49 protein-coding genes and 1 tRNA gene (1 of these 50 running past the window's edge) are annotated in these 57,671 nt (G+C 35.0%); 25 read left to right on the top strand and 25 right to left on the bottom strand.

Translation table 11 applies throughout. The features are described 5' to 3' along the window. The 6 genes from GOQ16_RS05905 to GOQ16_RS05880 form a co-directional block, all read left to right on the top strand. Positions 1-1,048: the 3' portion of a DNA polymerase III subunit gene (locus GOQ16_RS05905; RefSeq protein WP_160068452.1), read on the top strand. It extends 98 nt beyond the left edge of the window; only the last 1,048 of its 1,146 coding nucleotides appear in the window; its start codon lies off the left edge, out of view; the stop codon is at positions 1,046-1,048. A 10-nt stretch (positions 1,049-1,058) separates the two neighbouring features. Then, positions 1,059-2,441 (top strand): PSP1 domain-containing protein, encoded by a 1,383-nt coding sequence (locus GOQ16_RS05900; RefSeq protein ID WP_192922509.1) that lies wholly within the window; start codon positions 1,059-1,061, stop codon positions 2,439-2,441. 23 nt (positions 2,442-2,464) lie between these two features. After that, positions 2,465-2,923: a gliding motility lipoprotein GldH gene (locus tag GOQ16_RS05895; protein WP_160068451.1), complete on the top strand. Its 459-nt coding sequence runs from the start codon at positions 2,465-2,467 to the stop codon at positions 2,921-2,923. Further along, the gene (gene lpxK, locus GOQ16_RS05890) at positions 2,920-3,957 is read left to right on the top strand and encodes a tetraacyldisaccharide 4'-kinase (protein ID WP_240140967.1); all 1,038 of its coding nucleotides are present in this window, start codon (positions 2,920-2,922) and stop codon (positions 3,955-3,957) included. The genes GOQ16_RS05895 and lpxK overlap by 4 nt, the downstream gene beginning before the upstream one ends. Positions 3,958-4,015: 58 nt before the next feature. Beyond that, on the top strand, positions 4,016-4,393 hold the full coding sequence (locus GOQ16_RS05885) for a DUF4890 domain-containing protein (RefSeq protein WP_160068450.1): 378 nt from the start codon (positions 4,016-4,018) through the stop codon (positions 4,391-4,393). 170 nt (positions 4,394-4,563) lie between these two features. Further along, positions 4,564-4,956 (top strand): hypothetical protein, encoded by a 393-nt coding sequence (locus GOQ16_RS05880; RefSeq protein WP_149913368.1) that lies wholly within the window; start codon positions 4,564-4,566, stop codon positions 4,954-4,956. A 112-nt stretch (positions 4,957-5,068) separates the two neighbouring features. Here GOQ16_RS05880 and dnaA read toward each other — a convergent pair whose 3' ends face one another. Beyond that, positions 5,069-6,496: a chromosomal replication initiator protein DnaA gene (dnaA, locus tag GOQ16_RS05875; protein WP_160068449.1), complete on the bottom strand. Its 1,428-nt coding sequence runs from the start codon at positions 6,494-6,496 to the stop codon at positions 5,069-5,071. 369 nt (positions 6,497-6,865) lie between these two features. After that, the gene (dxs, locus tag GOQ16_RS05870) at positions 6,866-8,794 is read right to left on the bottom strand and encodes a 1-deoxy-D-xylulose-5-phosphate synthase (protein WP_160068448.1); all 1,929 of its coding nucleotides are present in this window, start codon (positions 8,792-8,794) and stop codon (positions 6,866-6,868) included. 148 nt (positions 8,795-8,942) lie between these two features. On the opposite strand from dxs, the gene GOQ16_RS05865 reads away from it, so the two are divergent. Then, entirely contained in the window at positions 8,943-9,722 is a 780-nt protein-coding gene (locus GOQ16_RS05865) for a segregation and condensation protein A (RefSeq protein ID WP_160068447.1), read from the top strand. On the opposite strand, the gene GOQ16_RS05860 is transcribed toward GOQ16_RS05865, so the two are convergent. Genes GOQ16_RS05860 through GOQ16_RS05850 form a run of 3 tightly spaced genes read right to left on the bottom strand, consistent with a single transcriptional unit; the run spans position 9,723 to position 12,416 of the window. Further along, the gene (locus GOQ16_RS05860) at positions 9,723-10,424 is read right to left on the bottom strand and encodes an enoyl-CoA hydratase/isomerase family protein (RefSeq protein WP_160068446.1); all 702 of its coding nucleotides are present in this window, start codon (positions 10,422-10,424) and stop codon (positions 9,723-9,725) included. 5 nt (positions 10,425-10,429) lie between these two features. Beyond that, positions 10,430-11,275, bottom strand: a complete 846-nt coding sequence (locus GOQ16_RS05855; protein WP_160068445.1) for a hydroxymethylglutaryl-CoA lyase-like TIM-barrel protein — start codon at positions 11,273-11,275, stop codon at positions 10,430-10,432. Beyond that, positions 11,268-12,416: an acyl-CoA dehydrogenase family protein gene (locus GOQ16_RS05850; RefSeq protein ID WP_160068444.1), complete on the bottom strand. Its 1,149-nt coding sequence runs from the start codon at positions 12,414-12,416 to the stop codon at positions 11,268-11,270. Before GOQ16_RS05850 ends, GOQ16_RS05855 begins: the two co-directional genes overlap by 8 nt. Before the next feature lie 136 nt (positions 12,417-12,552). On the opposite strand from GOQ16_RS05850, the gene GOQ16_RS05845 reads away from it, so the two are divergent. Beyond that, positions 12,553-14,160 carry an acyl-CoA carboxylase subunit beta gene (locus GOQ16_RS05845; protein ID WP_160068443.1) on the top strand — a complete coding sequence of 536 codons (1,608 nt, stop codon included), beginning with the start codon at positions 12,553-12,555 and terminating at the stop codon, positions 14,158-14,160. A gap of 26 nt (positions 14,161-14,186) precedes the next feature. After that, entirely contained in the window at positions 14,187-14,615 is a 429-nt protein-coding gene (locus GOQ16_RS05840; RefSeq protein ID WP_160068442.1) for a hypothetical protein, read from the top strand. 119 nt (positions 14,616-14,734) lie between these two features. Here the strand turns inward: GOQ16_RS05840 and GOQ16_RS05835 are convergent, their stop codons facing one another. From GOQ16_RS05835 to nadA, 4 genes are all read right to left on the bottom strand, one after another. Further along, positions 14,735-16,648, bottom strand: coding sequence for an acetoacetate--CoA ligase (locus GOQ16_RS05835; RefSeq protein ID WP_160068441.1), 1,914 nt, complete (start codon positions 16,646-16,648; stop codon positions 14,735-14,737). A 68-nt stretch (positions 16,649-16,716) separates the two neighbouring features. Continuing rightward, entirely contained in the window at positions 16,717-17,112 is a 396-nt protein-coding gene (locus GOQ16_RS05830) for a hypothetical protein (protein WP_160068440.1), read from the bottom strand. A 45-nt stretch (positions 17,113-17,157) separates the two neighbouring features. Then, positions 17,158-18,198, bottom strand: a complete 1,041-nt coding sequence (gene thiL, locus GOQ16_RS05825; RefSeq protein ID WP_160068439.1) for a thiamine-phosphate kinase — start codon at positions 18,196-18,198, stop codon at positions 17,158-17,160. Positions 18,199-18,347: 149 nt separating this feature from the next. Continuing rightward, positions 18,348-19,346, bottom strand: a complete 999-nt coding sequence (nadA, locus tag GOQ16_RS05820; RefSeq protein ID WP_160068438.1) for a quinolinate synthase NadA — start codon at positions 19,344-19,346, stop codon at positions 18,348-18,350. 478 nt (positions 19,347-19,824) lie between these two features. Between nadA and nadB the strand changes: the two genes are divergently transcribed. Together nadB and GOQ16_RS05810 are read left to right on the top strand one after the other, a co-directional pair. Then, on the top strand, positions 19,825-21,417 hold the full coding sequence (nadB, locus tag GOQ16_RS05815; protein ID WP_160068437.1) for an L-aspartate oxidase: 1,593 nt from the start codon (positions 19,825-19,827) through the stop codon (positions 21,415-21,417). A 3-nt stretch (positions 21,418-21,420) separates the two neighbouring features. Next, positions 21,421-21,939 (top strand): gamma carbonic anhydrase family protein, encoded by a 519-nt coding sequence (locus GOQ16_RS05810; RefSeq protein WP_160068436.1) that lies wholly within the window; start codon positions 21,421-21,423, stop codon positions 21,937-21,939. Positions 21,940-21,944: 5 nt separating this feature from the next. Here the strand turns inward: GOQ16_RS05810 and GOQ16_RS05805 are convergent, their stop codons facing one another. The 9 genes from GOQ16_RS05805 to GOQ16_RS05765 all read right to left on the bottom strand — a co-directional run bounded on the left by GOQ16_RS05805 (position 21,945) and on the right by GOQ16_RS05765 (position 32,886). Next, positions 21,945-23,501 carry an Ig-like domain-containing domain gene (locus GOQ16_RS05805; protein ID WP_240140966.1) on the bottom strand — a complete coding sequence of 519 codons (1,557 nt, stop codon included), beginning with the start codon at positions 23,499-23,501 and terminating at the stop codon, positions 21,945-21,947. A gap of 151 nt (positions 23,502-23,652) precedes the next feature. Next, positions 23,653-25,512: a tRNA uridine-5-carboxymethylaminomethyl(34) synthesis enzyme MnmG gene (gene mnmG / locus GOQ16_RS05800; protein ID WP_160068434.1), complete on the bottom strand. Its 1,860-nt coding sequence runs from the start codon at positions 25,510-25,512 to the stop codon at positions 23,653-23,655. A gap of 61 nt (positions 25,513-25,573) precedes the next feature. Then, positions 25,574-27,439, bottom strand: coding sequence for an ABC-F family ATP-binding cassette domain-containing protein (locus GOQ16_RS05795; protein WP_160068433.1), 1,866 nt, complete (start codon positions 27,437-27,439; stop codon positions 25,574-25,576). Then, positions 27,436-28,101, bottom strand: a complete 666-nt coding sequence (locus tag GOQ16_RS05790; protein ID WP_160068432.1) for an NAD-dependent epimerase/dehydratase family protein — start codon at positions 28,099-28,101, stop codon at positions 27,436-27,438. The genes GOQ16_RS05795 and GOQ16_RS05790 overlap by 4 nt, the downstream gene beginning before the upstream one ends. Before the next feature lie 85 nt (positions 28,102-28,186). After that, on the bottom strand, positions 28,187-28,573 hold the full coding sequence (gene apaG / locus GOQ16_RS05785; protein ID WP_160068431.1) for a Co2+/Mg2+ efflux facilitator ApaG/CorD: 387 nt from the start codon (positions 28,571-28,573) through the stop codon (positions 28,187-28,189). A 114-nt stretch (positions 28,574-28,687) separates the two neighbouring features. After that, positions 28,688-29,722, bottom strand: coding sequence for an Atu2307/SP_0267 family LLM class monooxygenase (locus tag GOQ16_RS05780; protein WP_160068430.1), 1,035 nt, complete (start codon positions 29,720-29,722; stop codon positions 28,688-28,690). Between the two features lie 115 nt (positions 29,723-29,837). Continuing rightward, a complete protein-coding gene (locus GOQ16_RS05775) occupies positions 29,838-30,419 on the bottom strand; it encodes a MiaE family protein (RefSeq protein ID WP_149913347.1) in 582 nt (193 codons plus the stop codon). 91 nt (positions 30,420-30,510) lie between these two features. Next, positions 30,511-31,146 carry a gluconate 2-dehydrogenase subunit 3 family protein gene (locus GOQ16_RS05770; RefSeq protein ID WP_160068429.1) on the bottom strand — a complete coding sequence of 212 codons (636 nt, stop codon included), beginning with the start codon at positions 31,144-31,146 and terminating at the stop codon, positions 30,511-30,513. 3 nt (positions 31,147-31,149) lie between these two features. After that, positions 31,150-32,886, bottom strand: coding sequence for a GMC family oxidoreductase (locus GOQ16_RS05765; protein WP_160068428.1), 1,737 nt, complete (start codon positions 32,884-32,886; stop codon positions 31,150-31,152). A gap of 79 nt (positions 32,887-32,965) precedes the next feature. On the opposite strand from GOQ16_RS05765, the gene GOQ16_RS05760 reads away from it, so the two are divergent. Both GOQ16_RS05760 and GOQ16_RS05755 read left to right on the top strand, forming a co-directional pair. Continuing rightward, positions 32,966-34,189 carry a glycosyltransferase gene (locus GOQ16_RS05760; protein ID WP_204987429.1) on the top strand — a complete coding sequence of 408 codons (1,224 nt, stop codon included), beginning with the start codon at positions 32,966-32,968 and terminating at the stop codon, positions 34,187-34,189. 133 nt (positions 34,190-34,322) lie between these two features. Next, positions 34,323-35,378, top strand: coding sequence for a sugar phosphate isomerase/epimerase family protein (locus GOQ16_RS05755; protein ID WP_149913343.1), 1,056 nt, complete (start codon positions 34,323-34,325; stop codon positions 35,376-35,378). A gap of 38 nt (positions 35,379-35,416) precedes the next feature. Here GOQ16_RS05755 and def read toward each other — a convergent pair whose 3' ends face one another. Continuing rightward, a complete protein-coding gene (def, locus tag GOQ16_RS05750) occupies positions 35,417-36,004 on the bottom strand; it encodes a peptide deformylase (protein WP_160068427.1) in 588 nt (195 codons plus the stop codon). Positions 36,005-36,083: 79 nt separating this feature from the next. Here def and GOQ16_RS05745 point away from each other — a divergent pair, with 79 nt between their 5' ends. From GOQ16_RS05745 to GOQ16_RS05715, 7 genes are all read left to right on the top strand, one after another. Beyond that, positions 36,084-36,827, top strand: coding sequence for a hypothetical protein (locus GOQ16_RS05745; protein WP_160068426.1), 744 nt, complete (start codon positions 36,084-36,086; stop codon positions 36,825-36,827). Between the two features lie 45 nt (positions 36,828-36,872). Continuing rightward, positions 36,873-38,045 carry a Gfo/Idh/MocA family protein gene (locus GOQ16_RS05740; RefSeq protein ID WP_160068425.1) on the top strand — a complete coding sequence of 391 codons (1,173 nt, stop codon included), beginning with the start codon at positions 36,873-36,875 and terminating at the stop codon, positions 38,043-38,045. After that, a complete protein-coding gene (gene miaA / locus GOQ16_RS05735; RefSeq protein WP_160068424.1) occupies positions 38,042-38,950 on the top strand; it encodes a tRNA (adenosine(37)-N6)-dimethylallyltransferase MiaA in 909 nt (302 codons plus the stop codon). Before GOQ16_RS05740 ends, miaA begins: the two co-directional genes overlap by 4 nt. Before the next feature lie 178 nt (positions 38,951-39,128). Next, positions 39,129-39,995: a GLPGLI family protein gene (locus GOQ16_RS05730; protein WP_160068423.1), complete on the top strand. Its 867-nt coding sequence runs from the start codon at positions 39,129-39,131 to the stop codon at positions 39,993-39,995. 47 nt (positions 39,996-40,042) lie between these two features. Then, positions 40,043-40,951 carry a GLPGLI family protein gene (locus GOQ16_RS05725; RefSeq protein ID WP_160068422.1) on the top strand — a complete coding sequence of 303 codons (909 nt, stop codon included), beginning with the start codon at positions 40,043-40,045 and terminating at the stop codon, positions 40,949-40,951. Between the two features lie 6 nt (positions 40,952-40,957). Then, positions 40,958-43,642, top strand: coding sequence for a peptidase associated domain and porin domain-containing protein (locus GOQ16_RS05720; protein WP_160068421.1), 2,685 nt, complete (start codon positions 40,958-40,960; stop codon positions 43,640-43,642). Between the two features lie 76 nt (positions 43,643-43,718). Next, positions 43,719-44,468 (top strand): dienelactone hydrolase family protein, encoded by a 750-nt coding sequence (locus GOQ16_RS05715; RefSeq protein ID WP_160068420.1) that lies wholly within the window; start codon positions 43,719-43,721, stop codon positions 44,466-44,468. 104 nt (positions 44,469-44,572) lie between these two features. Here GOQ16_RS05715 and GOQ16_RS05710 read toward each other — a convergent pair whose 3' ends face one another. From GOQ16_RS05710 to GOQ16_RS05695, 4 genes are all read right to left on the bottom strand, one after another. Then, positions 44,573-45,577, bottom strand: coding sequence for a hypothetical protein (locus tag GOQ16_RS05710; protein WP_160068419.1), 1,005 nt, complete (start codon positions 45,575-45,577; stop codon positions 44,573-44,575). A 98-nt stretch (positions 45,578-45,675) separates the two neighbouring features. Beyond that, a complete protein-coding gene (locus tag GOQ16_RS05705; protein WP_160068418.1) occupies positions 45,676-45,873 on the bottom strand; it encodes a hypothetical protein in 198 nt (65 codons plus the stop codon). Between the two features lie 107 nt (positions 45,874-45,980). Next, positions 45,981-46,232, bottom strand: coding sequence for a hypothetical protein (locus tag GOQ16_RS05700; RefSeq protein ID WP_160068417.1), 252 nt, complete (start codon positions 46,230-46,232; stop codon positions 45,981-45,983). A gap of 797 nt (positions 46,233-47,029) precedes the next feature. Then, the gene (locus GOQ16_RS05695; protein ID WP_240140965.1) at positions 47,030-49,999 is read right to left on the bottom strand and encodes a DEAD/DEAH box helicase; all 2,970 of its coding nucleotides are present in this window, start codon (positions 49,997-49,999) and stop codon (positions 47,030-47,032) included. A gap of 201 nt (positions 50,000-50,200) precedes the next feature. Between GOQ16_RS05695 and GOQ16_RS05690 the strand changes: the two genes are divergently transcribed. From GOQ16_RS05690 to GOQ16_RS17835, 4 genes are all read left to right on the top strand, one after another. Next, a complete protein-coding gene (locus GOQ16_RS05690) occupies positions 50,201-51,001 on the top strand; it encodes a type IV toxin-antitoxin system AbiEi family antitoxin domain-containing protein (RefSeq protein WP_094257500.1) in 801 nt (266 codons plus the stop codon). Then, the gene (locus GOQ16_RS05685; RefSeq protein ID WP_160068416.1) at positions 51,002-51,868 is read left to right on the top strand and encodes a nucleotidyl transferase AbiEii/AbiGii toxin family protein; all 867 of its coding nucleotides are present in this window, start codon (positions 51,002-51,004) and stop codon (positions 51,866-51,868) included. After that, a complete protein-coding gene (locus tag GOQ16_RS17575) occupies positions 51,868-52,239 on the top strand; it encodes a type I restriction endonuclease (RefSeq protein WP_204987428.1) in 372 nt (123 codons plus the stop codon). Before GOQ16_RS05685 ends, GOQ16_RS17575 begins: the two co-directional genes overlap by 1 nt. A 152-nt stretch (positions 52,240-52,391) precedes the next feature. Continuing rightward, a complete protein-coding gene (locus tag GOQ16_RS17835; RefSeq protein WP_240140964.1) occupies positions 52,392-53,063 on the top strand; it encodes a transposase in 672 nt (223 codons plus the stop codon). Positions 53,064-53,214: 151 nt separating this feature from the next. Here the strand turns inward: GOQ16_RS17835 and GOQ16_RS05675 are convergent. Together GOQ16_RS05675 and purD are read right to left on the bottom strand one after the other, a co-directional pair. Next, positions 53,215-53,286 (bottom strand) — tRNA-Glu (locus GOQ16_RS05675). Between the two features lie 98 nt (positions 53,287-53,384). Continuing rightward, the gene (gene purD / locus GOQ16_RS05670; protein WP_160068415.1) at positions 53,385-54,659 is read right to left on the bottom strand and encodes a phosphoribosylamine--glycine ligase; all 1,275 of its coding nucleotides are present in this window, start codon (positions 54,657-54,659) and stop codon (positions 53,385-53,387) included. Positions 54,660-54,764: 105 nt separating this feature from the next. On the opposite strand from purD, the gene GOQ16_RS05665 reads away from it, so the two are divergent. Beyond that, positions 54,765-57,416, top strand: coding sequence for a TonB-dependent receptor plug domain-containing protein (locus tag GOQ16_RS05665; protein ID WP_160068414.1), 2,652 nt, complete (start codon positions 54,765-54,767; stop codon positions 57,414-57,416). Positions 57,417-57,671 lie beyond the last annotated feature (255 nt).

Below are 57,671 nucleotides of genomic sequence, written 5' to 3'. Positions count from 1 at the left end.
TCCCGAAGGATCTGGTTCACTTGCTCTTGCGGTAGCTTATGCCCAATATATCAATTGTGAAAATAAGCTCGAAAATGACAGCTGTGGATATTGTGGCTCTTGTCACAAATATGAACGTCTAATCCACCCAGATTTGCATTTTTCATACCCGTTTTATCCTTCAAAAGATACAGCAATAGCTATTGATGTCTTGCAAGAATGGCGCTCTGCCTTAATTAAAAATCCTTATTTAGGATTGAACTATTGGCGCGATCAGTTAGAAGCAGGAAATAAGCAAGCTAATATTCCGATCAAGGAAGTACATGACATTATCAAAAAACTAAGCTTAAAATCTTTTGAAGCAGAATACAAGGTTTTGATTATGTGGCTGCCTGAATATTTGGATAAAGAAGGAAATGCTTTATTAAAGCTCATCGAGGAACCGCCCGCCAAAACATTATTCCTTTTGGTAGCTGAAAATCAAGAACGCATACTCAATACGATTATCTCGCGGACACAACTTGTCAAAATCAATAAGATTGGACATGACGAGATGAAAAATTACCTCGTAGAAAAACATCAAATAGAAAATTCGGTGGCTAATGAAATTGCCTTCATCGCCGATGGAAATGTGCAAGAAGCGCTGAATCTTTTATCCTATCAAGAGCATAACAGTAATTTTACAAATTTTGTTGAATGGATGCGCGCCATTGTAACCGATCGCGGAGCTGATATTTTGAAACTCAGTGACGACAATCTTGCAAAACTAGGACGTGAAAATCAAAAAAGTTTCTTACTTTATGCTATTAATATAATTCGACAAATCATGTTGATTCAGCATGGTTTACGGAGTTTAGTATTTTTGAAAGAAGAAGAGCTGAAGTTTGTCGAAAAATTTAGTGAATTATACCTATTTGAACAGTTGACAGAAGCCATCGATTTGTTAGAAAAAACACATTACGGCATCGAAAGAAATGGTAATCCTAAAATATTATTTTTAGATTTATCTTTGCAATTAGTTTTATTGTTCAAATATCAAACGTTCCCAAAAGGGACTCAATATATATAGAAAGAAAAATATGGGATGTGGCAGTTGCTCATCCGGTGGTGGTTGTGGTACGAGCAGCAAATTAGGTACTGTACCTGCAGGCTGTAATAACAACGGAACCTGCATGACCAGCGGATGTAATAAATTAGATGTGTATGACTGGCTTTCCGATATGGATTTGCCATCAAATTATAAACCTTTCAATATAGTAGAAGTTCGTTTCAAAGGATCTCGCAAGGATTTCTTTGTGAACACGGACAATCTTTATCTTGAAATGGGGGAAATGGTCGCAGTAGAACCTTCTACGGGAGGTTATGATATTGGACACGTATCGCTTACAGGAGAATTGGTTCGTCTTCAACTGAAGAAAAACAATGTAAATCCTGAAACAGTAGAGAAGAAAATCTACAGAAAAGCGAATGAAGCTGATGTAGCGAAATACAATGCGGCAAAAGAATTGGAATGGGAAACCATGCATAAGGCGCGTAAATTGGCTTTGGACTTAGGTCTTTCCATGAAAATTTCAGATGTAGACTACCAAGGAGATAAGACAAAAGCAACCTTTTACTATACGGCTGAAGGACGTGTGGATTTCCGTGAGTTAATCAAAAAAATGGCGGAATCTTTTCGTATTCGTATCGAAATGCGCCAAATTGGAATGCGTCAGGAAGCTAGTCGCTTAGGTGGAATTGGTTCTTGCGGTCGCGAATTGTGTTGTTCAACTTGGTTGACAGACTTCAAAACAGTTTCTACTTCGGCAGCACGTTATCAAAATCTTTCCTTGAATACGCTTAAGCTTGCGGGTCAATGTGGTAAGTTGAAATGTTGTCTCAACTATGAATTGGATAGCTACATGGATGCTTTGAAGGATATTCCGAATGATGTAGATCGTATTGAAACACGTAATGGTGTTGCATATCTACAAAAAACCGATATTTTCAAAAAAACAATGTGGTTTTCGTACCCTGGAGCTGAGAGCTGGATTCCTTTGCCTATCAAAAAAGTAAAAGAGCTAGCAGAGCAAAATAAAAAAGGTGAGAAGCCTGAAAGCTTAGATCGTGCTCCTGAAAAAATGGAAGTTGCTAAACCTGTAATTCTAGATTATGAAAATGTTGTCGGCCAAGATAGTTTGACACGTTTGGATGAAAAAAACAGAAAACGCAAGAAGAAAAAGCCTCGTACTAAACAAGCTGTTGTTGCTTCTAAAGTAGAAAATGATAAATCGGTATCTGTACCAGTCAACAAAGAACAAAAGCCTCGACCTGCGCCTAGAGAGCAGAAAAAGGTAGATACCGAAGTAAAGCCTACTGACAACAAGCAGAAATCTCCCGAACAAAAGAAAAAAAGGAGATTCAACAATAACCGCAATAGGAATAAATCAAACGACAATAAACAACAAAGTGGTGGTGAATAATTTCACCACCTATATTTTTTAATATGAAAAAGTTTTTAGCTTTCTTGGTCGTATGTAATTTGTTTTCTTCATGTACCAGTGATGCCTACTATGAAGAGAATAAAGAAGTAACTGATAGGTCCTGGAATTATAGCCAAGTGCCTTCGTTTGCCGTCAATATCAAGGATAATAAAGCTAAATATGATGTCTACATCAACTTAAGGCATACAAATCTGTATGATTATTCGAATATATACTTGCTGTTACACGCAAAGGGAAAAGGTATAGCAGACACCAGCTACCGCAAAGAAATTAAGTTGGCAGAACTTGATGGGAAATGGGTAGGTCAATCTTCTGGCTCCTTATATGAAATACAGTATTTAGCGAAATCTAATTTTACTTTCCCCGATACAGGAGTATATACTTTTGGATTAGAGCAGAATATGCGGGTCAACCCTTTGCCCGAAGTGACTGATGTTGGCATCAAAATCATCAAAAAATGATAACTATTCTACGGTGGATTTTATTACCTTTTACCATAATATACCATAGCATCATTTGGCTAAGAAATCTATTGTATGACAAAGAAATCCTCAAAAGCAAGTCCTTCCAAATTCCAACAATTGTCATCGGCAATTTGGCTATTGGTGGTACAGGGAAAAGCCCATTGACAGAATACCTTATCAAATTACTGAAGGATAAATACAAAATTGCAACACTAAGTCGTGGCTACGGACGCAAGACAAAAGGTTTTAGACTTGTACAAACTACTTCAAAAGCATTTGAAGTAGGAGATGAGCCTTTACAATTTAAAACTAAATTTCCTGAAGTAACTGTCGCAGTTAATGAAAATCGTTGCGAAGGTGTTGAGAAACTGCAAGACCAACATGATGTAATACTATTGGATGATGCCTTTCAACACAGAAAATTAAAGCCGGGCTACGCGATATTACTTTTTGACTTTAATTCTTTCAGAAAGCCAATAATCACTTTACCGACAGGTGATTTTAGGGATATTATTTCTTCCACCAAAAGAGCTGATCTTATTATTATTACCAAATGTCCAGATGTTATTACAGACGAACAAAAAGCACATATAGAACATATACTCCGCAAACACAATATAGCACCTATTTTCTATACCAAAATTGGCTATGATATTCTGCGTAATAAACAAGGAGAAGTTTTATCAGAAAAATTGGAAGGTAAAGATATACTATTATTCTGCGGAATCGCAAATCCAAAACCACTTGTCGAATTTTTGAAAAAGAATAGAAATATTGTTCATTTAGTAAAATATCCAGACCATCATAATTTCACGTCTAGTGATTTTGATAACATTAAAGCAAAATTTGATTTCATTCAATCTTCGAATAAATTGATTCTTACAACGGAGAAAGACATACAACGCATAGAAGATAGTGCTTTTCAAAACTATCCTTTATACTACATCCCTATCCATTTGCAATCAGCAGATCATCAACAAACAACCTTTGATCATTTTATAGAAAATTATATTTCTCATAATCTCAATTAAACTATTTCATCAAGTTAGAGTCTAAGTTCAATTATAAACTTAAAAACATTTAAAACTTATGAAAAGTGTAATTACTTTATTAGCATTAGTATTAAGCTTGGGGCTTGCTAATGCGCAACAGGGTGGTCCACGTCAGCAACGTACGCCTGAAGAAATGACGAAAATGCAAATGGAACGTCTTACAAAAGAACTAAACCTTACACAAACACAACAAGACTCCATCAAAAAATATGTTTTAGCTTCTTCTGTGGAAATGCAAAAAGTATTTAGTAACACAGGAGACGATCGTGAAGCTGCAATGAATAGTATGAGAGCTATTCGTGAAAAACAAACTAAAAAGGTGAAAACTTTCTTAAATGAAGAACAAGGAAAAAAATATGATGAGATAGCTAGTCAACGAGGAAGAGGCTTTGGTGGCCAAAGACCAAACAACTAGTAGTACATACATATTAACTAAAGGGCTTATTTCGTTGAAATAAGCCCTTTTTTGTTAAAACATGTTAAATTGTAACAAACCAGATACAATCAACACAACATTTTACCCTTTTCAACAGTTATAGTACTAAATGAATTAATAAAAGAGTAAACACATAAATTTTAAATGCTATGAGAAAATTAATTTTAACAGGTCTAAGCTTTTTATTTGCAATTACATTAACATTTGCACAAGACATTAATCCAGAAACAAAAGCAAAACAAAAAGTCGATGAGCTGACACAAGTCTTGACATTGAATGAAGATCAACAAGCGGCTATATTTACTATAGTATTGGAAAAAGTTACTGCCAAACACGCGATCAAAGCAGACACAACATTAGCTGCTGATGTAGTAAAACAACAAATTGAAGCTGCTCAAGCTACTGCTCATCAAAAAATATCAGAACAACTAAATGATGATCAAAAAGTAGCTTTCGCTAAATATTTAGAAGAGCAAAAAGGTAAAAAAGAAGAAGAGCAAGCTGAACATAAAGAAGAGAAAAAAGAAGAAGGAAACAACTAAAAATCTAATTCATAATTTATTGCAATTTTAGAAATCACTGATTTCATGAATCAAAAAAGGCGGAATTAATTTCCGCCTTTTCATTTTACCACTAAAATTATTTCGTTACTTCTTACGAAGTTTTTAATTTCTTCTGAATGTCTTGGACATATGTTTTAAACTTCTTGTCCGTTTCGATCAAATCCTCAACTGTTTGGCATGCGTAGATAACCGTAGAGTGGTCACGACCACCAAAGAAGTTACCAATCGTCTTAAGTGAAGATTTAGTGTGATTTTTAGCCAAGTACATGGAAATTTGACGCGCCTGTACGATTTCGCGTTTACGTACTTTTGATTTAACCATCTCTACCGGAACTTCAAAATACTCACATACCAATTTCTGGATATACTCCATCGAAATCTCCTTATGCGTATTCTTAACGAAATTCTTCAGCATAGACTTCGCTAGATTCAAGTCTATTTCTTTCTTGTTAAGCGTAGATTGTGCCAACAATGAAACCATAGCGCCTTCTAATTCACGTACGCTATTATCGATTTGTGTAGCAACATATTCCACAACTGTCTCTGGAAGCTCAATACCATCAGAATACATTTTCTTCTTCAAGATAGCCATTCTTGTTTCCAAATCTGGAATTTGAATATCCGCAGATAATCCCCATTTAAAACGACTTAACAAACGTTCTTCCAAACCAGACAAGTCTTTAGGTGGTTTGTCTGAAGTCAAAATAATTTGCTTTCCAGATTGATGCAAATGATTGAAGATGTGGAAGAAAATATCCTGTGTTTTTTCCTTTCCAGCAAAATTGTGTACATCATCCATAATAATGACGTCCATTGCTTGGTAAAAATTCACAAAATCATTGATTGTATTGTTTTTCAATGAGTCCACGAATTGCTGACAGAATTTTTCACAAGAAACATAGATAACCAACTTATCTGGTAAATTCCTCTTGATCTCATTACCTATAGCTTGAGCCAAGTGTGTCTTGCCTAAACCTACATCACCATATAACATTAACGGATTAAAAGAAGTTCCTCCAGGTTTGTTTGCTACAGCATAACCAGCAGATCGTGCCAGACGGTTACATTCGCCTTCCACAAAATTCTCAAACGTGTAGTTTTGATTCAATTGCGGATCAACTTGTAGCTTTTTAAGTCCTGGAATGACAAAAGGGTTCTTTATATTTTTGTTTAATGCTACAGGGACAGGTATAGACTGCTTTTTGCCTTCAGCACCATTACCATTAGATGGTAGATTAGTTGTATAAGGCGTGTTAGTAGAAGATTTCTCTACTACAATATTATACTCTAATCTTCCTTGTTCTCCTAAAAATTTCTTCACCGTCTTACGTAGGATACCTACATAATGCTCTTCCAACCACTCGTAAAAAAATAAACTAGGCACTTGAATAGTTAAAACGTTCTCCTCCAAACGAACTGCTTTCACAGGTTCGAACCATGTCTTATAACTTTGCGCCGGAATGTTGTCTTTAATCACTTGAAGACAATTATTCCAAACACTTGTATACGTTTTTTCCATTCTTAAATTGTTAATAACTTGATAACCAATTATTGATACAAAAATTGTTTATAACTTTCCCTTTCAACGAAGATGACAAAAATTTCTCACCTAAAAAAGTTAAACTATAAAAAAAATAAAAATCATTAATAATCAATTAGTTAAGTTAAATTTTAATGATCACAGGTTCATATTTTGATGTCAAATCAAACTTTTCCACAACTCTTTAATAAAGATAAATTCAATCAAAAAACAAAACTTTTATTGAGGTTTATTTATAAGCTTGTGGAAAACTTTCTACACCTAAAATAAATAAAATATTCCATTATATTAAAAGAAAAAGAGCCACAAAATTTGTGGCTCTTTAATTATATTTTTAATACTAAAGCGTTATCCCACTTGTGAATGCGTAGGCAAAGTTTTAACCAACTTTTTACATGTTTCAGAAATTGACTTCGCATCGTATTTACATATATTCCAAAGCTCAGTTTGTTCACCGTGTTCCACAATCTCATCAGGAATACCAAGACGAATTACCTGTGCAGAATAATTGTTATTAGACATGAATTCCAATACCGCAGACCCGAAACCACCAGGTAGCACCCCGTCTTCCACAGTTATTACTTTATTGAATTTTTGGAAAACCTCGTGTAACAAGTCCTCATCAATTGGTTTTACAAAACGAATGTCATAGTGTGCAGGATAAATTCCTTCAGTATTTAATTCTATTATTGCTTTAGCAGCTTCATTACCTATATGACCTAAAGTAATTATAGCAACCTCTTCGCCATCCATTAATTTTCGGCCTTTACCAATAGGCAATGCTTTGAATGGGCGCTTCCAATCAGGCATAACACCATTTCCTCTTGGATAACGAATCACAAAAGGCCCCATATCCTCCAGTTGGGATGTGTACATCATATTACGCAGCTCTTCCTCATTCATAGGCGCCGCTATCGTAAGATTAGGTATACAGCGCATAAAAGCTACATCATAAGCACCATGATGCGTAGGACCATCTGCACCAACCAAACCTGCTCGATCCAAGCAAAACACTACATTTAATTTTTGCAATGCGACATCATGAATCACCTGATCATAAGCACGTTGCATGAATGACGAATAGATATTACAAAATGGAACAAGCTCCTGTGTAGCTAATCCTGCACTAAATGTAACAGCATGTTGCTCAGCAATACCTACATCAAATGCACGATCTGGCATCGCATTCATCATAATATTCATCGACGAGCCACTTGGCATAGCGGGAGTTATACCCATTATTTTGTCATTAGCTTCCGCCAATTCCACTAATGTGTGACCAAATACATCTTGATATTTTGGAGGCTGCGGCTTTTCGTAAACCGTTTTCTTAATTTCTCCCGTAATTTTATCAAATAAACCTGGCGCATGCCATTTCGTTTGATCTTTCTCTGCTAGAGAATATCCCTTTCCTTTTACTGTGACAACGTGCAATAGTTTAGGACCATTTATACTTTTTAAATCTTCTAAAGTCTTAGCCAGTTTATTGACATCGTGTCCATCCACTGGTCCGAAATATCTAAAATTTAAAGACTCGAAAAGATTAGCATTCTTCAGAAGAGTACCTTTAATGCTTTGTTCTAATTTCTTAGCCCAACCGTACGCATCAGGACCATTTTTGGATATTTTAGCTAATACAGAAATCAGCTCATCTCTAAATTTATTGTAGCTCTTAGAAGTAGTTATACTTGTCAAATATTCCTTTAACGCGCCGACATTAGGGTCAATAGACATGCAGTTGTCATTCAGAATAACCAATAAATTTGATTTCTCAATGCCCGCGTGATTCAAAGCTTCAAAAGCCATACCGCCTGTCAATGCACCATCACCAATGATAGCTACATGTTGTCTATCTGTTTCTCCTTTGTATGCTGAAGCTACAGCCATACCTAAAGCCGCTGAAATAGAGGTTGAAGAGTGACCTACTCCAAACGCATCATATTCACTTTCCTCACGTTTAGGAAACCCTGATATACCACCTAATAATCTATTTGTATGGAATTGTTCTCTACGACCTGTGAGTATTTTATGACCATAGGCTTGATGTCCTACATCAAATACTATTTGATCATAAGGCGTATTTAACACATAATGAAGAGCTACTGTCAACTCTACGACGCCCAAACTCGCCGCAAAATGACCACCATTGACAGAAACTATATCAATAATGAATTGTCTGAGCTCTTTACAAACTTCTTCTAAATCCGATTCTTTAAGCTTTCTCAAATCCGAAGGATAAAGAATATTTTTTAAAAGTGCTCCTGCTTCTATTTGCATACCTTAAAATAAGTTTGAAAATAAGTTACAAAGTAACACATTTATTCCATTAATTGGTATATATATATACAAATAACTGTGACCAATGTTTTAGTTTCCTGTTTTAAAACAATTATTAATTACTAAATGCGTATTTTTGATCCATTATATGGAAGCCACAAATTACGAAATAAAACTCGATCAATTCGAGGGTCCTTTTGACTTGTTGTTGTTCTTTATCGAACGTGATGAGCTCAATATCCATGATATTCCAATCTCCAGAATAACGGACGATTTTTTGGACTATATCCAAAAGATGCATTCCCTGAATATAGAATTAGCGTCAGAGTTTATTTTCGTTGCATCAACCTTGATGCGCATCAAAGCTAAAATGCTGCTTCCTCGTCCTGAATTGGACGAAAATGAGAACGAAGTTGATCTGAAAGAACAACTTGTTCAAAAACTTATACTTTACAAGCAATTCAAAGATGTTTGTGAAGATTTAAAAGTATTGGAATCAAATAGAGAAAAACTACATCAGCGCGCAAATATCACTTTTGATCTCAAACACACCAAACGTCAAATTTCGGAAGAAGAATTAGCTTCATTTGATTTGTACAAATTGATGATGGTGTATGAAAAGATGATGTATCATTTCACACATCGTGTGGTTCCTGTCACGCATACCGTTGTCAAGTTTCCTTATACTATCGAGCAACAAAAAGATGCACTTTCTGCGCTTTTGGATTTAAATAAAAAGCTAGATTTTCAAATGATCCTGAAAAACTCAGAAAACAGAGTGCAATTTGTATTCAATTTCTTAGCAATATTAGAAATGCTTCAACAAAAACTATTGGAAATTGAAGTCGGGATGGGGTATAATAACTTCGCAGTAGCTACAAAAGATCCAAATGCTCCTGAAGAATCCTTGGATGAAGATGAAGAATAGTTATTTTTCTTTAAGCGCATCCAATACTTCTTTCAAATATTTATACCGTTCAATGTAATCTACACTCGGCAAAGTTCGTAAAGCTTGAATCCCCAGTTTAATAGCTTTAGTCGATCTATTAGCAAAAGAGGAAATAAAAGTATCTAAGTTTATTTCTTCCAAAAATCCATCGACTATACAGTATTCTTTAGCTTTTTCAGTATCAAAATATTCGGTATGTAGACAAAGTTGTAAAGCTTGTTTTTCTGGCATCACTTTTAAGAGGCTGGCCATCACTTGAAACGGGAATAAACCTATTTCGAGTTCAGGTAGCCTAAATTGAACCTCCCGTTTGCAAAAAACATAAGTACAACCCAAAATAATAAGAAAACCGCCAGCTATCACATTTCCTTCAACTATAGCTATAGATGGTTTTAACAATTGATCAAATACCTCACCTAATGAAATATTTTCATTAGAAATTGCAGGATTATTAATATCCAATTTAGGATTTTCAAAAGTTTTCAAATCCATTCCAGCACAAAAAACAGGACCTTCAGCCCTAATTAAGACAAGCTTTATTTCATCATCATTATTAGCTTCTTGAAAAGCATGATAAATTTCATTGACCATTGTCGGCGTAAAAGCATTTCTTTTCTCCGATCTAGACAAGGTCAATAAAAACTGATATCCTATTTTTTGAGCCTTAATATATTTATACATGCAATTTAACTTATCATTTCAAAAAAGCTAATTTTCAATTTATTAATATCAATAGGTGTACCTATATAAAACCGATTTAGCAACATTTCAGTAGGAATATTTCCAACTAATTCGTCCTGTGCAAATGGACAACCGCCAAATCCCATCATTGCTCCTTCAAAGCGTCTACAGCCGCCTTCGTAAGCGGCATTTATTTTTTCTAAAGCTTGGTCAGTAGTGCTATGTAAATGTGCGCTAAAATCTAAATGAGGAAATTCTTTAAACAAATTTTTGAATAAAGAATTGACGCCTATTACAGTGGCCTCACTTGTCGTGTCTGCGATTGAAAACCGTTTAATACCTAAATATTTTAATTTATCAACCCATTTCAAGACCAAATCTTCACTCCAAGCCTCACCATACGGATTGCCAAAAGCCATTGAAATGTAAATGACTAACTCTTGATGATTACTGGCTATCGTACTTAATATCTCCTCTACAGTATTAAATGACTTATCAATCGATGAATTAGTATTTCTTTTTTGAAAAGTTTCGGAAATAGAAAAAGGATACCCCAAATAATCTATTTCTTCAAATGCTTTTGCGTGTAAAGCTCCTTTTGTGTTAGCTACTACAGTTAGTAATTTTGTATTGTTAATTTTTTCAATATCATGCACAACATAGCTTGTATCTTGCATTTGAGGAACTGCTTTGTCAGATACAAAAGAACCAAAATCTATATATTCGAAAAGATTACTTTTGATTAGCTTATTAATATGTGCAATTTTCTTTTCAGGGCGTATAATACTTGTTCTACCTTGAATCGCATCGCGGGGACAATCAATAATTTTAATTTCTGAAGGGTTAGACATCTTTTTTAATTTCACGTGAAATGACCATTTTTTGTATAGCGCTTGTGCCTTCCCCAATTGTACACAATTTAGCATCTCTAAAAAATTTCTCCGCTGGATAGTCTTTTGTGAAGCCATATCCTCCATGTATTTGCACAGATTGATTTGCGACCTCTACTGCTACTTCCGAGGCATATAATTTTGCCATTGCACTTTCTTTGGTAACTTTCTGCTGGTTATCTTTTAAATAACCTGCCCTTCTGATTAAGAGTTCAGATGCATCTATTTTCGTAGCCATATCCGCTATTGTGAAAGATACATCCTGGAAATCATAGATCTTTTGATTGAATTGCTCCCGCTCATTTGCATAACGCAATGCACATTCATAAGCTCCGCGCGCTATACCTAACGACAAGGCAGCGATAGAAATACGACCTCCATCTAATAATTTAAGTGCTTGAACAAAACCATTACCAATCTCTCCAATAACCTGATCCTTATGCAAACGACAATTATCAAAAAACAAGAAAGCAGTTTCTGATGCTCGCATCCCTAATTTATCAATTTTTTTTCCAGAAGTGAAACCTTCTGTTCCTTTTTCTACAATAAATGCACTCATAGCATGCTTATCACCTATATTACCCGTTCGAGCCATCACTACCGACACATCCCCACTGATGGCATGCGTAATAAAAGTTTTAGAACCATTCAAAATCCAGTAATCTCCATCTTGAACTGCGGTTGTTGTCATTCCACCTGCGTCTGAACCAGATCCCGTTTCTGTTAATCCCCAGGCGCCTATCCATTCTCCTGATGCTAATTTTGGTAAATATTTTTTCTTTTGTTCCTCATTTGCAAAGGATAAAATATGATTTGTACATAACGAATTATGCGCAGCTACAGAAAGACCAATAGATCCACAAACTTTTGATATTTCATCTAGAATAGTTATATATTCTTGATAATTCAGTCCAGCACCGCCATATTCTTCGGGCACCAAAATGCCCATAAAACCGTATTCACCCATTTTGTGAAATAGATCAACTGGAAAATGTTGGCGTTCATCCCAATCCATTACGTAGGGTTTGATATATGTTTTTGCAAATTCTCTGGCACTTTCGCGCACTAAAGCTAACTGCTCGTTGTCGTGATTCGTGTACATCGTGATTTTTTCTTAAGTTTATATATTGCTAAGAACTAGTATTATAAATATCGTAAAAATCAAATAATATTTTACCATATTTAAAATATTAAATAAAATAACCAACTGTAAATTTTTATTTTAATAAAAATCACTTATGCAAAAGCTTCTTGACAATCTTAAGAAAAAGTACGAACAACTCCATTTAGGCGGTGGTATTGATAAAATTCAAAAGCATAAATCAAAAGGAAAGCTGACTGCTTGGGAGCGTATTATTTATCTTTTGGATGAAGAAAACCCTTATACTGAAATAGGAACTTTCGCAGCGGATAATATGTATGTCGAGCATGGCGGATGTCCCAATGCAGGCGTTGTTGTTGTTCTTGGTTATGTAAAAAATAGATTGTGCGTTGTCGTTTCTAATGATGCAACGGTAAAAGCAGGAGCTTGGTTTCCTATTTCGGGTAAGAAGAATCTCCGAGCGCAGGAAATTGCTATGGAGAATAAATTACCTATTATTTATTTGGTAGATTCTGCAGGTGTCTATCTGCCTATGCAGGAAGAAATATTTCCAGATAAAGAACATTTTGGTCGAATATTTAGAAATAATGCTAAAATGTCCGCTATGGGCATTCCACAAATAGCAGCAATTATGGGTTCTTGCGTGGCCGGCGGAGCTTATTTACCTATTATGTCAGATTATGCATTAATCGTAGAAGGAACAGGTTCGGTATTCTTAGCGGGATCTTATTTGGTAAAATCTTCTATTGGTGAAGTCATTGATAACGAAACTTTGGGTGGGGCGGGTACGCATACTGAAATTTCGGGTGTAGTAGATAACAAATATCCTGACGATGAATCTTGCTTAGATGCTATAAAAAATATAATAGATAAAATTGGTGAGAACCCAAAAGCGGGATATTCTAAAATAGAAGCAAAATTTCCCAAATCGACTCCCGAATCAATCTACAACAATTTACCGGAAGACAGGTTAAAACCCTATAATGTGCTTTCAATCTTAGACGCTATTGTTGATGCGGATTCTTTGGAGGAATACAAAAAAGACTATGGAAAGACTATTGTTTGTGCTTTAGCACGTATAGATGGTTGGGCTGTAGGTATTGTTGCCAATCAACGCGAAATTGTAAAAGCAAAGAAACCAGGTGGCACACAAGAAATGCAAATGGGTGGTGTAATCTATTCGGATTCCGCAGACAAAGCAGCTCGTTTCATTATGAATTGTAACCAACAAAAAATTCCTTTAGTATTCTTTCAAGACGTAACTGGATTTATGGTTGGTTCTCGTTCCGAGCATGCTGGAATCATTAAAGATGGAGCAAAAATGGTTAATGCCATGGCGAATTCTGTAGTACCGAAATTTACTTTTATAACAGGAAATAGCTATGGCGCGGGAAATTATGCGATGTGTGGGAAAGCCTATGATCCTCGACTAATCTATGCATGGCCTACAGCTCAAATGGCGGTGATGAGTGGGGCTTCAGCTGGTAAAACATTATTACAAATACAAGAAGTAACATTGAAGGTTAAAGGGGTATCACTTAGTGAAGAAGAAAAACAAATTTTATTAAATGAGATTGAAGACCGTTACAATGAGCAATTAAGCCCATATTATGCAGCAGCTCGACTTTGGGTAGACGGAGTCATTGATCCAAAAGACACACGAAAGATAATTTCAATGGGAATAGAAGCCGCTAATCAGAATGCAGATATTCCTAGATATAATGTAGGGGTAATACAAACTTGATAATCCTTAAATCTCAAAAACATATAATGAAAAATTTATTTCATTTTCTTATTATATTTTTATTTATAATTAGTTGTGGTCAATATGAAAAAATAGGATCTTATAAATACAGAGTAAAAACATACATAGTTTTCACTGGGGATTATCATGGTATTTATGATACTATTAAAACCTATAGTTATAGAAAAAAACATCAAGCTGGAGTAGTAATTAGTTCAAAATTAAGTTTTAATACTCCTGCAGATACCATTTATACATATGGCTTTAGCCAAATAGATTCAATAAATAAACAATTAATTGGAAAAGAATATTACTATAACGGTTATGCTAAATATTTAGAGACAGATAGTATAGTCAAAGTTTTTCAACAATTGACAAATGGGAATCTTATATTAAAAAAATACACATCATATTACAATGGACAAGCTTCTGAAAAATTTATACAAATTCAATAGGAACTATTAATATTTGTTTTCAAGACTCATTTACTTGCATTCGCAAGTAGTGAAAAAATCTTTAATAGAATATCAATCTTAGATAAAAAATTCTTCCTTCGTCAGAAGAACATTTAATTCTAATATTTAGAGTATAAAGAATAATACTCTTCCAAACTTTCAGGATTACGCATTATATCCTTGGACACTGCTTTTTCTATAGAAACACCAGAAAAAATCTTTTTAACGGGTATTTCTAGCTTTTTGCCACTCAAAGTATATGGAATATCTTTTACCTGAAAAATAACATCTGGTACATGTCGTGGACTATATTGCTTTCTGAGATTACTTTTCAATTTAGTTTGAAGTTCATAATTTAATTCTAGATCATCTATCAATTGCACAAATAGCAACATTTTGGAAGAACCATCACTTTCATCTGTCGTGACAACCAAAGAATCTTTAACTTCCTCCAAATCATTTACAGCATTATAAATTTCAGCTGTACCTATTCGCACACCTCCACGATTCAATGTTGCATCCGAACGACCATAAATTAGTATTCCTTCATCGCTATTTATCTTGATCCAATCCCCATGAGCCCAAACATTGGGAAATTTATCAAAATAGCTTTCTTTGTATTTTTCATTATTACTATCATTCCAAAAATATAAAGGCATAGAAGGCATAGGCTGCTTTATAATCAATTCACCGACTTCATCTATAATTTCCTCACCTTGCTCATTGTAAGCTGCTATATCAGCACCTAATGCTTTACATTGCAATTGTCCTGCATATACAGGCAATAAGGAATTTCCAGATAGAAAGGCTGAACAAACATCTGTACCACCACTTAAGGAAATAATATGCACTTTAGGAAATTTAGCTTGTAAAGCTTCGAAAGTAGATGCCGGTAGAGGAGAACCAGTAGATCCAACTACTTTAGGTTCGTAATTCTGTATATCTAAATCTTCAATAGAAGTAAAATAAACTGCTCCAGCACCTAAATGATCTACGTGAGCTTGCTTAATGAAATCCCAAAAAGTCTGGTTATTATTGTGATTTATTATTCCATCGAAAATACATAATGTACCACCACAAAGAAGAGAAGATAAAGCGTAATTCCACATCATCCAACCTGTAGTCGAATACCACAAAAAATTTTCTCCTGCTTGTACATTCTGATGCAATGACAACGCTTTATAATGCTCCAGAAGATTTCCGCCTGTACTATGCGTAATAGCTTTGGGTTTACCGGTTGTACCTGACGAATACAATATCCAAATAGGGTGGGAAAAAGGAACTCTTGTAAACATCAACTCCTTAGATTTGTAATTATCCAACTCCACTTTCCACACACTATCATTCACATTAACAACCTCTTGCAAGGTTATTAACTTACTTACCAACATGTCTAAAGTTCCCTTTTTAAAGAATTTTTTATTATTATATTGATATTCTGTTTCAATAAAAAGTAACTTGGGTTCTATTTGTTCAAATCGTTCAACTAGAGCTTTATCTCCAAAATCAGGTGAACAACAAGACCAAACAGCTCCTAAAGAATTAACAGCCAAAAAGATAGCTATCGTTTCTACACGATTATTCAATACCCCAACTATTCTATCACCTTTTTTAATTCCTTTATCCAACAAATATTGTTGAATCTTACTCACTTTACAATGTAATTCCTTCCAAGTAATTTCTTGATAATCTTCGTATTCGGATTGAAATTTTAAAGCAATACTATCTTCTTCATAAGATTTAAAAATATGTTCCGAATAGGAAAGTTCTATACCATCAAACCATTTAGCATCAATAAAATTTTTACTATTTGCATCCCAATCCAAGACTTTTGAATAATTACCCGTATAACTAATATCAAAAAATAGAAATATTGATTCCCAAAAATCTGCTATATTACTTATAGACCATTGATGAAACTCCTGATAATCATTAAATTGCAAACCACATTTTGCTTGCACAAAATTTTTGAAAGCAAATAAAACTGAACTTTCAACATAGTCTTGGGAAGGAGTCCACAATGGTATTGACATATGTTTATAATTTGGTACACTTAAATATACGAAAAAGGTCATTGCAATTAACAATGACCTTTTACCTACTACCGTAGTATAGTTAAATCTTTTGTACTGTAATCTTTGAGTGGAATTTCGGATATTTTCACACCGGCAGAATTATATAACCGTAGATTCACTTCAGTTCCGCCATCAATTATATCCTTTCCGTTTGGATTTTTTTCAAATAATGTTGTAACTACTTTTTCTATTTTGGGAATATCAGCACCAGGTATCGTATCAATCGCCCTTGTTTTCAGAATCAGATCTAAATTTATTTCTTTCTTATTGACATAAAACGCTTTAGATTTGATAAGAAAATCATCCTTTATTTCGTTTTCCTTATCGTTTACATGTTGTGTAAACTTAAATACGCGTGTTTCTTTAGTGTCACAAGCAGCTAGAAAAATTATAGAAGCAAATAAAATGGTTAATTTTTTCATACTATAAACATAAAAAAATTAACCATCTATTTAGTTATTTTATTATTACTTTTTAAATGCATTCCAACCTTGTGCTTTGATTTCATGCACATTATTCGACTTAGAAATCATTTCTCTTCCGGCATTAACTTCAGTAATATAACCAATTACAGAAATATCCAATTGCCCTTTAACTTTATCATAATCAGCTTGTGGAATAGTGAACAACAATTCATAATCTTCACCACCATTCAATGCACATACCGTAGGATCCAATCCAAATTCACGAGCAGTTTCGTAAGTCATTGGATCTAAAGGTATTTTATCTTCGTACAATTTGCAACCTACATTTGATGCATTACAAATATGTAAAATCTCTGATGCCAAACCATCTGATACATCAATCATAGAAGTAGGTGTAATATCCAAATGTTTTAATAATTCTACTACATCCTTACGTGCTTCAGGTTTCAATTGACGCTCTATAATATAATCTTTACCTTCTAGATCTGGCTGAATATTAGGGTTTTCCAAATAAATTTGCTTCTCTCTTTCCAAAAGCTGAAGTCCTACGTAAGCTCCACCCAAGTCGCCAGAAACACACAATAAATCACCTTCTTTTGCACCTGAGCGATAAGCAATTTTATCTTCCTTTGCATAGCCAATACTTGTTACAGAAATTACCAAGCCTTGTGCTGAAGCTGAAGTATCACCACCAACCAAATCAACACCAAATTTTTTACAGGCAATCAAAGCGCCTTCGTAAATTTCTTCTACTGCTTCTAATGGAAATTTCGATGAGAGTCCAATAGAAAAAGTGATTTGTGAAGCAATTCCATTCATCGCATAAATATCCGACAAATTTACTTGTACTGCTTTGTAACCCAAGTGTTTAAGTGGAACATAACGCAAATCGAAATGAACATTTTCTAATAGTAAATCCGTAGAAATCAAGGTTTTATAACCAGTAAAATCCATCACTGCAGCATCATCACCTATTCCTTTGTTCGTAGATTCTTGTGTCAATTCTACAGCTTGCGTTAAGTGTTTTATTAAGCCAAATTCACCTAATTCGTTTATATCAGTTTTATCTATATTATCAAACATATTCACATTTTTTCCACAACAAAGATACGGATTAATCTCCCTTTGATAGAAGAGCTAAAAATAGGGCAAATGTAAAAAATGCCCCATTCCTAAATTTTTGAACATTGTTCAACATAAAAAATTAAGTTTTCATGTGAAACATGTGTATTTTACAACCCTAAACGCGCTGAAATTTCCAACATCCGTTCAATCGGTTTTTGTGCTCTATTGATTACATCTTCTGGAAGAATAATTTCTGGTTGATTGTATTTCAAACAGTTGTATAATTTTTCCAATGTATTCAATTTCATGTGTGGACAATCGTTGCATGCACAAGCATTATTCGGTGGAGCCGGGATAAAAGTTTTATGAGGGCTAGATTTTTGCATTTGATGCAAAATACCAGATTCTGTTGCCACAATATAGGTAGAAGCCTCATCTTCAATCGTATATTTCAACATTCCCGAAGTCGATCCGATGTAATCAGCCTCAGCCAAAATATGTTCTTCACATTCTGGATGCGCAATAAACTTTGATCCAGGATATTCTTCACGTAGATTTTCAATTTTTTCACGTGAAAAAATCTCGTGAACCATACAGGCACCGTTCCACAACACCAAATCGCGCCCCGTTTTCTTCTTCACATAATCGCCGAGATTGCGATCGGGACCAAAAATTATCTTTTGATCAGCTGGAAGTGACTCAACAATCTGCACAGCATTGCTCGAAGTACACACAATATCCGATAACGCTTTCAATTCTGCTGTACAATTGACGTATGTAATCACCACATGATCAGGATATTGCTCTTTGAATTTTGCAAAAAGATGAGGCGGACAAGAATCCGACAACGAACATCCTGCTTTCAAATCCGGCAATAACACTTTTTTGGAAGGCGAAAGAATTTTTGCGGTTTCTGCCATGAAATGAACACCAGCAAACACTATCACATCTGCATCAGTCTTAGCAGCTTGTTGCGAAAGCCCCAAACTATCTCCAATATAGTCAGCTAAATCCTGAATCTCAGCATCTTGGTAATAATGCGCCAGAATTACAGCATTTTTCTCTTTTTTCAAACGTAGAATTTCCTGAACTAAATCCAAACTTGGATCCACAGGAAGATCAATGAAGCCCTTTGCTTCCAAATCTCTTTGATAAGTGTTATTCATTCTCTCTCTTCTGTAATTTGGTTAATCACTTTGACTAATCAACTTCACAAAAGTAAACAAAGAAATTCAAACGAAATTCACATTCCTTTTTTTCAATAAATAATAATCTTTTTTATAAAAGAGAGTCTTATTGTTTATTAGTCTGTGGAAAATGGGGATAACTGTATATTTTTAAATTTCATTTTTGAGTTATCTTGTACTTTTCAACAATTTATCCACAGATATCAGATCTTTTAGTGCTGATTTACAGTACTGTGATTTTTCAGATTTTTTATTTTCAATAAAATTTTGTGAATTACTCGTTGTTAAATAATTGTTAATATATGGTCTATTTTTTCATACTCGTCACGTGAAACATGTGTGTAAATATGTCGGTTTGTGGAATAATAAATAGTTTTAAAATTTAATTAACGTTTTGTTTACACGTTATCCACATTATTTGTTAATTTGTTTCAATTTTTAAGCATACAATAGGTTTATGTCGGAAAGAAAAGTAGATTTTTTGGTAGTAGGGTCGGGAATTGCAGGTTTGAGTTTTGCATTAAAAGCTGCGAATGTTGGTAAAGTGTTAATAGTTACAAAATCCAACGAAGACGAATCAAATACAAAATATGCGCAAGGTGGTGTGGCAGTGGTTACAGATCAATCAGATAGCTTTGCAAATCACATTGAAGACACATTAATTGCAGGTGATGGTTTATGTAATCCACAAATTGTGGAAAACGTAATAAAGGAAGGACCAGCGCGAATTGAAGAATTGATAGGATATGGGACTTCATTTGACAAGGAAGATTCTGGTGAATATGATTTAGCAAAAGAGGGTGGACATTCTGCACATCGTATCTTACATTATAAGGATATTACGGGTTATGAGATAGAGCGTGCATTGCTAGAGAAAGTTCATCAACATCCAAATATTGAAATTCTTACCCATTATTTCGCTGTAGATTTGATTACGCAACACCATTTGGGGTTACATGTGGATAAAAAATCTACGGATATAGAATGCTACGGAATTTATGCTTTTAATACTCGTACAGGAATTGTAGAAAAATTTATATCTAAAATTACTTTAATGGCATCAGGAGGTGCTGGTCATGTATATTCAAGTACGACTAATCCAACTATTGCAACTGGTGATGGTATAGCGATGGTGTATAGAGCCAAAGGAAAAGTACGTAATATGGAATTTATTCAATTCCATCCTACAGCCTTATACAATCCAAGCGAATATCCAGCATTTTTAATTTCGGAAGCTGTACGCGGTTTCGGTGGAATTTTGCGAAGAGTAAATGGAGAATCTTTCATGGAAGAGTATGATTCACGTGGATCATTAGCTCCAAGAGATATCGTAGCGCGTGCGATTGATTCTGAAATGAAGAAATCTGGTTTGGATTATGTTTATTTAGATATCACGCATAAGCCGTTAGAAGATTTGTTTTCACATTTTCCAAATATTTACGAAAAATGTCTTTCTATTGGTTTAGATATGACTAAAGATTATATTCCTGTAACCCCGGCTGCACATTATTTGTGTGGAGGTATTTTGGTTGATGAATATGGCGCTAGTAGTATCGAGAATTTGTATGCATGTGGCGAATGCTCTTCTACTGGTCTACATGGTGCTAATCGATTGGCTTCCAATTCTTTATTAGAAGCCGCAGTGTATGCACATCGTATTTTTGTAGATGCTGAAAAGAAAATTAATTCAATTTCTTATAAAGAAAATATTCCTAATTGGGATGATTCAAATACTAAATTATTAAATGAAGATATTTTAGTAACGCATAATCTTCGTGAAACACAAAAGTTTATGTCTGATTATGTAGGAATCGTTCGTTCAGACTTTAGATTAGAGAGAGCGATGCGAAGATTAGGTTTGTTGCATGAGGAAACAGAATCTTTTTATAAAAATACAAAGCTTTCTGTGAAACTTTGTGAATTGCGAAACGTTATTCAGGTAGCATATTTGGTGGTTAAATCTGCGATGAACCGTAAAGAGAGTAGGGGATTGCATTATACAACAGACTTCCCAAATCATGCAGAGATATTAGAAGATACAATATTATAGATTATGGCTACTATTTTACCAGTCAAAGAAAGTTTTCCGTATATAGCTGAAGAAACGTTTATTGCACCGAATTGTACTATTGTGGGGGATGTAACTATTGGTCATCACTGTTCTATTTGGTTTAACGCAGTAGTTCGTGGTGATGTAAATTATATTAGAATTGGAAACTACACTAATATCCAAGATAATGCTACTATTCATGGAACGTATTTAAAAAATGGTACGGATATAGGTAATTATGTGAATATAGGGCACAATGCATTAGTACATGGTTGTGTTATTGACGATTACGTTTTGATTGGTATGGGAGCTATTGTTATGGATAAAGCTGTGATTCAATCTAAAGTAATTATAGCTGCGGGAGCAGTCGTATTAGAGAATACACTATGTGAATCAGGGTATTTGTATGCTGGTGTACCTGCTAAAAAAATAAAGCCACTTACAGATGAGCAAATGGCTTTATTAGAAAATCTTCCGCACAATTATGTACTTTATTCCTCTTGGTTTACAAATAAGAAATAGATATTTTATTCAAATTTGGGTGAAATTGTTTCGGATTGTTCCCAATTTGCACGTATTGTAAATGATTTATCCATATACCATATTGGTTCAGCTTGTGTCTTATTATAGACATCAGCACCATCCCATCGTTTATTCTTATTGAGATCTTTGATTATGCGTAAGATATATTTTCCTCCAGGAAATTTAGTGTATCTGAGTTCTTTCGTATTGTATATATACTTATTATCTATTACTTTTTCTTTTTTATCATCCATTAACTGGACAATATAATTAGTATTACTATCAAGATCGTTAATGATGAAATTTATATCTCCAAAGTTATCGGTTTCATCTAAAGTAACGGTAGTAATCAATTCCTTATTGGTGTCATTAAAAATAGAAGTAATAGCATTTTCTTGAATTGTGAATTCATAGTTACGCTTTGGTCTCCAATTAAATCGTACATGATACAGGTTAGAATTTAATGTATCTTTTTGTAGTTGAAAGTTACGTCTTGACACACTGTCCTCTTTTAATATCAATTTTTCTTTGTCAATATTAGCTATTGGAAAATCACTTGTGATTGTGATGTGGTTGATTTTATCAACCTTATTTGTAACATTAAGTATAGGTATCAATTCTCTATTGTATTTATCATTTTTACCTCTACGCAATAATGTAGTATCAAGTATATTATTTCTATCAGAAACTTCTATTTTAATAGAATCAAATTCCATTTTAGGTAATAGAATATAAAGAGAATCATTTGTATCAGCATATTTGTAATACGCGTCTTTTTGTAGATCTTCTGGGAAGATAATTCGCGTAGAAGGGGAGTCTAGAGGTTGATTGAATTTAATAGAAATGCGACTATCCTTTTGAATTTTTCTTTCAGGAATTCTAAAATCTTTTGGTTTTCCTTTTGAATATTCCAATTTTATATCCTCTATGTTTTCTTTCAACACAATGCTATCTGCAAGAAATCCTATTAGTTCATCTGGATTATTATATATACGATCGTTATTCTCTTCTTTCAGTGCATATATTCTATATGTATCTTCTCTTAAATTTTTAATTATAAAATTACCTGAACTGTCTACACTTGTAAATATATTGGCTTTCCGCTTTCCGAAAAGAGAATCTTGTCTTGTAGGTATCAGTAAAACACGAACAGATAAATCCTCCTTTGGATCGAATGTTTTGGTATACGCATTTTTAACAGAACCTGATACAGAAAGTGAATCTAATTCAGGGCCAGTGGCAAAAACATAATTGTAATTTACAATAGGATTTCCTTCATTAAAATCTACTAAACCTTTACCAAAATTTATGGTATAAGTAGTATTTTCTTCTAATGAATCAGGTAAAGTGATTATCAGATTTTTCTTTTTTACCTTGTAATCTGGTTGTTTTTCTAAATCAGGAGATATACTAAATTCTTTTTGATAATTGTTTAGCTTAATATATTCATTAAACTCTAAAACAATTTGTTTATCGGTAAAATTTCGTTTAAAATTTACGGGATTTTCCGATAGAATAACAGGAGGAATTGAATCTTTCGGTCCTCCCGTTGGTGTTTGCATATTTGCACAACGTACAAATGTTAGCGATATAAGCATTGCGAAAACAAGGATAAAGTTGTTTCGTAAACTTTTTATTTTCGATTTCAAATTCTCTTCAAAAATGTTTGTATTCATAAAAGTATTTCTCTTATACCGCTAATTTATGATTTCTTTAGTTCATGTGAACCATTAATATACTAATATCTGATGGTGATACACCTGATATACGTGAAGCTTGACCAAGTGTTCTTGGTTTAACTTTTAATAGTTTTTCGCGTGCTTCAATTGAAAGGGAAGTAAGTGATGTATAATCAAATTCAGTATTGATCTCTTTATCTTCCATTTTTTTCATTTTGTTTACAATTTCTAATTCTTTCTCGAAGTAGCTATCGTATTTTACTTTTATTTCAGCTTGTTCTATAGTGTCCTTATCATATGTTTCAGTCACTATCTTGAATTCCTGATCTGCATCTGCTAAGTGTTGAATATTAACGTGCGGTCTACTCAGTACATTATACAAACGAGTTTTTTGAGTTAATTCACCAGAACCAATCTCGGATAGCGTAGAATTTATTCCCGCTGGTTCTATTGAATTATTTTTCATGTATCTAATCAAATCGTCTGAATCTTGTACTTTCTTATTCACTTTAGCTAAACGTTCATCTGAAACTAAGCCAAGTTTATGTGCAATTGGTGTTAATCTAATATCTGCATTATCTTGACGAAGAAGTAAACGATGTTCTGCTCTAGATGTAAACATCCGATAGGGTTCTTCTGTACCTTTGGTAACTAGATCATCGATCAATACTCCAATGTAAGATTCTGAACGCTTCAAGATTAATTCGTGCAGATCTCTAGTTTTTTGGTGAGCATTAACGCCAGCAATGAAACCCTGTGCAGCTGCTTCTTCATAACCTGTAGTTCCGTTGATTTGCCCTGCAAAAAATAAATTTTTGACACGTAAAGTTTCTAATGTCAAATCCAATTGCATAGGAGGGAAGTAATCATATTCGATTGCATATCCTGGTCTATACATTTTTGCGTTTTCAAAACCAGGAATTAGTCGCAAAGCTTTTTGTTGTACATCTTCAGGTAATGATGTAGAAAAGCCATTTACATATATTTCTACAGTTCTGAAACCTTCAGGTTCAACGAAAATTTGATGTCTATCTCTTTCTGCAAAACGATTTATTTTGTCTTCAATTGATGGGCAATATCTTGGACCAAGTCCTTTAATTCGTCCTGTAAACATTGGAGATTTTTCAAATCCTGTTTTTAGGATTTCGTGAACTTTATCATTTGTATACGTAATCCAACAACATCTTTTTTCGGTTGGTAATTCTACATTTGTATAAGAGAATCTTCCGCCTTCATCATCTCCCCATTGTTCCTCCATCAAAGAGTAGTTTAAGCTTCTACCATCAATGCGAGGAGGAGTTCCAGTTTTCATACGCCCAGATTCGAAACCCAAGGACACAAGTTGTTCAGTTAAACCAGTTGCTGATTTTTCACCAGTACGACCACCACCAAATTTTTTCTCACCGATATGTATTATACCATTTAAGAATGTTCCGTTTGTAAGTACTACAGCATCCGCTTCTATGCGTATTCCTAGTGATGTAATAACACCTTTAATAGTATTACCCTCTACAATCACTTCTTTAACGGTATCTTGCCAAATATCTAAGTTTGGTAATGATTCTAATTGCCATCTCCATTCTTCTGCAAAGCGCATTCTATCATTCTGCGTACGCGGACTCCACATAGCGGGTCCTTTTGATTTGTTCAACATCCTAAATTGAATTGTTGATTTATCCGCAATAATACCAGTGTATCCACCCATTGCATCAATTTCACGTACAATTTGACCTTTTGCCACACCACCAATCGCAGGGTTACAGCTCATTTGAGCTATTACTCCCATATTCATAGTGATAAGTAGGGTAGAGGATCCAAGGTTTGCAGCAGCTGCAGCGGCTTCACAACCTGCATGTCCTGCTCCAACTACGATTACATTATATTTATTAAACATATTTAATTTCCTTGTTTCACGTGAAACATTTGTTTTTTTTATCAACGTTTCACGTGAAACGTTATATATATTCTGCTAATTCTATCCAACGATCTGATTTCTGATCAAGCTGTTTTTGTAAAATTTCTACTTCTTTAGCTAAGCTTGATAAAAGTTGATGATCAGTTGTATTATTTAATTCTTTAGTTTTCTCTTGTATTATTACTTCCAAATCCGAAATAATAGATTCTAATTCTTCATATTCCTTTATCTCTTTAAAGGATAATTTCTTCTTTTCAGATTCTATTTGGATAGGTGTAGGGTTTGCTTTTAATTTTTTCTCTAAAAGTTTTTCTTCTTTAATTCTTTCTTCTTGTTCGAATTTGAAATCTGCGTAATTACCGTTGTAAATAGATACAGTTCCAGTTCCGTCGAATATAAAAAGCTGATCTGTTAATTTGTCAATTAGATACCTGTCGTGAGAAACTAGAATTAAAATACCTGGGAAGTTTACAAGAAAATCTTCTAATACATTTAATGTGTCAATGTCCAAGTCATTGGATGGCTCATCCAGAATCAAGAAATTTGGATTTGCCATTAGTACACGCATTAATTGTAATCTCTTACGCTCTCCACCGCTCAACTTAGATACTAAACCAAATTGCTTTTCAGGTGGGAAAAGGAATAAAGTCAACAGTTGAGAAGCTGTAAGCGTATCGCCATTTGCCATTTGAATATAGTCAGCAATATTTTTGACCACATCTAAAACGCGTTCTCCTTCACTAAATTCTAAACCACCCTGTTTGTAATATCCATATTTTGTAGTTTCCCCAACACTAATTACACCACTATCCTGAGGTAAGTTTAGGGTAATCAAGTTTAAGAATGTACTTTTTCCTGTACCATTTTTTCCCGTTAAACCTATACGATCACCTTTTTTGAAGGTGTAGGAAAAGTTTTCGATTACAGTTTTGTTTTTAAAAGACTTACTTACGTTTTCTAATTCAAGAATTTTATTTCCCTGTCTGGATACTTTTACGCTCAACTGAACTTTATCTTGCGTACGAGGACCTTTTGACTTTTCTTCCAGTTCGTAAAAAGAGTCAATTCTTGATTTAGATTTTGTGCCTCGTGCTTTTGGTTGGCGGCGCATCCATTCTAATTCTGTGCGAAGTAGATTTCTTGCCTTTTCAGCCGATAGGACATCGTTATATTCTCTTTCTGCTTTCTTCTCTAAGAAATAGCCATAATTGCCTTTGTATGAAAACAACTTGCCTTTATCTAGTTCTCTTATTTCTGTACAAATATTATCTAAGAAGTATCTATCGTGAGAAACTACTAAAACTGTTTTTTGACCAGTTGTCAGAAGTTTTTCAAGCCATTCTATTGTTTCAATGTCCAAATGATTCGTAGGCTCATCTAAGATATATACATCAGCCTCATCTATTAAAAGCTTGGCTAAAGAAAGTCTTTTCTTTTGACCGCCAGAAAGGCTATCTATTTTCTGATCAAAATTGGAGATGGAAAGACGATTAAGAATTGTCTTAATATCGTTTTCATATTCCCAAGCGTCTAGAGCTGTCATGCGATCCATGATATCAGCTAATTTTTGCTCATCAACAATTTCTTTTTCTACAATTTCTTCGTATTCTTTGATTAATTGCTGTTGCTCATTATCATTAGAAAAAATGAAATCATTAATCGTATTTAGCCCTGTGAAATCTGGGTCTTGTGGCAAATAGCCAATGCGAATGCCTTTTTCTTTTACTACTTTTCCTTGTTGAGGTGGAAATAGTTCTGCTAGAATCTTTAATAAAGTTGATTTTCCGGTTCCATTAATTCCGACTAATGCAACTCTATCACCTTTTTGTAATCCAAAATGTAATTCTTTAAATAGCCACTTGTCATTGAAAGAATGACCAACTTGTTCTGTGCTAATAATACTCACGCTAATTCTTTTATAAGTTGTGTTTGGTATATGTGTACGCCGGGATTGGACGTTATTGAAACGTTAATCATAGCGGATGCAATATCTTTTGCTTTTATACTTCTATAATCTTTCAATTTGCCCATTAATAGAAAATTAAAAATCGGGTAGATGAGTTGTGCTATTTTTTCCATCAAACGAAATTCTTTTCTATTTCCAAGTAGGAGAGAAGGTCTAAAAATATGAAAACTTTTAAACCCAATAGCTTTTAAGGATTCTTCAACATCTCCTTTTAATTTTAAATAAAAATTGTTGGAAGTTGGATTTGCGCCAATACTGCTGACAAGGCATAGGGTAGTAGTTCCATTAGCAATTATATTGCTTGCGACTTTTTTTGGATATTCCAAATCGATCTCGTAATACTTATCTCTATCAGGTGTCTTGGCTTTGGTTGATCCAATACAACAAAAAAAATGGTCAATTTGAAGATCTTTTATATGCGTTTCGATACTATGATAATCTGCGATAATCCGAATAAGTCTATTGTTGTTAATGGGTAATTCAGATCGAGTAATTGCATAAATAGTCTCATATTTATTATTTTTCAATAATAAATTAATTGTCTCCATTCCTATTAAACCAGAAGACCCTAAAACCAATGCTTTGTACTTTGTATGAGGCATAACTATCCAAATACAAAAATACGTATTAATTCGATTTTGTATGTTAAAAAACTATAATAGTACGTCTGTTTATGACAAATTGCTGTTAATTTAACTTAAATGAAGCGATAAGATTGAATCTTGGAATGTTTACTTCAAAAAGAAAATTATCGACCTCTCTTTTCATGGTGTAATAGCCTTCCATGTAGCCAACTTCACTTTTGAGATTACATCCGGAGACATATTGATGCGATTCTCCTGGTGCAAGAATAGGTTGCAGACCTACGACACCATCGCCGTCGACTTCTTTAGTTTCGCCGATAGAATCAAAAATATCCCAATGCCTGCTTAATAACTGAATGGTATGATCGGAAATATTTTCAATAGTAATCCTATATGCAAACATATAATGCATATTATCAGGATTAGAGTATTCGGGTTGATACTCGCACTCGACTGATATACTGACGCCTGATGTGGACTGTGTGATCATACTAATTATTTCAAAGTTAATAACTTACACTGTTATTTCATAATAATATATTAGGGAGCTAAATGAATAGAAAAAAATAGGGTAAACATTTGTTTACCCTATTGTATAAAATATTTACTTAGTCGCTTCACGAACTTTTGGAGCTATCTTAGTTCCAAATATTTCTATTGATTTCATCATATCTTTGTGATCAGGACTGCCGACATCCATATGAGCTGAAAAACGTGTCAATCCAAATTTTTCCTGAATGGCTAATATTTTGTCTACTGCTTGATTTGCGTCACTTACGATCAAATGTCCTAAAGACGAACGTCCAAAATCATATTGCGAACGTTGATATGGTGGCCATCCTCTAGATCCACCTATTCTGTTCATTTGTGCAGAATAAGTAGGGTAGTAGCTATCTGCTATATTTTTACTGTCATCACCGAAGAAGGAGTGCATATGGACACCTACTTGGAATTTGGACATATCATGTCCATTATCTTCATAAGCTTGTTTGTACATCTCGAATAACGGTTGGAATTGTTCCCAAGCTCCTCCAATTATTGCAAACATTACTGGCAATCCTAATTTCCCAGCGCGGATCACTGATGAAGTTGTGCCACCTACTGCTATCCAAATAGGTAAACCGTTCTCTGTAGCACGAGGAAATATATCTTGATTGATTAATGATTTTCTGAATTTTCCTGTCCAGTTAATGGTTGGGTTAGACCTTAATTTTAATAATAAATCAAGTTTTTCTTCAAAAAGTTCGCTATAATCTTTTAAATCATATCCAAATACAGGGAATGACTCTATGAAAGATCCGCGACCTGCCATGATTTCAGCTCTACCGCCAGAGATCAAATCGACGGTAGCAAAATCTTTGTAAAGTTTTACTGGATCGGTTGAACTAATAACAGATACAGCAGAACCCAATTTTATATTTTTAGTTACAGAAGCAGCTGCGGCTAATATAATCTCAGGTGACGCTACAGCATAATCTTCGCGATGATGCTCACCCATACCAAAGAAATCAAGACCAACTTCATCCATTAGTTTTATTTCTTCAATTATTTCTTGTAGTCGTTGTTGTGCTGATTGAATTTCACCTGTAATAGGATCAATTTGCAAATCGCCAAACATTCCAACTCCTAATTCTAACATAATAATTCTCCTTTCTATATACCACAAAAATAGGCCTTTGTACTTCACATATTCTTAATCTATGTTAAGAATTTTACATAAAAAAAGCACCGATATGGTGCTATAATATACTGAATTACCCGTGAATATATTCTTTAGTGCCGTACGATTGAATAAGCTCTCCTTCGAAGTTCAACCACTCTTGCCAGCGCTTTTCTACATCAACATCAACAGCATATTTTCGCGCGAAATTTAAAAATGTCGTATAATGGTTGGCCTCAGAGACCATTAAGTCATAATAGAACTTAGCTAATTCTTTGTCATTGATATTTTGAGATAATACACGGAATCGTTCGCAACTACGCGCTTCGATCATCGCAGCGAAAAGTAATCTATCGATAAATGCTTGATTGCGTGAACCATCTTTCTTATTAAATTTCATTAACTGACCCACGTAATCGTCCTTGCGTTCGCGCGCTAAAGTGTATCCTCTTTCTTTGATAATTTCGATTACCATTTTGAAATGTTCCATTTCTTCGATAGCAATAGCCGTCAATTCATGAACCAAATCTTCGTATTCTGGATTTTGTGTTATCAGCATAATAGCATTAGACGCCGCTTTTTGTTCACACCACGCGTGATCCGAAAGAATTTCCTCCAAATTAGATTCTGCGATATTAGCCCATCTCGGGTCTGTCAATAATTTTAAACCAAGCATATTATCCCTTTTTTACAAAAATACAAAATAGTCAAATAGAAAAGCCAATAGGAGTTCGTCCTATTGGCTTTTGTGTCTTGGATATTACAAACTAGCCTTCCTTAGAAGCAAAGCCGTGGGCTTTCCATACTTCGTCAGGAACCCCAGTCCATACACCAGGTCTATTACCTACATATCCAATTTCTGCGATTCCTTCTTTCGTCGTATAGTATCCCGAAGAAGTTAAATCTCGCATAGTATTAAAAAAGCTTACACCTTGAGAAACCTCAGGTTTTGCTTTCTTAGGGAATGCAATTTCTTCTACAATTGAAATTTGTTCTTCGCTCGTACATTTTACAAAAACACTCTTGAATCTTTTTTGTGCATGTATATCTAACCATTTCAATCCGCCTCGCATGGGTAATTTGTAGGAAGGAATATCTTTAACGATAAACTCGATAAAATCTGGAACGCCAACCTCTGTAGCCGATGGTGAGTTATCATCTTTGGGAATGATAATATCCGCCAAGACTGCAATTGTTGCCATTTCATGTTCGTCAAAATAAACTTCTTCAAGTAATTTTTGCGTACGTTCATGTTCAAAATCTTGGACACCTGGTAACTTATCTCCTGGAGCTGCTGCTGCCGTTGATTTTGCGGGTTTATTATCACATGAATTTGTTGACAAAACTGCAGCTGATCCAGCTGCAATTAGTCCTAAGGCTTTTAATGAATCTCTTCTATTCATTGCTTAGCTATTTAATTTATTTTTTTCCTTTAAAATATATTCAGCGGTACGCATAGACAGAGCTAGAATAGTCCATGTCAAATTTTTATCACCTTGCTGCACAAAAGGTCCTGCGTCTACCACATAAAGATTTTTACAATCGTGTGCTTGTCCCCATTTATTTAAGACAGATGTTTTAGCATCGTTGCCCATACGGGTTGTACCACCTTCATGGATAATTTTACCTGGTGTTTGCAAACCATACAAGGTGTCTGCACCATGTATAGGTGAAGTGATAATTGCGCCCATATTATGCATGATTTCTTGAAAAGTTTCCATCATGTGTTTTGCTTGCAACACCTCTTCATTCGACCATTTGTAATTGAATTTTAGGACCGGAATACCAAATTTATCAACTCTATTAGGATCTATTTCACAATAGTTTTCCTTTCTTGCGATAGCAGTACCGCGACCATCCATACCCACAGAAGCTCCATAAAAACGTTTGTAATCTTGCTTTAAAGCTGCGCCATATCCACCACTTTCACTGCTTGTGCCATCAGCTTTCGGTGCTAGGTGATTGTAATTTTGAATACCGTGGAAGTAACCAAAACTTGGCATTCCCATTCCTCCCCAATACTCAATGTGATATCCTCTAGCAAAATCTAGTTTCTTGTCGCCTTGCCACCATGGAGAATAGATGTGTACGGAACCAACGCCATCTTCATTATATTTCTTGCGGTCAAGAAGCTGAGGTAAAAATCCACCTAAGCCAGCTCCAGTCGAATCGTGTAGGTATTTCCCAACAAGTCCTGAGCTATTTCCAATTCCACCTGGATGTGATGCAGATTTTGAATTTAGCATAAGGCGTGCACTTTCGCAGGCTGAAGCACCTAATATTACTGTTTTTCCTTTAACAGAATATTCTTTTAAATCTTTAGTATTAACATAAGAAACCCCGACAGCAAGGCCTTCATCATTTGTCAAGACCTCACGCACCATTGCATTGTCTATTACGGTTAAATTACCCGTTTTCATAGCTGGAATTACCAAACATGAAGAAGAAGAGAAATCACCATAGACTTTACAAGAACGACCACATTGACCACAATAAAAACAAACTCCTCTGTCTTTGTTACCTGGTAATGCTTCGGTTAATACAGATCCACGTCCTGCAATAACAGGAACACCAGATTTTTGTCCCGCTTTGCGAATATAAAGTTCACTTAAACGAGGTTTAGGTGGTTTCAAGAAAATACCATCAGGTTCATTGTGAATACCTTCCACAGTTCCGTAGATTCCTATCATACGATCTACACGATCATAAAAAGGCTTTACTTCATCGTATGTTATCGGCCATTCATCGGTCAATCCATCTTTCGGTTTGAAATCATCTGGCCCCATTCGTAGAGAAATACGACCCCAGTGGTTGGTTCTTCCACCCAGCATACGGGCTCTAAACCAGTCGAATTCCGTGCCTTTTTCGTGCGTATAAGGCTCTCCTTCCAATTGCCATCCACCAAAAGCAGCATCAAAATCTCCAAATGGGCGTGTGGTACTTGCTCCTCTACGAGGAGATTCCCACGGCCATCGCAATTGTAAAGCATCTTTAGCAGGATCGAAAAATGGACCTGCCTCAAGCATCAAGACTTTAAGTCCTGCATTCGCAAGAATATAGCCTGCCATACCGCCTCCAGCACCAGATCCGACCACTACGGCATCGTATACTGTAGACTCTTCTATTATTTGAAACGTAGACATTATTTGGTTTATATTTTATTATACTTTTGTATTAGTAAAATAAATATATATAAAAAATTCATTAAGTAAAGCCCGAGTTTTGAAAATTTTATTCATCGGATTAGTTTGGCCTGAGCCAACATCATCAGCGGCAGGATGGCGGATTTTGCACTTGATAAAATGTTTTAGCAAAATAAGTGAGGTTTTCTTTGCTTCAGCAGCGATGAAGTCAATTCACAGTGCTGACTTGTCCTCTTTAGGCGTTCAAGAAAAGTCCATTTTTTTGAATGATTCTTCCTTTGATGACTTTGTAAAAAATTTATTACCTGACATTGTTGTCTTCGATCGCTTCATGGTAGAGGAGCAATATGGCTGGCGAATAGCTGAGCATTGTCCAGATGCGTTACGCATATTAGATACAGAAGATTTGCACTTTGTGCGATTGGCTCGTCAAGAAGCTTATAAGAAAAATAAGGAAGTAGATTATCATTCGCCTACAGCAAAGCGCGAATTAGCGTCGATCTTACGTTCGGATATATCATTAATTATCTCAAAAGTGGAAATGCAATTGCTATCGGAACAATTTAACATACCTAATAATAAATTGCTTTATATTCCATTCCAAGAAGAATCGCTTATCGAAGATTACATGGTGAATTTACCTGGTTTCGGAAAAAGAAAGGATTTTGTATTTATTGGCAATTTTATTCATGAGCCTAATTTTAAAACAGTAGAAATACTAAAAAAGGAAATTTGGCCAATTCTTCGGAAAAAATGCCCATTGGCTGAATTGCATATCTATGGTGCTTATGCGTCGGAGAAAGTTTTGCAATTACATAATCCTAAAGAGCACTTTTTAGTAAAAGGTAGAGCAGAGGATGCGCGTAACACGGTTGCGCAATACCGCGTTATGATTGCGCCAATTCCATTTGGCGCAGGAGCTAAAGGAAAATTTGTTGACGCTATGGCTTCAGGAACTCCTTCTATTACTACACGTGTAGGGGCAGAATCCATGACAGAATCTAATTGGAATGGTTTTATTACAGATGATAAGTCAGATTTTATAGAAAAATGTGCTCTTCTTTATAGAGATGAACAGCTGTGGAAGGAAAAGCAACATATAGGTTTCGAGATGTTTAATGCAGATATTGCAAATACTTCTTATTCGGAAGAGATGGTAGAAATGGTTAACCATTATAAGACAAACTTACATGCGATTAGGAAGAAACATTTTATAAGTGAGATATTATTGCAACAACAAATGAATGCTACAAAATATATGTCACTTTGGATAGAAGAAAAAAATAAAAAAGCACACGATTAGTGTGCTTGATTGTAAGAATAGAAGTAAAATAATCAGAATTTTACTATTCATTTGCCGAACAATTTTTATACCAACAAATTTTACCTTATTTTTAGTTTCTATCAATAAAGATTTAAATCGTAAACTAACAGTTATGAAAACAATTAAAGGACCGGGTATATTTATAGCACAATTTATCTCCGATCAAGAGCCGTTTAATTCCATTGAGAATATTGCAAAGTGGGCAAAATCATTAGATTTTGTTGGATTGCAAATTCCTACAAATGACCCAACATATTTTGATTTACAAAAGGCAGCAGAAAGTAAAACGTATGCTGACGAGTATAAAGGTAAGTTGCAAGAAATTGGCTTAGAAATCACAGAGTTGTCTACACATTTACAAGGTCAATTGGTGGCTGTGCATCCGGCTTATGATAAGTTATTTGATGCTTTCGCGCCAGAGCAATACCGCAATAATCCAAAAGCACGTACAGAATGGGCTACACAGCAGATGATTTATGCGGCAAAAGCTTCTCAAAATTTAGGTTTGAATGCGCATGCGACTTTTAGTGGATCATTATTGTGGCAATATTTTCATCCTTGGCCACAGCGTCCCGAAGGATTAGTAGATGAAGCATTTACAGAGTTAGCTCGTCGCTGGACGCCGATTTTGAATGCTTTTGACGAAGCTGGTGTAGATGTATGCTATGAAATTCATCCAGGTGAAGACTTGTTTGATGGGGTTACATATGAAATGTTTTTGGAAAAAGTAAATAATCACCCAAGAGCGTGTCTATTGTATGATCCATCGCATTTTGTATTACAACAACTGGATTATATCCAATATATAGATTTTTACCACGAGCGTATCAAAGCTTTCCACGTAAAAGATTCGGAGTTTAACCCTACAGGGAGACAAGGAACTTTTGGCGGGTACCAATCTTGGTTAAATCGTGCTGGTCGTTACCGTTCTCCGGGCGATGGTCAGGTAGATTTTAAAACTATCTTTAGTAAATTAACACAGTATGGCTACGATGGTTGGGCTGTGATGGAGTGGGAGTGCTGTATCAAAAATCAAATTGATGGCGCAACAGAAGGTTCTAAATTCATTCAGGATCATATCATCCGAGTGACGGATAAGGCTTTTGATGACTTTGCTTCTACAGGTGCTGACGCCAAATTCAATAAAGAAATATTAGGGTTATCCTAAAAAAGATAAGGCTCACATTTAAAGTGAGCCTTATCTTTTTATCTACCTTTCTTTTGGAAAGGAAACTTCATTTTATAGCTTACACGGATTAATCCTTTAGAAATAGAATCTAATCTACTTTTTAACATTGCTTTTTTCAAAGGACCAATTTTATCCACGAATAATTTACCTTCGATATGATCGTATTCGTGTTGTACAATACGAGCAGCCAGACTCGTCAATTCAATTTCGTGTTCTTCGAAATTTTCATCTAAATAGTTGATCAACACATTAGAGTGGCGTAGTACATCTTCTGTCACATCTGGAATAGAAAGACAACCTTCATTGAATGCCCATTTTTCACCAGATTCTTGAACTATGATAGGGTTTATAAAAACTTTTTTGAAATCTTTAACCGTTGGGTCGCCTTCACCATCCTCATCATCTTCGCCAAAAGGTGAGCCATCCACAACAAATAATCGAATTGGTAGCCCTATTTGCGGAGCTGCAAGTCCGACACCACGTGCCGCGTACATGGTTTCGAACATGTTGTCAATCAATTCTTTCAAATTTGGGTAATCCTCATCAATCTCTTCTGCTTTTTTTCTCAGTACAGGATCTCCGTATGCTACTATGGGTAATTTCATTCTTCTAAATATTCAGTCCGCAAAGTTACCAATTATTTATAATAAGACAGGGACGAAAAATTTTTGTATTTTTAACCCTATGCAGAAAGATTTACCTGAGGTGGAGCGGTTGATTGCGGATCTTCGAGATGAAGGAATAGTAGAAAATTTAACTTTTGAAGAGCATATTATTCGTATCCGTACCTCAAAATTTCTTTTGCTAATTTATCTACCGCATTCTTCTCGTCTGAATATAGAAGAGGAGTTAAAAACAATTCATCTGGATATAGATGTATTAATTCATTCTTATCAAAAGGTCTTAAAACGACTGATAGGAATGATAGGGAAAGGAAAACGTCTATATGCACGTGAAACAGTGGTAGCTCGTATAGATAAAAAGGTGACGTTGGATTTTTTGGAAGAAAATCATATAAATGGTCCGATGGTTGGCAAATATCGTTATGGATTATTTTATAAAGGAGAATTGGTAAGTGTTGCGGTATTTAGTGGTGGAAGGATTTTGCATGAAATTAGTGAAGACTACCGCTCATTTGAACTTATTCGATTTTGTCATAAAACCGATTTTTTGGTAACTGGAGGTATTTCAAAGTTGATAAAGGCATTTTTCAAAGATTTCAAACCCAATGATATTATGACATACGCAGATCGTGATTGGAGCCAACAATCTTCTTTGGAAACTATTGGTTTTCAGGTCGAAAATATTACGGATAGACAAACGTTTAAAGTAAAAGATGGCAAAAGATTGAATTATGCAGCAGACGAAGAAAATTATGATTATATTATAAAAAATAGCGGCAGTATAAAATTGAAGCTTTATCTCTGATAAGTTTTTGTTAAATTAGAAAAGTCAATATAAACTAAATATATAATGAAGAGAAAACTACGCATGGGTATGGTGGGTGGAGGAAATGACGCCTTCATCGGAGCAGTACACCGTATAGCAGCATTCATGGACGGCAAAATTGAGTTGGTTTGTGGTGCATTTAGTGTTAATCAAGAAATTTCTATTCAATCTGGTCGCGATTTATTTGTGGCTGATGACAGGGTATATCCTGACTATCAAACGATGATTGAAAAAGAAGCGCAACTTCCAGAAGGCGAACGTATGGATTTCTTGACTATTGTTACACCTAATTTTTTACATTATGATCCTGCCAAGTTAGCTTTAGAAGCGGGTTTTGACGTGGTTATAGAAAAGCCAATTACAGTTTCACTGGAAGAAGCGAAATCTTTACAAGAGATTGTAGAACGCACTGGTCGTACTTTGTGTTTGACTCATACGTATTCAGGTTATCCGATGGTAAAACAAGCAAAAGCGATGGTTGCTGCGGGTCATTTTGGTAAGATTCGTAAGGTAGTCGTTGAATATCCGCAAGGATGGTTAAGCCGATTAACAGAGCGTGAAGGTAATGCTGGTGCTGCATGGCGTACAGATCCAAAGCGTTCGGGTAAATCTCTAGCGATGGGTGATATTGGTGTGCATGCCGCGCATTTGGCGGAATACGTTACAGGATTGCGTATACAAGAGGTGTGTGCTGATTTAACTTCATTTGTAGAAGGACGTGTGTTGGATGATGATGGTAATGTGTTATTACGTTTCAATGACGGCGCAAAGGGAGTTTTGATGGCTTCGCAAATCTGTGCCGGTGAAGAAAATGCAGTTCGTATACGTATTTATGGAGAAAAAGGTGGTTTGGAGTGGGCAAATGAAGATCCAAATAATTTAATTGTTAAAATGTTGGATATTCCACGTCAAATTTATCGTACTGGAAATAATTATGCAGATCCGTATACTTTAAGTTCTTTTGCAACGCATAATACGCGTATTCCTGCAGGTCACCCTGAAGGATTGTTAGAGTCTTTTGGAAATATTTACCGCAATTTTGCGTTAACAGTTTCAGCGAAAAATGAAGGTAAAACACCGACTCCTGAACAATTAGATTTCCCTACAGTAGCTGATGGGGTAAGAGGTATGGCATTTATTGATACTGTAGTAAAAAGCAACGAAAGTAACGAAAAATGGACTAAATTTGTGGTGTGATAAACACTTCAAAAATTATAAAAGATCTTCAGGAAGATGCTCAACTTCTTCCTGAAGATTTATTAATAATTCTTGGCCCAACGGCCAGCGGCAAAACCAAACTTGCTGTAGAAATTGCAAAACATATCAATGCTGAAATTATTTCGGCAGATTCACGTCAAGTTTATCGGCATATGGATATAGGTACGGGCAAGGATTTGGCCGAATACCAAGATATTCCATATCACTTAATAAATACTCTAGAGCCTGGAGAAAGGTATAATATCGATTTGTTTTTGAAAGATTTTGAAGATAGTTATTACGATATTATTCAACGCGGAAAACGTGTGATAGTCTGTGGTGGTACAGGTTTTTATATTCAAAGCCTTTTACATGCTAAACCTTACACGCAAATTCCCGTTGATTTGCAATTGCGTAGTGAATTGGAATCACTTAACAAGGAAGAAATTCAAATTCTATTAAATGAAGAGTCCATCCCATCTAATTTTCAAATTGATTTTTCTTCCCGAAAGCGAATGATTAGAGCTATTGAAATTTGTAGATTTCTAGAAGCAAATCCAGAATACGATTTTACTATTGCGAAATCATACCGTTATAAGATATTAGGCTTAAATCCCCCTGTCGAAACTCGCCGTGAACGAATTAGTAAGCGTCTGCTACGGCGTTTGGATGAAGGTATGATCGCTGAGGTTAAAGATCTTTTGGAGCGCGGAATAACGCATGATGAACTCGAATATTACGGGTTGGAATACAAGTATATCTCATACTACCTCAAAGGGAAGATATCTTACGATAATTTTGTGAAAAAACTAGAGACCGAAATCCATCGCTATGCGAAAAGACAGATGACATATTTTCGAAAGATGGAAAAGGACGGAATTGCTATCGAATGGCTTACAGCATAGAGGATAATTTTTCCTCTCGATTTTTAATCTAATAGCATTGATGTCGCCTACTAAAAAATCGTATTTTTACTAAAACTTAGTAGTTAATTAAAATAATTCCTTTTATGAATCGTTATATTATGGAAATGCTTCAATAAAAGCATCATTATATTAACTATTTTATTTATAACCTTTCATTATGAGATATTACTATTTTATTCTCTTTTATTTCTTTGCCTCTGTTCTCATTACTAATGCGCAAGAAAAAGCATTAGCTAAAGTTCATTATAGTTTTTATCACATTAACGATTCAAATCACAAAGATCAACCGTTACGAGATAAAGTAGTTACTTATTTAAGTAAAAATTCTTCTTACTATACAACCTATAGTGATGTTATTATTCAAAAGGACATTGCTGCACAAAAAGCTTTAGCAGATTTTACAGGGCATATAGTTCTCAAGTTTACTACGACAGCAATCAAGGAATTCTATTTAATTAATAAAGAGAGTAAAGAGATGGATAAGGTGGAAGCTATATCATCATCATTTGATGCATTTACTTATAAAGTTCCTCTAGAGGAGCAAAACTGGGAAATTTTAGAAGAAACAAAAGAAATTGGTGGTTACACCTGTCAGAAAGCCATTACACTATTCAAAGGAAGAACGTATGAAGCTTGGTTTACGACAGAATTACCATTTCCTTTTGGACCATGGAAACTTCATAGCTTACCAGGACTTATATTAGAAGCATATGATGATAAAAGAGAAGTAAAATTCGAATATAATGGTTTTGAAAAACTTGATGATGATTCTCGGGTAGAAATTCCATTTTACGTGATAAAGTCTAATCCATCTGAAATTGAGAAGATAAGAAAAGCCTTTAATGAAGATCAAGGCACCTATTTTCAATCCTTACAAAACTCAGGAAGAATGAATATTGGTAATGAATTTCTTGGGATTGATTATTCTCTACATAGATTTGATTTAAGTAATGAAGATGATTACAAACCTTCTTTTAAAACTAACAATCCAATTGAATTAACTGAAAGAAAAAACTTGCAATAATTACTAATAATTCGTAGTATTACGATTAAATAGTAAATCGTATAATTATGAGACTTTCAATTCTTTCGTTTTTATTGGTGTTTTGTTTACAATCAATAGCACAAGAAACACCAATTGCAAAAATCAATTATGTTTTTAAACATATGAACGATACCACGCAACGTGATAAATTTACACGTGATGAAGTATCGACTTTTCTTGGGAAACACAGCAGTTACTACACAAGTGTTTCTAACGAAAAATTTAATGCTTCCTTAAAGGAAAAAATGTCTAGTCCTTCTTTTGATGGAAATATTATTTTCAATAGAAACTTTACGCCAGCAAAATCTGCTTATGTATTGGATATAGATAAGAAAAATCTACAACATATTTTTAGAATAGTTTCAGATGAATATTTATTAGAAGACACCTATCCTGAGATGGAATGGGATATTCAAGATGAGACAAAAGAAATAGGTGGCTATAATTGCCAAAAGGCAATTACTACTTTTAAGGGTAGAACTTACGAAGTATGGTTTGCTTCTGAATTACCCTTTCCATTTGGTCCTTGGAAATTGCACGGATTACCAGGCTTAATACTCGCTGCTAATGATATTAAAAATGAGGTGATATTTGAATTTGATGGTTTTGAATTGATAGAAGGAGAAACGACACAACGGATAGAGCCTTCGGCAAAGGCAGTGAAGGCTTCCCTTACCGAGGTGGAGAAGCTGGATAAATTGTATGCTGAAAATCCCAATGGATACATACAGTCTAGAGGAGGAAATAGCGGGAGGGTCGTTGCTGGCAATTCGGGGTCAGCAGGTGCTTTTACAATTAAATCATCATCTCCAGCTTCAGTAACAAATTCTTCTGGTTCGTCTAGTTTAGCTAGTATTAAATCAATTTCGATCAAGAATGATGAAAATTATAATCCATCTAAGAATACTAATAATCCTATAGAACTGATTCCATAATCTAAGATGCATCACAGTTTATTTCTACTTTTTATCACTGTATTTATTTGTACTTATTCTTTTGCTCAAGATGCAAAAATCTCAGGCAAAGTGATCGATAATAAGACCCAAAAAGGTCTACAAGCGATTACAGTTTTATTGAAGAGTAATGAAAACAAAATTATTGCATTCAAATCAACAAATAAAGAAGGAGAATTTGTCTTTCAAACAAGCAAGAAGTTAGATGGTGCATATCTTGAAGTTAATCATTTGGCGTATAAAAAGAAACGTATCGACTACCTAGCGAACATTCCAACATATAGTATTGAACTTGAAGAAAATACAATCTTGTTGGAAGATGTCGAAGTAAAAAGTCGACCTAGAATACAACAGGTAGGAGACACATTAGCTTATAATGTGTCATCATTTGCGCAAGAGGAAGATAGATCTATAGGCGACGTGTTAAAGCGAATGCCAGGAATTGAGGTGTCTGAGTCGGGGCAGATTAAATACCAAGGAAAGGCTATTTCTAATTTTTATTTAGATGGTGATGATTTGTTGAAAGACAAATATAGAATAGGCACCAAAACAATAGCGCATAAACTCGTTCAAGATGTGGAAGTAATTAACAACCACGAGCATATGAAAGTGCTTAAAAACAAACGCTATAGTGATGATGTTGCGTTGAATTTGGTAACAAAAGATGAAGCCAAAATTTCTGTGTCTGGCCAAGCGAAGATTGGGGCAGGGCTTCCAAATCAATATGATATGGAACTGAATAGCGTGCTGTTCAATAAGAAATATAAAGGTCTAAATGTATTACAAGGAAATAATATTGGAAATGAGCTGAAGGGAGATTTAATTGGGTTTAATTCTTCTTCGGTATTATCGCGATTGGGACGAACACCAATTAATAACCTATTGGATTTAGGTACAGTAGGAAATCCACCGATCCAAAGAGCGCATTATTTAATGAATAATTCAATAGGATTTAACGCTAACAATCTTTACAAATTCAAGAAAGATTGGACGTTGACAACTAATATTCAAGGGGTAATGGATAAAAGTTCGAAGGACTTTTCTGGTAAAACAACCTATTTGACGGAAAAGGGAGATATAAGTTTTGACGAGAAACAATATGCTTCAGAAAGAGAATGGCTGGGTTCTTTTAATGCTAGTTTAGCGAAAAACATAGAGAAATATTATTTTAACAATGAATTTGCGTGGGAAATTGAAGACGCACATGCTAATGCTTCTATTTCTTCAAATAATTTATTATTCGAACTTAACCGCTATTATTTGATAAAAGGATTTAAGAATAAATTGGATTATTTACCCGCATTGAAAAATGGTGATATCATTCAATTTGGTTGGTATTTTAATTACGGTTCCAAACCACAAACATTAGATATTACACCAGGAGTTTATGAAGACTTATTGCATGAGGATTCTCCTTATGATAAGATTAAACAGCACGTAGAAGTTCCTTCTTGGTTGACAAATATGAGTGTTGGCTATAGGCTTCCAAAAGGTAGAATTTCGCAGTATTATGGTGTAAATATTACTGCGGACAAGCAAAATTTAAATTCCGATATTTCAATTGAAGATGGAAATAGTTTAATACCATTAACTGTAATATCAACGCAAAATGATATGGAGTGGTTGCGGTCTTCTGTAGCTGTACAAGCGACGTATGATTATAAACATCGAAAATTGTCGTCTCAACTTATTTTACCATTAGCCTTTCAGCATACATCGTACAATGATCCATTGTTTCAACTCAAAGAAAATTTGAATAAGATAATGTTTGAGCCAGCATTTTCAAGTAGATACAATTTTGATGCACAGAATGAACTATCTTTTAATTTTCAGCGAGGCAATACTTTTGGCAATATAGAGAATGTTTATCGTGGATATATTGTACGAAACTACCGGATGATTGCAAACAATACCGCAGATATTAATGAGTCTATACACAACAATTTTACTTTGAATTATAAATCAGGTAAAGCGGTGAAGCTTCTTTTCTATAATCTGGGCGTGAATTATAATAGATCAGCTTCTTCAACGATGATTTCGAATAGGATTGATGCAGACAATTCGCAGATTGTGCTAATAGAACAAGGGAATGTGGTAAATAGTTATGGTGTAAATGCGGGTTTCGACAAATATATTTTCAAATGGGCAACATCATTAAAAATAGGAACTTCTGTAAACTGGACGGATTACAACCAAATATTCAATGACGAGTTGTTGCCATTTTTAAATACAACATATTCTTTAAGTCCAAGAATTGAAACTAGACTATGGAAGAAGTTAAATCTTTCCTACAATGGAAATATGAGTTGGACTACAACGGAACAAATGCATTCAGATATAGGTTTAGACCAGAAAACATTTGGTATTTCTCAAAATCTGAGTTTTCCATTGACTTTATATAAGAAATTTCATATTCAGGTTAGTGGTCGACATTTATATAGCCATAAACAAAGATTACAAGATATAAATTACTTTTTCATGGACTATTTTATGCGTTACGCGCATAAGAAATGGAAAACAGATTTCGAGCTTCGTATATCCAATATAGGAAATATCAAGCGATTCAATACTTATAACATCAATGCTAATATGCAATCTCAAAACAGCTATGAACTTCGTGGTAGAATGGCCGTTTTAAAAGCAGTATTTAACTTTTCAGAAACAAGCAATTAAAATTTCGATTTAATATAGCCGAACAAATTGTACAGATTATATGTTGTAAATTAGATGTCACTAATCTAAGATCTTTATGAAAAATAATCTAGTTGCAGTATTACTATGCTTACTTTGTTTTAGCAATTCCTTTAGCCAAGAACTAAAAGAAGTAATTTACAAGGATAACACACAAATACTTAAAGGTTTGGTTATTACCTCTACCAAGGGTAATTTGCAACCCGGTGTTCTTATTTTGCCAGCATGGAAAGGAATTGATCAAGAAGCCAAAGATGCTGCGGTCGAATTGCATAAAATCGGCTACAATGTTTTTATTGCTGATATCTATGGTGAGGGAAATATACCGCAAGACAACGCTGCAGCAGGAAAACTAGCTGGGATGTATAAGTCAGATTACAATGCTTACCAACATCGTATTAAATTAGCATTACAAGCATTTATTGAGAAAGGGGTAGATCCTGCAAAAATTGCTGTAATCGGATATTGTTTTGGAGGGACTGGAGCACTGGAAGTAGCGAGAGCAAATTTTGATGTCGTAGGTGCTGTGAGTATTCATGGAGGTTTGTCGAAAGGATCAGATAGAATAAATGGTCCAATTAATACGAAGGTATTGGTTCAGCATCCAGCAGAAGACAAATCCGTGAGTAAGGCAGATTACGATAATTTGGAAAAAGAATTAAAAGAGGGGAAAGCAGATTACCAAATCATCATTTACGCAAATAGCGGTCATACTTTTACAAATCCAGCATCAAATGATTATAACCCTACAATGGCTAAACGCGCTTGGAATCATTTAATATTGTTTTTGGAAGAGGTCTTGAAATAAAAAGCGACTCTTTTGAAGTCGCTAAATATGTAATAAAAATTTCTAATCCATCGAACTAGATGATCTTTTATTGAAAACGAATGGCCTGTTGAGGAATTATTCTGCTAATATGTAAGTCTAATACATCTTACAGGGTATCCATTGCCCGCCGTTGCAATATCATTAGTTCTATTAATTGTAGTCGGGGTGGCACTATATTTTGTGAAATTTCTAGAAGTACTATTTTGTGTCATATCCAAGCGATTTATTGTGAAAATTCTAGAATTTGAAGTGTTTAAGGTACTACTATTCGTTAAATAATTTAATTTCGATGTTATTGTACCCACGGTACTAGGAGAAATATTAGTTGGCGAATCTTTTCCGTGATTTATAAAGGCATTGGTAGCCCCCGATCTAATTCCAAAAATTGGCAATACCAATTTGTTATCCTGATAAGCTGTGTTATTTTGAGCCGTTGGAGGGTTAAAAATAACGGTGTGCTGAGGTGTTCCGCTTATTGTTGTATGAGAAGATGTAAAAGTGTTTCCTAGTTCAGAGAATGCTTCGAGTTCAGCATTTATCCACGTATTATATGGATAGACGTATCTACACATATTTTGTGCAGCATCATTATTGTGAATTAGAGGATTTACTCTATTACTAAAATATTCCGTATCATATGCAGGTAAAGCATAGCTTTTGTTTGGTCTGAAGCGTAAAAGATCTTTTTTTGATGCATTGTACCGAATATTAGTTCTAGCCCATATATTTGGTCGAGGGTTAGTATTCGCAAAAGATGTTGAGTATGTTCCCATATTTAGGCCTGATTCTATCATGTTGACTTTGGCAATTATCGAATTTCCTTTAGGTAAGGAAATGGGAGTAGATGAGGGAATTGTCAATATAGAATTTGACGAAAATGTGCGTATAGTATTATCATCGAGCTTTATTTTCAATGTATTTAAGCGTAACCTTAGCGAATTCACACTCGTATTTATTGGTCTTACAGAATAGAAATAGGCAGTTTTAGATTCATTTCCAAAAAACGATTTAGATGTTGGAGTTATCGCAACTTCAGCAGCAGTAAGATTTTCTAAATTTTCGTGATAAAACCATTCTGTTAATTCCATTTGTGATCCAAACACAGGAGCTACAGGTCTGAGATCTGTAAAGGTTTCCGTCTTTATATTAAATTTTCCAGTATATATCAGGCTTTGAAAATTTCCACTTAATATTTCTCCCACTTCAAATTGGGAGTCGTATTTAACGTTCCTTTGTCAAATAGAAAATCTTTATTTTCTATAGATTCTCGACTAATGTCACCATTGGAAGCGACCGATGGACTATTGTTTAATTCATGTGTTGATACAGCAAACCAGTGGTACACTTTATTACCATCTAGATTAATGTTGGGATCAACACCCACAGTTACTTGCTGATTAATTAGGATTTGAGTTTTGGCTTGATTGTATATTACTAGTGTTAACCTTACTGGTTTGGTGAATTTTTCCGCAGCTAATTTTTTGATTGTTTTTACTTTATTTCTTTCAAGGATATCATTGCATCTAATTCTTGAGTAATCGAATGGATTTTGAGACTATCTTTTGTCGAAGTTTTTGGATGAATGTCTGCTATTTTTTCTGTTATTTCATCTTGTATGCTTACATCTAAATTAAGTCTGAATTGCGATTGCGAGGACCATTCTTTTTCAGAACAACCATAACTTAAAACAACTAATAGAAATAATGTATGTTTTGTAAATATTTTAAGGATACTATTTTCCATTCTATAAATCTATGCGTGTTTCTTGTAATGAACTATTAATCCAAGAATCTACACTTGGTGTATGTGCGTCATCTTCTATTCCTATATAAATTTTGGCAGATGAATTACATATCCCATGTTCTACATTGATAAAGTATATTTCTATACGTGGAGATGAGTATTTTGCAATAAGTTTCATTCAGATCTGGATGGTCGTTTGTTTAATTTATAAGCAAATTTATATTATATTATAATATAAATTGCTTTTTTATGGTATTTTTTATCTTTTTATTGTAGTATATTTTCTATAGACAATATTTTATATAGTATTTAATCATCCATTTGACAAAATGTATCTTATGTTAACATATACACTAAATTAACTTTTGTATTAAAAATAGGTGGATATAAAATCTATTTGATAAAAGTGACTTATTTCTTCAAATTTATTTTTCATTATTGAAGAGTATTGACTTAGGCTTTGAATAATTTCTGGGTATATATTAAAAGAAAAAAAGCGACTCTTTTGAAGTCGCTTTTCGTAGCCCGTAGGGGAATAACACCTACTGAAAATGAGCCTATTTATCAGTGTTTTACAAACCTTCGTTTTCCCTACTCATTGAATAACTCACTGGTTTGACATACGTTTTAGATGCAATTGCTATCAGATAAATGGAGTGATTTTTCTTAATATTATTTAATTGTAAAATTTGTTTTTGAGTAAATAATTGGAGAAAGTAAGGTTTGTGTTACGTGTTTCAGGCATTTATTTACTCAGGAGTATGATACGGTGTTGACATTAATTTTAAGCTTGTCTCTCAGTGAATGACCTCTTCCAAAAATGCTTTCCAGAGGATAAAACCTCTATCCGGATCGCTGTAGTCATGAAGGATACGACTAAATCTTTCAGGAGTATAGTTTTCTAAGAAAGCCTGTCTACCTTTTTCACGAATAATCTGCAGATCTTTATCTATCATCGCAACAGCGTCTTTCAACACAGTTTTATTTTTATCTGTGTGCCAAATATAGGTCGCCTCCTCCGTATCTAGTGTTTCAAGGATGATATGGTATTGGCTGTCTCCCGATAGTAGAAATACAAATGCAAAGGGACTAAGCACGAACCTAATCTTCATAATACTGCTCAGGTGTTGATTAGCTAAGAATTGAACTTGTCGAGAATGCTTGTATTTTCGTAGTTTAAGGATTTCAGACAGTAATTCTTCGGCATTTGCGTATACAGTCTCGCCATTTTGCAACTGGTCCGAAGTCAATATATTTTGATTTTGAAAAGGAAGCTTGTATAATAGCCCCTTGTTCAGAAACTGGAATTTTACACCCTCCACGATTTCTTTATTTATCCGTTCTATATCGTCGGAAGTAGCGATTTGCGCGACCAGTTTTCCATATTCAAATTCAGCATTTAACTGAATGTTGATGTTTTTAGATTTCAGTATCTTGATAAAGTAAGGTTTTAATACCTCAAACTCAGGCCTGATCTCCAAATTTTCGATCTGAAATTTCAAAACCGTATGCATCTCTTCTACTTTATAAGTGAAGGCCACATGACCATAATGAAACGATAGATCCTCAATGGATACCTTGGTACTTTTTTCTAAGGTAAATAAGTGACCTATTTGAGGCTGATAATCCATCGTTGGTTCGTCAAAAAGTGTAGCTTGTTTGGTGATTTTCCGATAATAGATATTCCGTTTGAGAAACATCTTGTCTAGGTAATCGATTTGTACATCCCGATAGTCGTATATACTTGGATTGATCTCGGATCGCTGCACCCTACCGATGTATTGAATCAATTTTCCATGGAAAGCAAAGGGATAGGCCAAAAGTAGTGTGCTGATATGCTGAATATCCGAACCCTCTCCAAAATATTGACCTGTCGTAATCAGTACTTGAAAATTCCCTTCTGACAATGTTTTCCATTTCGCTTTCTTACTGCTGTCTGAATCATCTCCGCTGAGCGTTATGGTTTCATAATTTGATTTTAGCAATAGATTCAGCGTCTCGATATGTTCTTTTCTTTCAGTAATTATAACTGCCTTTTTTCCTTGGTTTAGCTCGGCGGATACATCGTCTACTATTAATCGGTTTCTTGCTGTATCATGAATTAGAATTTGGGAAAGTGTTTCGAAACTGTCGGTTTTAGAATTATAGGGAACATGGAGTGTGGTATTCCGTACGATGATATTTGCCCTTTTGTAATCTTCAATTTCCTCTGGTCGGATTTCTGTAATGATATCACCGAGATAGGTGAAGATCAATTTATCATCATTATATTTCCGAAAAGGAGTCGCTGTGAGACCGTAGCAATAAACACTATTTAGTTTTCCGACGGTGGTACGATAAGATTCCGCCGGAATATGATGACACTCGTCGATTAAGATCGCACCAAATTTGTCTTGAATTGTTTCAATATGTTTTGGAAGACTTTGTATCGTTGCAACGGTTACTTTATCAGCACCCAATTTTGCTTTTCCCTGGCCTATAACCCCAATTTCTTTCTTCGGTATCCCTAGGAATGATTCGATACGCTCCACCCATTGATCTAATAATTGCTTACGATGCACGACAATAAGCGCAGGTTGTTGTTTATCTGCAATAATTTTCAGACCGATAACAGTTTTTCCTGTTCCTGGTGGAGCAACGATCACACCGAAATCCTTTTTTTCTACTGCGGCGACAGCATTGGTCTGATGCTTTCGTAACGCGGCATTAAAAGAAAATTGGATTGTCGGGAGCTCACGTCTATTATCAACAAAGTCATGTGTTACCTGTGATTCTCTACAGAAACGCAGCAATTTCCCGATAAACCCTCTTGGGATAAGGATTTCATTTTCGATTTCATCGATCAATTTAAAGAACCTAGGTGTTTCAAAAGTGCTTCTCCCTGACTTTTTCTTGATGATAAAGGCTGAATTAGCAAAATTAAGTTGCTCCTTCAAAAAATTGATGAGTACAAATGGTATAGCGTGACTATTTATACGGATCGAATTGCTCAGGGCGATTTTAAGTTTTCCATCAACAACGGGTACATAGCTTTCTTTACTTCCTCCTGTTTGATTGAACAGCTCCTCTAGGTAATCCAAACTCACTCTTTTAATTTCTTTTAAATATGCGATTTGATCAGGAAATGGATCCATCGTTTTGGGATCGATAAAGGAACTGTTGCCATTCTGTACAGCAGGTGAAAATAAGGGCATTGCAATTAGATTTCCTAAACCTTTGCCAGACAGGTAATCTTGATTTGGAAACAGACGGTCAAAGCTGGAGCTTTTATCAAATGGCGAGAATGCCCCGCATCTTTCCAAGATATGCATAAATAACTTACGACTTTTGGCTGCTGGATAAGGGCTTTCAAAGAAAATCCAGACATGTGCGCCATTGCCGGAACGGGACCGTTCAAGATAAGCAGGGATATTTTTGGCTGTACATGATTCGAGAAATTTCAAAGCGTGTTGTTGCCAATCGGATTTATCGAAATCAGCTACTAAAAACCAAGAAGTGTTATCTTGCAACAGTGGGTAAATTCCGATCTGCTGAAGGCCGTTAAGATGTTTCGTAATTTCTATTTCTGACAATGGCAGGTAGCTTTTGTGGGCATAGCTTTGAAAAGTACCGCCATTAGCTTTATGTAGTCGATAATGGTATGGATCATAGCTATAGGCCGGCATGTACCCGCCTTTACTTCCCTTCTCCCAGCGTAAAGCAAATACATCTTCGCGACCTCTAAAAAGGTTGAAAAGATAGATTATTTCCTCGTTAGTGAATTCCACTTGTTTTTATTTTGGTATTAAGATAAGTGAATTAGAATATACATCTTAAAAATATTAATAATCTGGAATACTTTCGTTTATTCAAAGTGACTATTGAGATATGATATTAAGCGTTGCTTTTTGGATAATTGTTCCTTATCTTTACCAATCGAGGAACGATAAGACCCAATTTTTAGGTCTTATCGTTCCACAAAAGGTAATATGGCAGACAGCGTTTATATATCAGAAAACCTCACTAAAACCCAACTCGAGTTCTTGAAGTTGCTGGATGACTATGAAATTCAGCTATTCAAATTTACCGAAATCGAACAGTTATTGGGGCAAAAGTTTGACAACTTAAGTGAAATCTTAGAAAATCTGGTAGACAAGGAACTGCTTGTACGGATTGAGAAGGGCAAATTTTGCAAACAAGGTTTTAGGGATGAATATGTCATAGGGACTTTCATCGCAGACAACAGTGCTATTGGGTATTGGTCTGCATTGAATTTACATGGGTTGACGGAACAGTTTTCTAATACTGTCTTTATTCAAACTACACATAAAAAATATGACAAATCAATTCTAGGTACTTCTTATAAATTCGTCAAGATTGCGCCCAATAAAAAACTGGGTATCATACACAATGGTTATGGTAATCTTCAGTACCCGATCACTGATATAGAAAAAACAATAGTAGATTGCTTTGATTTACCTCAACATTCCGGGGGCTACGCGGAACTGATCAGAGCCGTCGGACAAGCGAAATTGCAATCAAATAAATTAGTCGAATATTGCCAGGCTATTAATAATATAGCGGTTACCAAACGAATTGGCTACTTGGTCGAACTTCTCCAAATCACAGGTATGGAACCTTTTATAGATTTTGCCAAGAAACAGGTAAATAATAGATACAACTTGTTTGATCCCCAGGGATTGGAAGAAGGTGAATTTGTTTCGGAATGGCGATTAAGGTTAAATATCAGCCGGGAAGAATTGTTAGACATATCCAATAAACAATACTAAATGATACTGAAAAAGGAAATAGAAAAAAAAGCGTTGGAACACGAAGTGTCCAGAAGTACCATTGACAAGGATTGGGTATTGGGTCATTTTGTCGATGCTATATTTTCGATAGATTCCTGTAGAGAAGCGTTAATATTCAAAGGAGGAACATGTTTACGAAAATGTTATATCCCGGATTATCGTTTTTCAGAAGATTTAGATTTTACATCCATTAATCCAGATTTTCAATTGGATAAAGATTTACTGCAGCAAATCATGTCATTAGTACAAGAACGTACCGGAATGCAATTACATTTGGAAAAGCTGACCAATCTTCGTCACAATGATATGCCTACTGGATATGCTGCCGTTGTCAAGTTTTGGGGAGCCGATCATTCCAAGGATCAAATTCCGCCAGATCCAGTCCGATGGAATACGTCTATTAAGATTGAAATTATTCTATACGAGAAGATGTTGTTCGAACCGACTTTGAAAACGGTCTATCATGATTATTCAGATGGGTTGAGTCCTGCAGTAGACGCAATTGCTTGTTACGATATGAGAGAAGTGCTGTCTGAAAAGTTAAGAGCTTTGATCCAACGTTCCTATACAGCACCTCGTGACTATTACGATATATGGTATTTATCCAAATATGTAAGCGATCTCAATTGGGCGGAGATTAAGGAGGCTTTCTTAGCGAAAATGGCATTTAAAGGACTTGAATTTACAGGAGTAGAACAGTTACTTAACGCTCGGAGTGAAAACACGGTGAAACGAGCATGGAAAACAAGTTTGGGGCATCAAATCTCTACGAAAAAACTACCTCCTTTTGACGAGATACAAAAGGACTTGAAATTATTGTTTGATCAGATCTTCGAATCGATATAATGGCATTTATCGAAAATTCACGTGTAAAGATTCCTGCGTTATTACATCTAATGCGCTTGGGGTACACGTATATCCCTTTACGAGAGCAAATTAGACGATCAGATAGTAATATATTTGAAGACATATTTTTAGAAAGTCTTCTACGCATTAACCCTGATGTAGCTTTAGAAGATCTTAAACGCTTGTTGGATGAAATAAGCTTAGAATTAGACTATGAAGATATCGGTGAAAAGTTTTATCAGCGCCTGACTGCAACTTCTGGTGTTAAGCTAATTGACTTTAAGAATTTCATTAACAATAGCTTTCATGTCACTACGGAATTAATCTGTAAAAGTGGTGACGAAGAGTTTCGTCCTGACATACGGTTTTGATCAATGGAATGCCTTTAGCTTTTGTTGAAGTCAAGAAACCTCTTAACAAAGAAGGGGTTTTAGCAGAACGCAGACGGATCAATAACCGATTTAAGCAGAAACATTTTAGAAAATTTGCCAATATCACTCAGTTAATGGTCTTTTCTAATAATATGGAATATGAAGATGGCATTGTCGAACCTGTGTTTGGTGCTTTCTACGCTACCTCTGCTTATGCTGGTTTGCATTTTTTTTATTTCAGAGAAGATGTAGACTATCCCGTTAAACAAGAGTTGATCAACCTATCTGAAGATCAGGAAAACTTCGTCCTAAAGGATAATAACCTATTGGTTATAAAACACAGTCCAGAATTTAAAACGAACAAGCAGCCTTATGGACCCACTCATAGAATATTAGCGTCGTTGTTTAGTAGAGAACGCTTAGGCTTTATTCTAAGAAAGCAAGGTCTTTCTTATGAGCCAGAAGTATTATCCAATGGGGATACCATCAAGCAGCTATTGGCTAGATCTAGACATCTGTTATTCAAGCATCCAAGCCGGTGGACAGAAAGTCAAAAACATCGTGCAGAGTTATTGTTTATTCGCTTTCCAAAGCTAAGACAAGCATATGATTTAGGGATTGCTTTAGGAGATATTTTTACCAAATGCAAAGACAAAACACTTGCCTTTACCAAGTTGGGTTTATGGCATAATAAAGTAGAGAATGCGGGCATCATCTCTTTTGAGAGTGTAGCAAAGTCGATAGCAGCACATCATCCTGAAATACTTCATTACTTCGATAACAGAAGTACAAATGCATCAGCTGAGTCCCCAAACTTTGGATGATCCTTATTTTTCATCTACTCCACAGGTTTTGTACATGATCCGGCTTTGTACATGATCCGGAATAGTTGAAAGTATTTGTAAATACTGAAAAACAAAAAAGCCTGCAATCATTTGATTTGCAAGCTTTTGTATGTTTTGATCTGAAGATCAGTAGCCCGTAGGGGAATCGAACCCCTGTTTCCAGAATGAAAATCTGGCGTCCTAACCCCTAGACGAACGGGCCTTATCGGATTTGATGATGCAAATATAAGGGCATAATTTGCATCATCAAAATATTTTTAGCTACTTTTTTATAAGCCGCTGATTTTGAAATTAATATTTTTAAATCAAGTCAAAGCCGATGTCTGTACGGAAGTATTTTCCTTGGAAAAATATGCGTCCAGCATCTGCGGTAGCTTGTTGAAGTGCCGAAAATAAATCATCTTGCATCGTAGTAACTGCGATTACGCGACCGCCAGCAGTTAATACTTCACCATTTACTTCTTTTGTACCAGCATGAAAAACAATAGATTCTTTTACATTTTCAATGTTTGAAATCACTTTGCCTGATTCGTAATCTCCAGGATAGCCACCAGATACAAGCATAACTGTTACAGCAGTTTTTGGACTCACTGTATACGATCTATTCGCTAAATCACCATTAGCAACTCCTTCTAAAAGATCAACTAAATCTGATTCAATACGAGGTAACACCGATTCTGTTTCTGGGTCACCCATGCGTACATTGTATTCGATAACAAACGGTTCGCCATCTATATTCATTAAACCAATGAAAATAAATCCTTTATATGGGATGTTGTCCTTTTTCAAACCTTCAACCGTTGGTTTGATGATACGTTCTTCTACTTTGGATAAGAATTCCTCATTTGCAAATGGGACTGGGGAGATCGAGCCCATACCACCCGTATTTAAGCCTGTGTCACCTTCGCCAATACGTTTGTAATCTTTAGCTGAAGGAAGAACTTTATATGAATCGCCGTCAGTAAGCACGAAAACGGATAATTCAATACCTTTTAAGAATTCTTCAATTACAACAACACTACTTGCTGCACCAAATTTTGCGTCAGCAATCATTGCCTTCAATTCTGCTTTGGCATCTTCCAATGTTTCGCAAATCAAAACACCTTTACCAGCAGCTAAACCATCAGCTTTTAGTACGATTGGAAGTTTTTGTGTTTCTAAATACGCTAGACCTTCTTCCAAGTTAGATTGATTGAAAGATTTGTAGGCTGCGGTAGGGATATTATGTCTAAACATAAATTCTTTAGAAAAATCTTTAGATCCTTCTAGCTGTGCACCTAATTGTTGAGGGCCTATAATAGCAATATGTTTGATATCTTCTCTACCTAAAAAATAGTCATGAATACCCTTAACCAAAGGCTCTTCTGGACCGACAAGGATGATTTCAATATTGTTTTGCAAAGCAAATGATGCAATGCCTTCAAAATCTGTAACTTTTAGGTCTACATTTTTTCCGTATTGTTCAGTTCCTGCGTTTCCAGGAGCAATATAAAGATTAGTTAATTTAGGGCTTTGCGCTATTTTATAAGCAAAGGCAGATTCACGACCGCCCGATCCAACGATTAAGATGTTCATACTACAAATATACAATCTCACAGGATAATCTTAAATTTTAAACTCTGTTTAACCTAATTTTTCGAAAAAATAAAATATCTTTAGACTTCTAATTATAAGCTAGATATGAACTGTAAGCTTTTTATAGTATTTTTTCTTTTTCTTTTTTCGTCCGCTCAGGGTCAAGATATTCAACAATTTTTAGAGAAGCTTCAAGACCATAGTCTTAGCAATGCGCAGGAAAAAGTTTACCTACATACTGACAAACCTGTTTATTCCGCAGGTGAAAATATTTTCTTCAAGTCGTATTCCACTATCGGTTCTGCTAATCTATTCTCGAGTTTGAGCGGAATTTTATACGCCGAGCTAATTTCTCCTGCTAATGAAATTGTACAACGTGTGACTATTTCAACACCTATGGGAATTGGAGTCGGAGACTTTACGCTTTCTGATACCATTACAGAAGGCGTTTACCGTGTTCGTGCTTACACGAATTGGATGAAAAATGCGGGCGAGGATTATTTCTTTGATAAAAAGATTCCAATATATAATGGAAGATCAGATAATGTAATCACGCATACCGTATTCGAAAATCGTGAGAAAGATGTTTTATATAAAATCAATCTTAGCAGTGTGACGGGGTTGCCGATTGCGAAAAAACGTATTTCGTATACAATATCTGAAGGCGATAAAATTGTAGAGAAGAAATCGCAGACCTCCTCTGAGGAAGGGATTGTAGAAATTTCTGTGAATAATAAATTTATTAACCCAATTCTAAAACTTCGATTCGAGAATATAGACAAAAATGTAGTTAATAAGATTATAAGAACTGTTGATCCACAGCAATTGCCTATCACTAGGCTTTTTCCCGAAGGCGGAAAATTGGTGAAAGGTAGGGTGAATACCATTGCTGCCAAAAGCATAAATAGCCAAGGTTTAGGTATTCAGTCAAATGTACTTATAAAACAAGGTACGGATACGCTCGGTATTTTTGAAACGAATATGTTGGGGATGGGAGCAATATCTGTTTTTTTGAATGATAATACGCCTTTGGAAACTTACGCTATTTATCCAGATGGCACTAAGGTTACTATCGAAGCACCTCCAGTTCACGATAGTGGCTTTTCTTTGTCGGTGAATAATTTAAATGAAAATAGGCTTTTTACTCAGCTTAATGTTAGTGCTGATTTGCAGGACAATTCGGATGTGTATTTTGTCGTGCATCATTTGGGCGAAGTTTTGTTTGTGTCCAAATCAAAATTGAATAAAGAAGAATTGGTGTTTACTGTGGATAAGGAAAAGTTAGCCACGGGGGTGATGACCATAAGCATTTTAAATAATCAGTTCCAGCCTATTATTGAGCGACCGATATATCATCATCAAGCAAGTTCATTCTTAAAAAATAAGATTTTGTTTAATAAACCTGTTTTTGGCGTGCGCGAAAAAGTTCAAGTAGAAATACAAGTAGGGGATGGTGCGGATTCAACTGGAATGGGTGCTTATTCTGCTTCTGTAATGGATTTGAGTAAAGCTAATACTTCACTCACGCAAGAGGCAAACATCCTTTCTTCTCTTTTATTAAGCAATGATATAAAAGGTCATATCGAGAATCCAAATTTTTATTTCAATGAAGATGGCACTGTTAAAACTATCGAATTAGATCATCTTCTGTTAACTCAAGGTTGGAGAAATATTGATTGGAGTGCTATAGGATTAGATGTGAAGACAAAATATCAACCGGAGAAGAGTCTGAAAATATCAGGTTACACGAAGAAGATTGGACGAAGTAAGCCGGAGCCGAATGCTAAGGTACAATTGATTTCAACGAAGAACTTTTTAGATTACATAGACACTATATCTAATGAAGAAGGTTATTTTGAATTTGATAATTTACTTTTTCCAGATAGCGTCAAGTTTCTAGTTACAGCTAAGGATGCAGCGAAAGGCAAAAATAATATTGATATTACAGTTAATAAGGATGTGCCTTTTGAAATAGGCAATACATACAATTCGTCTGAGACATTGTGGGACATTAATAGTAAGTATCTAGAAAATCTCAAATCATCCAAAGAATTTTTTGCAGAATTAGAACGTTTGGGGATTAAAGAAAAGGCTATACAGATAGATGAAGTAGTGGTGACAAGGCAACGCTCAAAGGCTCCGGATTATTCCAGTAACCTTAATGGTCCTGGTAATGCGGATCAAATTTTATCGGCAGAAGATTTGTCTACATGTCCATCTTTAGAAATATGTCTAGCTGGTCGTTTGGTGGGTGTTTATTTTCAATCGGGTATACCATACAATACACGTGGAAATCAGCCAATGCAGGTTGTTTTGGATGGTATGTATATCGAGGGAGATAACTTATCAATGGTCAATGTAATGGATATAGAGAGTATTGAGGTGCTCCGTAATGCTAATTACACGACGATTTATGGGTCTAATGGAGCAAACGGTTTAATTGTTATAACTTCAAAACGAGGTTCATCAGCATTAAATAATTATGTGCCTCGAGGTATCCTTACTGTTCAGCCGCAAGGGTTTCAATTACAGAAGACCTTCTATAAACCCGCGTATGATGTGGATGAGGCATTAAAGTATAATACAGATTTGCGTTCTACTATTCATTGGGAGCCTGCTATAGTAACCGATGCAAGCGGAAAAGCAAGTTTTGAATTCTTTACTTCTGATTCAAAAGGTAAGTATTTTTTGATTTTGGAGGGTATAGATTTGCAGGGGCGGATATTAAGAAAGGAAGCAGAGATTGTTGTTGAATAATAAATAAACTTTATCCCTCAATCTTCCAGCGACTTAACTCAAATTGGAAAAAGAATTCGCACTAAAGCTTTGAATTACGGTAGGAATGTTGCTATCTTTGCACCACTCCGCAAGGGAGTAACGGTTCTTCGGAACATGAAATACGAGGTTAGAGACAGTTTAAACTGAGAAATCGGTAAAAAACAAAAAAGAAAAAATCTTCAAATAAAATTTGCGGATTAAAATAAAGTTTCTACCTTTGCAGTCCCGACGGAA

It is taken from the genome of Sphingobacterium bovisgrunnientis (assembly GCF_009829085.1).
Taxonomy (GTDB): Bacteria; Bacteroidota; Bacteroidia; order Sphingobacteriales; family Sphingobacteriaceae; genus Sphingobacterium; species Sphingobacterium bovisgrunnientis.
Note: the sequence above shows the minus strand (reverse complement) of the source record. Positions and strands in the feature narration are given on the sequence as shown.

Bases quoted from the DNA above. Each gene is read 5' to 3' on its own strand.
- GOQ16_RS05895 (WP_160068451.1), top strand. From the start codon at position 2,465: ATGAAAAAGTTTTTAGCTTTCTTGGTCGTATGTAATTTGTTTTCTTCA.
- GOQ16_RS05900 (WP_192922509.1), top strand. From the start codon at position 1,059: ATGGGATGTGGCAGTTGCTCATCCGGTGGTGGTTGTGGTACGAGCAGC.
- GOQ16_RS05700 (WP_160068417.1), bottom strand. From the start codon at position 46,232: ATGGAAAATAGTATCCTTAAAATATTTACAAAACATACATTATTTCTA.
- GOQ16_RS05770 (WP_160068429.1), bottom strand. From the start codon at position 31,146: ATGAATAGAAGAGATTCATTAAAAGCCTTAGGACTAATTGCAGCTGGA.
- GOQ16_RS05730 (WP_160068423.1), top strand. From the start codon at position 39,129: ATGAGATATTACTATTTTATTCTCTTTTATTTCTTTGCCTCTGTTCTC.
- lpxK (WP_240140967.1), top strand. From the start codon at position 2,920: ATGATAACTATTCTACGGTGGATTTTATTACCTTTTACCATAATATAC.
- GOQ16_RS05765 (WP_160068428.1), bottom strand. From the start codon at position 32,886: ATGTCTACGTTTCAAATAATAGAAGAGTCTACAGTATACGATGCCGTA.
- GOQ16_RS05855 (WP_160068445.1), bottom strand. From the start codon at position 11,275: ATGTCTAACCCTTCAGAAATTAAAATTATTGATTGTCCCCGCGATGCG.
- GOQ16_RS05780 (WP_160068430.1), bottom strand. From the start codon at position 29,722: ATGTTAGAATTAGGAGTTGGAATGTTTGGCGATTTGCAAATTGATCCT.
- GOQ16_RS05685 (WP_160068416.1), top strand. From the start codon at position 51,002: ATGATACTGAAAAAGGAAATAGAAAAAAAAGCGTTGGAACACGAAGTG.
- GOQ16_RS05775 (WP_149913347.1), bottom strand. From the start codon at position 30,419: ATGCTTGGTTTAAAATTATTGACAGACCCGAGATGGGCTAATATCGCA.
- dnaA (WP_160068449.1), bottom strand. From the start codon at position 6,496: ATGGAAAAAACGTATACAAGTGTTTGGAATAATTGTCTTCAAGTGATT.
- nadA (WP_160068438.1), bottom strand. From the start codon at position 19,346: ATGAATAACACTTATCAAAGAGATTTGGAAGCAAAGGGCTTCATTGAT.
- GOQ16_RS05865 (WP_160068447.1), top strand. From the start codon at position 8,943: ATGGAAGCCACAAATTACGAAATAAAACTCGATCAATTCGAGGGTCCT.
- GOQ16_RS05880 (WP_149913368.1), top strand. From the start codon at position 4,564: ATGAGAAAATTAATTTTAACAGGTCTAAGCTTTTTATTTGCAATTACA.
- GOQ16_RS05885 (WP_160068450.1), top strand. From the start codon at position 4,016: ATGAAAAGTGTAATTACTTTATTAGCATTAGTATTAAGCTTGGGGCTT.
- GOQ16_RS05725 (WP_160068422.1), top strand. From the start codon at position 40,043: ATGAGACTTTCAATTCTTTCGTTTTTATTGGTGTTTTGTTTACAATCA.
- GOQ16_RS05790 (WP_160068432.1), bottom strand. From the start codon at position 28,101: ATGCCTCATACAAAGTACAAAGCATTGGTTTTAGGGTCTTCTGGTTTA.
- GOQ16_RS05715 (WP_160068420.1), top strand. From the start codon at position 43,719: ATGAAAAATAATCTAGTTGCAGTATTACTATGCTTACTTTGTTTTAGC.
- nadB (WP_160068437.1), top strand. From the start codon at position 19,825: ATGTCGGAAAGAAAAGTAGATTTTTTGGTAGTAGGGTCGGGAATTGCA.
- GOQ16_RS05830 (WP_160068440.1), bottom strand. From the start codon at position 17,112: ATGAAAAAATTAACCATTTTATTTGCTTCTATAATTTTTCTAGCTGCT.
- dxs (WP_160068448.1), bottom strand. From the start codon at position 8,794: ATGCAAATAGAAGCAGGAGCACTTTTAAAAAATATTCTTTATCCTTCG.
- mnmG (WP_160068434.1), bottom strand. From the start codon at position 25,512: ATGTTTAATAAATATAATGTAATCGTAGTTGGAGCAGGACATGCAGGT.
- GOQ16_RS05740 (WP_160068425.1), top strand. From the start codon at position 36,873: ATGAAGAGAAAACTACGCATGGGTATGGTGGGTGGAGGAAATGACGCC.
- def (WP_160068427.1), bottom strand. From the start codon at position 36,004: ATGAAATTACCCATAGTAGCATACGGAGATCCTGTACTGAGAAAAAAA.
- GOQ16_RS05840 (WP_160068442.1), top strand. From the start codon at position 14,187: ATGAAAAATTTATTTCATTTTCTTATTATATTTTTATTTATAATTAGT.
- GOQ16_RS05690 (WP_094257500.1), top strand. From the start codon at position 50,201: ATGGCAGACAGCGTTTATATATCAGAAAACCTCACTAAAACCCAACTC.
- GOQ16_RS05665 (WP_160068414.1), top strand. From the start codon at position 54,765: ATGAACTGTAAGCTTTTTATAGTATTTTTTCTTTTTCTTTTTTCGTCC.
- GOQ16_RS05720 (WP_160068421.1), top strand. From the start codon at position 40,958: ATGCATCACAGTTTATTTCTACTTTTTATCACTGTATTTATTTGTACT.
- GOQ16_RS17575 (WP_204987428.1), top strand. From the start codon at position 51,868: ATGGCATTTATCGAAAATTCACGTGTAAAGATTCCTGCGTTATTACAT.
- purD (WP_160068415.1), bottom strand. From the start codon at position 54,659: ATGAACATCTTAATCGTTGGATCGGGCGGTCGTGAATCTGCCTTTGCT.
- GOQ16_RS05845 (WP_160068443.1), top strand. From the start codon at position 12,553: ATGCAAAAGCTTCTTGACAATCTTAAGAAAAAGTACGAACAACTCCAT.
- GOQ16_RS05805 (WP_240140966.1), bottom strand. From the start codon at position 23,501: ATGCAAACACCAACGGGAGGACCGAAAGATTCAATTCCTCCTGTTATT.
- GOQ16_RS05835 (WP_160068441.1), bottom strand. From the start codon at position 16,648: ATGTCAATACCATTGTGGACTCCTTCCCAAGACTATGTTGAAAGTTCA.
- thiL (WP_160068439.1), bottom strand. From the start codon at position 18,198: ATGTTTGATAATATAGATAAAACTGATATAAACGAATTAGGTGAATTT.
- GOQ16_RS05850 (WP_160068444.1), bottom strand. From the start codon at position 12,416: ATGTACACGAATCACGACAACGAGCAGTTAGCTTTAGTGCGCGAAAGT.
- GOQ16_RS17835 (WP_240140964.1), top strand. From the start codon at position 52,392: ATGGAATATGAAGATGGCATTGTCGAACCTGTGTTTGGTGCTTTCTAC.
- GOQ16_RS05810 (WP_160068436.1), top strand. From the start codon at position 21,421: ATGGCTACTATTTTACCAGTCAAAGAAAGTTTTCCGTATATAGCTGAA.
- GOQ16_RS05755 (WP_149913343.1), top strand. From the start codon at position 34,323: ATGAAAACAATTAAAGGACCGGGTATATTTATAGCACAATTTATCTCC.
- GOQ16_RS05745 (WP_160068426.1), top strand. From the start codon at position 36,084: ATGCAGAAAGATTTACCTGAGGTGGAGCGGTTGATTGCGGATCTTCGA.
- GOQ16_RS05710 (WP_160068419.1), bottom strand. From the start codon at position 45,577: ATGGAATTAACAGAATGGTTTTATCACGAAAATTTAGAAAATCTTACT.
- apaG (WP_160068431.1), bottom strand. From the start codon at position 28,573: ATGATCACACAGTCCACATCAGGCGTCAGTATATCAGTCGAGTGCGAG.
- GOQ16_RS05860 (WP_160068446.1), bottom strand. From the start codon at position 10,424: ATGTATAAATATATTAAGGCTCAAAAAATAGGATATCAGTTTTTATTG.